This is a genomic window from Curtobacterium sp. VKM Ac-1376 (genome assembly GCF_015351025.1).
Taxonomy (GTDB): domain Bacteria; phylum Actinomycetota; class Actinomycetes; order Actinomycetales; family Microbacteriaceae; genus Curtobacterium.
In genome coordinates this window covers 115,344-173,014 of the sequence record NZ_JADKRV010000005.1, presented here as the reverse complement: position 1 = coordinate 173,014, position 57,671 = coordinate 115,344, and the positions used below count along the sequence as shown (strand labels likewise).

At 69.7% G+C, this 57,671-nt stretch carries 52 protein-coding genes (2 of these 52 cut by a window edge); 27 read left to right on the top strand and 25 right to left on the bottom strand.

The features are described from left to right. Together ITJ56_RS08825 and ITJ56_RS08820 are read right to left on the bottom strand one after the other, a co-directional pair. Positions 1–1,018 carry the 5' portion of a glycosyltransferase family 4 protein gene (locus ITJ56_RS08825; RefSeq protein ID WP_194629916.1) on the bottom strand. 56 nt of this gene lie to the left of the window's left edge, so the window shows 1,018 of its 1,074 coding nt (coding positions 1–1,018); the start codon lies at positions 1,016–1,018; the stop codon falls past the left edge of the window. A gap of 5 nt (positions 1,019–1,023) precedes the next feature. After that, positions 1,024–2,046, bottom strand: a complete 1,023-nt coding sequence (locus ITJ56_RS08820) for an alpha/beta fold hydrolase (RefSeq protein ID WP_228517386.1) — start codon at positions 2,044–2,046, stop codon at positions 1,024–1,026. 114 nt (positions 2,047–2,160) lie between these two features. Here ITJ56_RS08820 and treS point away from each other — a divergent pair, with 114 nt between their 5' ends. The 13 genes from treS to ITJ56_RS08755 all read left to right on the top strand — a co-directional run bounded on the left by treS (position 2,161) and on the right by ITJ56_RS08755 (position 15,417). Next, positions 2,161–3,870, top strand: a complete 1,710-nt coding sequence (treS, locus tag ITJ56_RS08815; RefSeq protein WP_194629787.1) for a maltose alpha-D-glucosyltransferase — start codon at positions 2,161–2,163, stop codon at positions 3,868–3,870. Between the two features lie 35 nt (positions 3,871–3,905). Further along, positions 3,906–4,661, top strand: a complete 756-nt coding sequence (locus ITJ56_RS08810; RefSeq protein ID WP_323749763.1) for a 3'-5' exonuclease — start codon at positions 3,906–3,908, stop codon at positions 4,659–4,661. 76 nt (positions 4,662–4,737) lie between these two features. Beyond that, positions 4,738–5,865 (top strand): DUF475 domain-containing protein, encoded by a 1,128-nt coding sequence (locus tag ITJ56_RS08805; RefSeq protein WP_194629780.1) that lies wholly within the window; start codon positions 4,738–4,740, stop codon positions 5,863–5,865. Between the two features lie 48 nt (positions 5,866–5,913). Continuing rightward, the gene (locus ITJ56_RS08800) at positions 5,914–6,501 is read left to right on the top strand and encodes a TerD family protein (RefSeq protein WP_194629778.1); all 588 of its coding nucleotides are present in this window, start codon (positions 5,914–5,916) and stop codon (positions 6,499–6,501) included. Between the two features lie 22 nt (positions 6,502–6,523). Next, positions 6,524–7,105 carry a TerD family protein gene (locus tag ITJ56_RS08795; protein WP_194629776.1) on the top strand — a complete coding sequence of 194 codons (582 nt, stop codon included), beginning with the start codon at positions 6,524–6,526 and terminating at the stop codon, positions 7,103–7,105. Between the two features lie 29 nt (positions 7,106–7,134). Beyond that, positions 7,135–7,713 (top strand): TerD family protein, encoded by a 579-nt coding sequence (locus tag ITJ56_RS08790; protein WP_194629774.1) that lies wholly within the window; start codon positions 7,135–7,137, stop codon positions 7,711–7,713. A 47-nt stretch (positions 7,714–7,760) separates the two neighbouring features. After that, complete coding sequence (locus ITJ56_RS08785; RefSeq protein ID WP_194629773.1) at positions 7,761–8,981, top strand: toxic anion resistance protein; 1,221 nt, start codon at positions 7,761–7,763, stop codon at positions 8,979–8,981. Positions 8,982–8,999: 18 nt separating this feature from the next. Next, positions 9,000–9,560 carry a hypothetical protein gene (locus ITJ56_RS08780; protein ID WP_194629771.1) on the top strand — a complete coding sequence of 187 codons (561 nt, stop codon included), beginning with the start codon at positions 9,000–9,002 and terminating at the stop codon, positions 9,558–9,560. Further along, the gene (locus ITJ56_RS08775; protein WP_194629769.1) at positions 9,557–10,117 is read left to right on the top strand and encodes a TerD family protein; all 561 of its coding nucleotides are present in this window, start codon (positions 9,557–9,559) and stop codon (positions 10,115–10,117) included. Before ITJ56_RS08780 ends, ITJ56_RS08775 begins: the two co-directional genes overlap by 4 nt. 266 nt (positions 10,118–10,383) lie before the next feature. Next, positions 10,384–10,818 carry a hypothetical protein gene (locus tag ITJ56_RS08770; protein ID WP_194629767.1) on the top strand — a complete coding sequence of 145 codons (435 nt, stop codon included), beginning with the start codon at positions 10,384–10,386 and terminating at the stop codon, positions 10,816–10,818. 2 nt (positions 10,819–10,820) lie between these two features. Further along, positions 10,821–11,990 carry an HpcH/HpaI aldolase/citrate lyase family protein gene (locus ITJ56_RS08765; RefSeq protein WP_194629765.1) on the top strand — a complete coding sequence of 390 codons (1,170 nt, stop codon included), beginning with the start codon at positions 10,821–10,823 and terminating at the stop codon, positions 11,988–11,990. 2 nt (positions 11,991–11,992) lie between these two features. Next, on the top strand, positions 11,993–14,605 hold the full coding sequence (locus tag ITJ56_RS08760) for a phosphoribosyltransferase domain-containing protein (protein ID WP_323749762.1): 2,613 nt from the start codon (positions 11,993–11,995) through the stop codon (positions 14,603–14,605). After that, positions 14,602–15,417 (top strand): HAD family hydrolase, encoded by an 816-nt coding sequence (locus ITJ56_RS08755; RefSeq protein WP_194629755.1) that lies wholly within the window; start codon positions 14,602–14,604, stop codon positions 15,415–15,417. Before ITJ56_RS08760 ends, ITJ56_RS08755 begins: the two co-directional genes overlap by 4 nt. A gap of 95 nt (positions 15,418–15,512) precedes the next feature. Here ITJ56_RS08755 and ITJ56_RS08750 read toward each other — a convergent pair whose 3' ends face one another. The 3 genes from ITJ56_RS08750 to glgA form a co-directional block, all read right to left on the bottom strand. Then, a complete protein-coding gene (locus tag ITJ56_RS08750) occupies positions 15,513–15,761 on the bottom strand; it encodes a type B 50S ribosomal protein L31 (protein WP_017887280.1) in 249 nt (82 codons plus the stop codon). 102 nt (positions 15,762–15,863) lie between these two features. Next, positions 15,864–16,646: an ABC transporter ATP-binding protein gene (locus ITJ56_RS08745; protein WP_194629753.1), complete on the bottom strand. Its 783-nt coding sequence runs from the start codon at positions 16,644–16,646 to the stop codon at positions 15,864–15,866. Positions 16,647–16,655: 9 nt separating this feature from the next. Further along, positions 16,656–17,855 (bottom strand): glycogen synthase, encoded by a 1,200-nt coding sequence (glgA, locus tag ITJ56_RS08740; RefSeq protein WP_194629745.1) that lies wholly within the window; start codon positions 17,853–17,855, stop codon positions 16,656–16,658. A 47-nt stretch (positions 17,856–17,902) separates the two neighbouring features. Here glgA and ITJ56_RS08735 point away from each other — a divergent pair, with 47 nt between their 5' ends. Beyond that, the gene (locus tag ITJ56_RS08735) at positions 17,903–19,144 is read left to right on the top strand and encodes a glucose-1-phosphate adenylyltransferase (protein WP_194629743.1); all 1,242 of its coding nucleotides are present in this window, start codon (positions 17,903–17,905) and stop codon (positions 19,142–19,144) included. A 101-nt stretch (positions 19,145–19,245) separates the two neighbouring features. Continuing rightward, the gene (serB, locus tag ITJ56_RS08730) at positions 19,246–19,884 is read left to right on the top strand and encodes a phosphoserine phosphatase SerB (protein ID WP_194629741.1); all 639 of its coding nucleotides are present in this window, start codon (positions 19,246–19,248) and stop codon (positions 19,882–19,884) included. A gap of 41 nt (positions 19,885–19,925) precedes the next feature. Here serB and fabG read toward each other — a convergent pair whose 3' ends face one another. Continuing rightward, complete coding sequence (fabG, locus tag ITJ56_RS08725) at positions 19,926–20,639, bottom strand: 3-oxoacyl-ACP reductase FabG (protein ID WP_194629739.1); 714 nt, start codon at positions 20,637–20,639, stop codon at positions 19,926–19,928. 162 nt (positions 20,640–20,801) lie between these two features. Between fabG and ITJ56_RS08720 the strand changes: the two genes are divergently transcribed. From ITJ56_RS08720 to ITJ56_RS08710, 3 genes are read left to right on the top strand one after another with little or no spacing between them, the layout of a single operon-like run. Beyond that, on the top strand, positions 20,802–21,224 hold the full coding sequence (locus ITJ56_RS08720) for a DUF3099 domain-containing protein (protein WP_194629737.1): 423 nt from the start codon (positions 20,802–20,804) through the stop codon (positions 21,222–21,224). Continuing rightward, on the top strand, positions 21,224–21,532 hold the full coding sequence (locus tag ITJ56_RS08715) for a hypothetical protein (protein WP_416354763.1): 309 nt from the start codon (positions 21,224–21,226) through the stop codon (positions 21,530–21,532). Before ITJ56_RS08720 ends, ITJ56_RS08715 begins: the two co-directional genes overlap by 1 nt. Continuing rightward, complete coding sequence (locus ITJ56_RS08710) at positions 21,529–22,494, top strand: SURF1 family protein (RefSeq protein WP_194629736.1); 966 nt, start codon at positions 21,529–21,531, stop codon at positions 22,492–22,494. The genes ITJ56_RS08715 and ITJ56_RS08710 overlap by 4 nt, the downstream gene beginning before the upstream one ends. Positions 22,495–22,825: 331 nt before the next feature. On the opposite strand, the gene ITJ56_RS08705 is transcribed toward ITJ56_RS08710, so the two are convergent. Continuing rightward, complete coding sequence (locus tag ITJ56_RS08705) at positions 22,826–24,424, bottom strand: ABC-F family ATP-binding cassette domain-containing protein (protein WP_194629734.1); 1,599 nt, start codon at positions 24,422–24,424, stop codon at positions 22,826–22,828. A 116-nt stretch (positions 24,425–24,540) separates the two neighbouring features. Here ITJ56_RS08705 and ITJ56_RS08700 point away from each other — a divergent pair, with 116 nt between their 5' ends. Next, positions 24,541–25,140, top strand: a complete 600-nt coding sequence (locus tag ITJ56_RS08700) for a biotin transporter BioY (protein WP_194629732.1) — start codon at positions 24,541–24,543, stop codon at positions 25,138–25,140. A 283-nt stretch (positions 25,141–25,423) separates the two neighbouring features. On the opposite strand, the gene ITJ56_RS08695 is transcribed toward ITJ56_RS08700, so the two are convergent. The 5 genes from ITJ56_RS08695 to sufB all read right to left on the bottom strand — a co-directional run bounded on the left by ITJ56_RS08695 (position 25,424) and on the right by sufB (position 29,627). Further along, positions 25,424–25,753: a metal-sulfur cluster assembly factor gene (locus tag ITJ56_RS08695; RefSeq protein ID WP_123312556.1), complete on the bottom strand. Its 330-nt coding sequence runs from the start codon at positions 25,751–25,753 to the stop codon at positions 25,424–25,426. Next, positions 25,753–26,526 carry a Fe-S cluster assembly ATPase SufC gene (gene sufC, locus ITJ56_RS08690; protein WP_194629730.1) on the bottom strand — a complete coding sequence of 258 codons (774 nt, stop codon included), beginning with the start codon at positions 26,524–26,526 and terminating at the stop codon, positions 25,753–25,755. Before sufC ends, ITJ56_RS08695 begins: the two co-directional genes overlap by 1 nt. A gap of 90 nt (positions 26,527–26,616) precedes the next feature. Beyond that, positions 26,617–26,943, bottom strand: a complete 327-nt coding sequence (locus ITJ56_RS08685; RefSeq protein ID WP_194629728.1) for a non-heme iron oxygenase ferredoxin subunit — start codon at positions 26,941–26,943, stop codon at positions 26,617–26,619. Continuing rightward, positions 26,943–28,208 (bottom strand): Fe-S cluster assembly protein SufD, encoded by a 1,266-nt coding sequence (gene sufD, locus ITJ56_RS08680; RefSeq protein ID WP_228517384.1) that lies wholly within the window; start codon positions 28,206–28,208, stop codon positions 26,943–26,945. The genes ITJ56_RS08685 and sufD overlap by 1 nt, the downstream gene beginning before the upstream one ends. After that, on the bottom strand, positions 28,209–29,627 hold the full coding sequence (sufB, locus tag ITJ56_RS08675) for a Fe-S cluster assembly protein SufB (protein ID WP_194629726.1): 1,419 nt from the start codon (positions 29,625–29,627) through the stop codon (positions 28,209–28,211). Positions 29,628–29,894: 267 nt separating this feature from the next. Between sufB and ITJ56_RS08670 the strand changes: the two genes are divergently transcribed. Then, on the top strand, positions 29,895–30,869 hold the full coding sequence (locus ITJ56_RS08670) for a COX15/CtaA family protein (RefSeq protein WP_194629724.1): 975 nt from the start codon (positions 29,895–29,897) through the stop codon (positions 30,867–30,869). 384 nt (positions 30,870–31,253) lie between these two features. Here the strand turns inward: ITJ56_RS08670 and ITJ56_RS08665 are convergent, their stop codons facing one another. Then, entirely contained in the window at positions 31,254–32,180 is a 927-nt protein-coding gene (locus ITJ56_RS08665; protein WP_194629908.1) for a heme o synthase, read from the bottom strand. A gap of 423 nt (positions 32,181–32,603) precedes the next feature. Between ITJ56_RS08665 and tkt the strand changes: the two genes are divergently transcribed. The 6 genes from tkt (at position 32,604) to pgl (ending at position 40,922) form a co-directional block, all read left to right on the top strand. Beyond that, positions 32,604–34,697, top strand: coding sequence for a transketolase (gene tkt / locus ITJ56_RS08660; RefSeq protein ID WP_194629722.1), 2,094 nt, complete (start codon positions 32,604–32,606; stop codon positions 34,695–34,697). Positions 34,698–34,837: 140 nt separating this feature from the next. Then, positions 34,838–35,950, top strand: coding sequence for a transaldolase (tal, locus tag ITJ56_RS08655; RefSeq protein ID WP_194629720.1), 1,113 nt, complete (start codon positions 34,838–34,840; stop codon positions 35,948–35,950). Beyond that, the gene (locus ITJ56_RS08650; RefSeq protein ID WP_194629718.1) at positions 35,950–37,548 is read left to right on the top strand and encodes a glucose-6-phosphate isomerase; all 1,599 of its coding nucleotides are present in this window, start codon (positions 35,950–35,952) and stop codon (positions 37,546–37,548) included. Before tal ends, ITJ56_RS08650 begins: the two co-directional genes overlap by 1 nt. Before the next feature lie 23 nt (positions 37,549–37,571). After that, the gene (gene zwf / locus ITJ56_RS08645; RefSeq protein ID WP_017887260.1) at positions 37,572–39,110 is read left to right on the top strand and encodes a glucose-6-phosphate dehydrogenase; all 1,539 of its coding nucleotides are present in this window, start codon (positions 37,572–37,574) and stop codon (positions 39,108–39,110) included. Then, positions 39,107–40,051: a glucose-6-phosphate dehydrogenase assembly protein OpcA gene (locus ITJ56_RS08640; RefSeq protein ID WP_194629717.1), complete on the top strand. Its 945-nt coding sequence runs from the start codon at positions 39,107–39,109 to the stop codon at positions 40,049–40,051. Before zwf ends, ITJ56_RS08640 begins: the two co-directional genes overlap by 4 nt. A 100-nt stretch (positions 40,052–40,151) precedes the next feature. After that, entirely contained in the window at positions 40,152–40,922 is a 771-nt protein-coding gene (gene pgl / locus ITJ56_RS08635) for a 6-phosphogluconolactonase (protein ID WP_194629715.1), read from the top strand. A 303-nt stretch (positions 40,923–41,225) separates the two neighbouring features. Here pgl and ITJ56_RS08630 read toward each other — a convergent pair whose 3' ends face one another. The 11 genes from ITJ56_RS08630 to uvrB all read right to left on the bottom strand — a co-directional run bounded on the left by ITJ56_RS08630 (position 41,226) and on the right by uvrB (position 55,398). After that, positions 41,226–41,594: an RNA polymerase-binding protein RbpA gene (locus tag ITJ56_RS08630; RefSeq protein ID WP_027465686.1), complete on the bottom strand. Its 369-nt coding sequence runs from the start codon at positions 41,592–41,594 to the stop codon at positions 41,226–41,228. Positions 41,595–41,597: 3 nt separating this feature from the next. Continuing rightward, the gene (secG, locus tag ITJ56_RS08625; RefSeq protein WP_017887256.1) at positions 41,598–41,849 is read right to left on the bottom strand and encodes a preprotein translocase subunit SecG; all 252 of its coding nucleotides are present in this window, start codon (positions 41,847–41,849) and stop codon (positions 41,598–41,600) included. Positions 41,850–41,948: 99 nt separating this feature from the next. After that, a complete protein-coding gene (tpiA, locus tag ITJ56_RS08620; RefSeq protein WP_194629713.1) occupies positions 41,949–42,728 on the bottom strand; it encodes a triose-phosphate isomerase in 780 nt (259 codons plus the stop codon). Continuing rightward, entirely contained in the window at positions 42,725–43,942 is a 1,218-nt protein-coding gene (locus ITJ56_RS08615) for a phosphoglycerate kinase (protein ID WP_194629711.1), read from the bottom strand. The genes tpiA and ITJ56_RS08615 overlap by 4 nt, the downstream gene beginning before the upstream one ends. 3 nt (positions 43,943–43,945) lie before the next feature. Next, a complete protein-coding gene (gene gap / locus ITJ56_RS08610) occupies positions 43,946–44,950 on the bottom strand; it encodes a type I glyceraldehyde-3-phosphate dehydrogenase (protein ID WP_194629709.1) in 1,005 nt (334 codons plus the stop codon). 267 nt (positions 44,951–45,217) lie between these two features. Then, the gene (gene whiA, locus ITJ56_RS08605; protein ID WP_194629699.1) at positions 45,218–46,198 is read right to left on the bottom strand and encodes a DNA-binding protein WhiA; all 981 of its coding nucleotides are present in this window, start codon (positions 46,196–46,198) and stop codon (positions 45,218–45,220) included. A gap of 75 nt (positions 46,199–46,273) precedes the next feature. Further along, positions 46,274–47,173: an RNase adapter RapZ gene (gene rapZ, locus ITJ56_RS08600; RefSeq protein ID WP_194629697.1), complete on the bottom strand. Its 900-nt coding sequence runs from the start codon at positions 47,171–47,173 to the stop codon at positions 46,274–46,276. A 103-nt stretch (positions 47,174–47,276) separates the two neighbouring features. Beyond that, the gene (gene uvrC, locus ITJ56_RS08595; protein WP_194629695.1) at positions 47,277–49,313 is read right to left on the bottom strand and encodes an excinuclease ABC subunit UvrC; all 2,037 of its coding nucleotides are present in this window, start codon (positions 49,311–49,313) and stop codon (positions 47,277–47,279) included. Then, positions 49,314–52,298: an excinuclease ABC subunit UvrA gene (gene uvrA / locus ITJ56_RS08590; RefSeq protein ID WP_194629906.1), complete on the bottom strand. Its 2,985-nt coding sequence runs from the start codon at positions 52,296–52,298 to the stop codon at positions 49,314–49,316. It lies immediately after the preceding gene. 120 nt (positions 52,299–52,418) lie between these two features. After that, positions 52,419–53,336: an SDR family NAD(P)-dependent oxidoreductase gene (locus tag ITJ56_RS08585; RefSeq protein WP_194629693.1), complete on the bottom strand. Its 918-nt coding sequence runs from the start codon at positions 53,334–53,336 to the stop codon at positions 52,419–52,421. Then, positions 53,326–55,398: an excinuclease ABC subunit UvrB gene (gene uvrB / locus ITJ56_RS08580; RefSeq protein WP_323749767.1), complete on the bottom strand. Its 2,073-nt coding sequence runs from the start codon at positions 55,396–55,398 to the stop codon at positions 53,326–53,328. Before uvrB ends, ITJ56_RS08585 begins: the two co-directional genes overlap by 11 nt. Positions 55,399–55,565: 167 nt before the next feature. Here uvrB and ITJ56_RS08575 point away from each other — a divergent pair, with 167 nt between their 5' ends. Then, positions 55,566–56,894, top strand: coding sequence for an MFS transporter (locus ITJ56_RS08575; RefSeq protein ID WP_194629689.1), 1,329 nt, complete (start codon positions 55,566–55,568; stop codon positions 56,892–56,894). Between the two features lie 278 nt (positions 56,895–57,172). Here the strand turns inward: ITJ56_RS08575 and ITJ56_RS08570 are convergent, their stop codons facing one another. Continuing rightward, a protein-coding gene (locus tag ITJ56_RS08570; protein ID WP_194629687.1) for an acyltransferase crosses the window boundary here: on the bottom strand, positions 57,173–57,671 show its 3' portion. 782 nt of this gene lie beyond the right edge of the window; 499 of the gene's 1,281 nt are visible here — the last part of the coding sequence; the start codon falls outside the window, past its right edge; the stop codon is at positions 57,173–57,175.

Below are 57,671 nucleotides of genomic sequence, written 5' to 3'. Positions count from 1 at the left end.
CCGAGTCCTGCCACCGGAAGCGGCCGGCGCGCTCGAGCGACAGCCGCGAGGCCTCGTCCCACCGGTCCTCGACCCGTCGGACGGCTGCGGCCACGGCGGACGGCGACGCCGGATCGAAGTACTCGGCCGCCTCGCCACCGATCTCGCGGAAGATCGGGATGTCGCTCACCACGACCGGCGTCCCGACCCCCATCGCCTCGACGAGCGGGATCCCGAACCCCTCGTCGTACGAGGCCGTCGCCAGCGCCGTGGCCGAGCGGAGCACCGACAGGTACTCGTCGTCCGTCGCACCGTCGTGGAACACGATCGACCCGGTCGGTGCGAGTCCCCCGAGCCGGGCGCGGTCGGCGTCGGACACCCGCGACATGCAGTGCAGCGTCCAGTCCGCGCCCAGGAGCGGCAGCGCCGACGCGAGGGTCTCGACGTTCTTGTAGGGCATGAACGAACCCATGTAGACGAGCGAGCGTTCGCGCGCGCCGCCCTCGGAGCGCGGCTCGGCCGGGTCCGCCGCGTTGTACGCGACCGTGACCGGCCGCTTCGTGAGCCGGTGCTCCGCGATCAGGCCAGCGGTCGTCTCGGAGACCGTCACGATCCCGTCGGCGCCGTTCAGCAGGAACCGCTGCGGCGCCCACGACAGGTGGAATGCGCGCCACCCCAGTCGCAGCGGCAGCGAGAACTCCCGCGGGGGTGTGCGGTTGCGGTAGTAGATCAGGTCGTGCAGCGTCAGGACGAGCGCGTACCCACGCCCCCTGGACCCCATCGTCTGCATCGGCGAGAACACCGCGTCGAGCCCCAGACGGTTCACCCTGCGGGCGACGAGCGGCTCCCCCGCGTCGGTCGGCGCGGGCAGCAGCTCCCACGCCAGGGCACGCGGCAGGGACTCGAGCTGGCGCTCGTCGCTGACGAGCAGCACGTAGTCGTGCCGGTCCGGCAGGTGCGCGGCGACCCCGGCGGTGAACCGGCTGATGCCGTCGTGGTGACCGATCCGGACGTAGCGGCAGTCGATGCCGACGCGCAGGCGGGTCACGACGCGTCCCCCGCGCTCGTGGCGTCGGGCCCGCGGGTCACGTCCGTCGGCTTCGCGGTCCCCCGGGAGGCCCGGAATGCGCCCGACGCCCGGCTCGCCTTCCCGGCGCGGCCGCGCCCACCGCGTGCGGGTGTGTCCCCCATCCGGCGCAGCACCGCGGCAGCCGCCGGCGCCGGCGTCTCGTAGTGCACCAGGTGACCGACGCCCGGGATCACCACGAGCTCGGCGTCACGCAGTCGCGAGGCCAGCGCGCGCTGCTCGGCCACGGCCGTGATGTCGTCGTGCTCGGCAGCGATGAGCAGGACCGGGACACGGATGCGGTCGGCGTACTCCGAGACGTCGTGGGTGACCGAGGTGCGGAACGCCTCGAGCACGCTCGTGCGGTTCGCGAAGGCCGAGAAGTACCGGTCGTGCTGGTCGTGCACCCATCGGCGCACCGCCGGGTCGTGCGACTTCAGCATGGCGACGCTCATGGCCCGCACGATCGCGCCGTTCCGCAGGATCCCGAGCCCGACCGGCTTCGGCAGCACCGCGCCGGCGCGGTAGTACCCGATGGCGATGGCAGTACCGACGGCGCGGGGGCCCTGCAGCGCCGGGGCGGCGATCGGGTTCACGAGTACGAGCAGGCCGGTGTCGAGTCCCGCGGCGACGGTCGCCGACACCACGATGGAACCGAAGGAGTGGCCGAGCACGACGGTGTCGCTCCCGAGGCCGAGGACGGCGTGGAACCCGGTCAGCCATCCGACGTAGGAGTCGATGTCCGAGACCGGCAGCGGATCGGACACGCCGAAGCCGGGCAGGTCCGGCACGATCACGCGGACGCCCTCCAGGTGGGCCGCGATGGTCTCGAGCCCGTGGTGGTCCCCGCGGAACCCGTGCACCGCGAGGACGGTCCGATCGGCGTCCTCTGGCCCGTAGACCCAGTAGTGCGTGGTCCCCCCGTCGACCTGGACAGCCCGGTGCACGACCGGGGTGGCGGCCATCAGCGACTGGTACGGGGAGAGCACGGGCGGTTGCATCCGCGCCAGTCTATGGAAACCGACGTCACGAAACCCCGGACACCCGGAGCATTGCGCGCCTATCGTGTCCGGGGCGGGCCGTCCACCGGCCCGTCGATGACGACGAGGAGCACGGTGACCTTCACAGCCCCGATCCAGCTGCCCGGCCTGACGCTCGACCCGCAGTGGTACAAGCGTTCGGTCTTCTACGAGTGCATGATCCGCTCGTTCGTCGACTCGAACGGCGACGGCATCGGCGACATCCAGGGCGTGATCGGCAAGCTCGACTACCTGCAGTGGCTCGGCGTCGACGCCCTGTGGCTCCCGCCGTTCTTCCAGTCACCGATGCGCGACGGCGGCTACGACATCGCCGACTACAAGGCGATCCTGCCCGAGTTCGGCACACTCGACGACTTCCGCGAACTCGTCACGAAGTCCCACGAGCGGAACATGCGCATCGTGATCGACATGGTGATCAACCACACGAGCGACCAGCACGAGTGGTTCCAGCAGTCCCGCGAGGACCCGGACGGCCCCTACGGCGACTTCTACGTGTGGCGGGACACGGACGAGGACTACTCGAACATCCGCATCATCTTCGTCGACACCGAGGAGTCCAACTGGACCTTCGACCCGGTCCGACGCCAGTTCTTCTTCCACCGCTTCTTCTCACACCAGCCGGATCTGAACTTCGAGAACCCCGCGGTCATCGAGGCCATCTACGACGTCGTGCGGCACTGGCTCGACATGGGCGTCGACGGGCTGCGGCTCGACGCGATCCCGTACCTGTTCGAGTCGGAAGAGGGCAACGGCGAGGGCGAGCCGGAGACGCACGAGTTCATCAAGAAGCTCCGCGCGATGGTCGACGACGAGTACCCCGGTCGGGTGCTCCTGGCCGAGGCGAACCAGTGGCCGCGCGAGACCGCCGCCTTCTTCGGCACCGACGAGGAGCCCGAGTGCCACATGGCGTTCGACTTCCCGGTGATGCCGCGCATCTTCTACTCGCTCCGGGCCCAGCACGCGGCCGAGCTCAAGGCGATCCTGTCCGAGACCCTCGACGTGCCGGCCAGCGCGGCGTGGGGCGTCTTCCTCCGCAACCACGACGAGCTCACCCTCGAGATGGTGAGCGAGGAGTACCGGCAGGCGATGTACGGCTGGTACGGCTACGACCCGCGGATGCGCTCCAACATCGGCATCCGACGCCGTCTGGCGCCGCTGCTGGACAACTCGCGCGCCGAGCTCGAGCTCATCCACGCGCTGCTGTTCTCGCTGCCGGGGTCGCCGTTCCTGTACTACGGCGACGAGATCGGCATGGGCGACAACATCTGGCTGCCGGACCGCGACTCCTCGCGCACGCCCATGCAGTGGACGCCGGACCGGAACGCCGGGTTCTCCACCGCCGACCCCGGCAAGCTCTACCTGCCCGTCGTGCAGTCGCTCGTCTACAACTACGCTCAGGTGAACGTCGAGGCGCAGCTCGCCCAGTCGCGCTCCCTGCTGCACTGGGTCCGCAACGTGATCCACACGCGGAAGGCGCACCCGGTGTTCGGACTCGGGTCGCTGCACGTGCAGGAGACCTCGAACGACTCCGTGCTCGCCTTCGTCCGCTCGTGGGAGGGCTCCGGGCAGCAGTTCGGGCCGTCCGCAGAGGACGTCCTCTGCGTGTTCTCGTTCGCCACGAACCCCACCTCGGTCACGGTGTCCGCGCCGGAGTTCGCGGGCCGTCCGCTCTACGACCTGTTCGGCGGTGGCTCGTTCCCCTCCTTCGACGAGGACGGCAACGTCACGCTCACCATGGGCACGCAGTCCTTCTACTGGCTGCACGTCGGCGCGCCGACCCGGTAGCGGGTCGTGTCGGTGCGTCCCGTTAGCCTGACCGCGTGACGTTCCCCACAGCGCAGCTCGACGCACCGCCCCCCGCCCAGGACCTCACCGGTCGGCCGTGGTGGCACGCGCTGGGTGTGTTCGACCTCGAGACCACGGGCGTCGACGTCGAGACGGCCCGGATCGTCACGGCGCACGTCGGCCTGATCGACATGACCGGCGCCTCCATCGCCGAGGGCGCCTGGGTCGCCGACCCCGGCGTCCCGATCCCCGAGGGCGCCGCGGCGGTGCACGGCTACACCACCGAGCGTGCCCAGGCCGAGGGGCGCCCGGCGGCCGAGGTCGTGGCGGAGATCATCGCCGCGATCGAAGCCGTGTTCGCCCGTGGCATCCCACTCGTGATCTACAACGCCCCGTACGACCTCACCGTGCTCGACAGAGAGGCAAGACGCCACGGCTTCGCGTCCCCCGTCATCGGCAACGTCGTCGACCCGCTGGTGATCGACAAGGCGCTCGACACGTTCCGCAAGGGCAAGCGCACGCTCGAGGCCGCGTCGGAGCTCTACGGCGTCACCCTCGACGACGCGCACGACGCCGGTGCGGACGCCATCGCTGCCGGACGAGTCGCACAGGCCATCGCCGGCAAGTACCAGGACGAACTCGGCGTCTCCGCCGAGGAACTCCACCGCAAGCAGATCGGCTGGTGCGCAGAGCAGGCCAACTCGTTCCAGGAGTACATGCGCAAGAAGCGCGACCCGTCCTTCACCGCTGACGGCCGCTGGCCCCACCGGAACGCCAGCGGGAGCATGTAGCATCTCGCGTTGGGGGCCGATCCACGCATCAGTCCCGCAACGCTGCTGGCTGAAGCACAACGGGAGATCGTCACACGTGTTCTTGAAGACCTTCGGGTGGTCCCTCGTGATCACCGTCCTCGCCCTCGCAACCGCGCTGATCTACGGCAGCTGGAGCGCTGTCGTCATCACGCTGATCCTCGGCGTGCTCGAGATCAGCCTCAGCTTCGACAACGCCGTGGTGAACGCCCGCATCCTCGAACGGATGAGCCCGTTCTGGCAGAAGATGTTCCTGACGGTCGGCATCGTCATCGCCGTCTTCGGCATGCGCGTCCTCTTCCCGCTGCTCATCGTCGCCGTCACCGCGCACCTCAGCCCGGTCGAGTCGATCCAGCTCGCGCTTGAGAAGGGCTCGATCGAGGAGCCCGGCACGTACGCCTACCTGCTCCACGAGGCGCACCCGCAGATCGCCGCGTTCGGCGGGATGTTCCTGCTCATGATCTTCCTCGACTTCATGTTCGAGGACCGCGACATCCTCTGGCTCAAGTGGCTCGAGCGCCCGCTGCACTTCGTCGGCCGCCTGCCGATGGTGAACGTCATCGTCGCCCTCGCGCTGCTCGCCCTGTTCGGGGCCACCTCGGGCGACCACCAGGCGATCGTGCTCGTCTCGGGCATCGCCGGCCTCGTGACCTACTTCCTGGTCACGGGCCTCGGCGGTCTGTTCGACGTCGGTGACCCCGACGACGACGGGAACTCCCTCGACAGCGCCGACGAGATGGTCGCCGAGGCTGGTCGCATCGCCGGGAAGCGCCGGTTGGGCCAAGTCACCGGGCGCGCCGCGTTCCTGCTCTTCCTCTACCTCGAGGTCATCGACGCGTCGTTCTCCTTCGACGGGGTCATCGGCGCCTTCGCGATCACCGCCGACCCGATCATCATCGCGCTCGGCCTGGGACTGATCGGTGCAATGTTCGTCCGATCGCTGACGGTGTTCTTCGTCCGTCAGGGCACGCTCGACGAGTTCGAGTACCTCGACCACGGCGCGCACTGGGCGATCGGCGCGCTCGCCGTGATCCTGCTCGTGACCATCACGACCGAGGTCAACGAGATCGTCACCGGCCTGATCGGCGTGGTCTTCATCCTGGCCGCGTTCATCTCCTCGGTCGTCCGCAACCGTCGGAAGACGCACGCCGACGAACGCCCCGAGCCGTCCGTCCTCTCCCGCTGAGCGGCGACCGGGTCACGACACACCACCACCACCACGAAAGGTTCTCCCATGGGTCTCAGCCTCCAGAAGGGTCAGGCACTCTCCCTGACGAAGTCCGACGGCAGCGCACTGTCGCGCGTCCGGCTCGGCCTCGGCTGGGACGCCGTCGCGGCGAAGCGCGGCCTGTTCGGCGGCCGGAAAGAGGCCGAGGTCGACCTCGACGCATCGGCGATCTTCTTCGATGCCCAGGGCACCGCGGTCGACTACGTCTGGTTCAACCAGCTCCGCAGCAAGGACGGCTCGGCACAGCACACCGGTGACAACCTCACCGGTGCCGGCGACGGCGACGACGAGACCATCCGGATCGACCTCGGCGCGGTGCACAGCACCGTGGCCCAGATCGTCTTCGTGATCAGCAGCTACAGCCGGCAGACGTTCGACAACGTGCAGAACGCGTTCTGTCGAGTCGTCGACGACTCGACGGCCGGTTCTCCCGAGGTCGTCCGCTACCAGCTGACCGAGTCCGGCACCCACACCGCGATGGTGATGGCGAAGGTCGCACGGACCGGAGCAGGATGGACGTTCACGGCGATCGGTGAGCGCGCGAACGGTCGCACCGTGCAGGACCTGGTCGCCCCGGCGACCGCTGCACTCTGATCACCCGAACGGAGAACTCCTGATGGCTTCGCTCTCCCTGTCCAAGGGCACCAACCTCTCGCTCACGAAGACGGACCCGACCCTCAGCCGCGCCATGATCGGACTGGGCTGGGATCCTCGTACGACGGCCGGCGAGCAGTTCGACCTCGACGCCTCAGCGCTGCTGGTCGCCGCGACCGGCAAGGTCCGGTCGAACGACGACTTCATCTTCTACAACCAGCTCGCGTCCGCCGACGGTTCCGTCGTGCACCAGGGCGACAACCGCACCGGTGAGGGCGAGGGTGACGACGAGCAGATCCTCATCGACCTCGATCGCGTCGCTGCCGACGTCGAACGCGTCGTCATCGTCGTCACGATCGACCAGGCCGACGCTCGCCGCCAGAACTTCGGGCAGGTCCGCGGCGCGTTCTGCCGTGTCGTGAACGACGAGACCGGCAACGAGGTCGTGCGGTTCGACCTGACAGAGGACGCCGCTTCCGAGACCGGCATGATCTTCTCCGAGATCTACCGGTACGGCAGCGAGTGGAAGTTCCGCGCGGTCGGCCAGGGCTACGCCACGGGCCTCCTCGGCGTGGCGACCGACTACGGCGTCGTCCTCGACTGACCGCTTTCCCCCAACCGAAAGGACCGATCATGGCAGGCCTCTCCCTCGCGAAGGGCAACAACCTCTCGCTCACCAAGACCAGCCCCGGACTCACCGTCGCGACCGTCGGCCTGGGCTGGGACCCGCGCACCACTTCCGGTGAGCAGTTCGACCTGGACGCCTCAGCGCTCCTGATCGGTGCGAACGGCAAGGTGCGCTCCGACTCGGACTTCATCTTCTACAACCAGCCACGCAGCTCCGACGGCTCGGTCGAGCACAAGGGCGACAACCGCACCGGCCAGGGCGAGGGCGACGACGAACAGATCGTCATCGACCTGCAGACCCTGCCAGCGGAGGTCGACCGTGTCGTCATCGTCGTGTCGATCGACCAGGGCGAGGCACGCCGTCAGAACTTCGGCCAGGTGCGCAGCGCCTACTCCCGCGTGCTCGACCAGGACGGCACCGAGATCGTGCGGTTCGACCTCTCCGAGGACGCCGCGCCGGAGACCGCGATGATCTTCTCGGAGATCTACCGCAACGGCGCCGAGTGGAAGTTCCGCGCGGTCGGGCAGGGCTACACCACGGGCCTCGCCGGCATCGCGACCGACTTCGGCGTCCAGCTCGGCTGATCCGGCCCGTCCACCACCGCACCCGCCCCAGACCAGGAGACCCACCGATGCCCGGACCGCTCGCTCCGCCGGAACCGACCGACCCGTCCGAGGACGCACTCGTCCTCCGTCCCGCCGAGTCCGCCGAGGTCGTGACCCCCGACGACGCGCCCGGGATGGTGCCGGTCGACCCCGATCGGCAGTCCCAGATCGCCGAGCAGGCGCGACAGTTCGTGGATGAGGTCGCCTCGCTCGATCCGAGGTCGCCGGCGTTCACGGAGAAGGTCGACGGGATCACCACGATCGCCGGCACGGAGATCGCGCGGTCCGGCGGGTTCTCGTCGCGCATGCTCGAGCGGTCGCAGACGTCGGTGGCGGGTGCCAAGCGCACCGGGGACGGCGCCCAGGTCAAGGTGGCGACGACGCTCGGCGAACTCCGGTCGACGGTGGAGGACCTGACGCCGAACCAGGCCGACCTCAGCACCGGCCGGAAGATCCTCGGGCTCATCCCGGGTGGCAACAAGCTCGCCAAGTACTTCCAGCGGTACGAGTCCGCGCAGACCCAGCTCGACCACATCATCAAGTCGCTGATGGCCGGTCAGGACGAGCTCCGCAAGGACAACGCCACGCTCGCTGACGAGAAGGTGCAGCTGTGGGAGACCATGCAGCAGCTGAGCGAGTACGCCGTGTTCGCGAAGGCACTCGACGCGGCGACGGTGACGAAGGTCGAAGGGCTCCGGAACTCCGGTCGCACGGACGAGGCACAGAAGCTCGAGTCCGACGTGCTCTTCCCGGTGCGGCAGCGCCACCAGGACATCCTCACGCAGCTCGCCGTCTCGGTGCAGGGGTACCTGGCGATGGACCTGGTCCGCAAGAACAACACCGAGCTCATCAAGGGCGTGGAGCGCGCGCGGACCACCACCATCGCCGCGCTCCGCACGGCCGTCGTGGTCGCGCAGGCGCTCGCGAACCAGAAGATGGTGCTCGACCAGATCGACGCGGTCAACAACACGACCAACGCCATGATCCTGCAGACGAGCGAGATGCTCCGCGACCAGACCACGCGCATCCACCAGCAGGCGACCAACTCGGGCGTCAGTGTCGAGACCCTGCAGCGGGCGTTCGACAACGTCTTCCAGACGATGGACGCCATCGACTCGTTCCGCTCCGAGGCCGCGCAGAACATGGCGTCGACCGTCTCCGCGCTCGAATCCGGCATCCAGCGCGCCAAGCCCTACCTGGAGCGCGCGCGGCAGACCGACGACGACCCGCGCTCGATCAGCCGATGATCCGGACGGTCGACCGCAGTGCGTGATCGTCTGCGCGCGCTGTTCGGCCGCGACGACGACCGCGAACCGGATTCGACCATCACCACCCCGTCCTCGGTCGCGGCCGCGGCCGCGGCGCGGATCGACGTCCGCGGTGCAGGCGGGCCGGCGGACGACCACGCAGCCTCGGCTGGTCTCGACGACCTCCGTGCGCTGGTCCGTGCGGCGGGTGCCGAGCTCCCGACGGTCGTGTCCTCGCGGATCCGGCACGTCGAGGACCTGCTCCGCGAAGCGGCCGACACCGTCGTCGCGCGCGGTGCCTCCACCGAGCAGCGGTACCTGTTCCAGGCGATCGTCGACGACTACGTGCCGTCGCCGGTCCGCACCTACCGCTCACTCCCGCCGGAGGACCGCACCGAGGACAGCGCTGCGACCCGCACGCTCGCCGAGCAGCTGGACGTCGTCGCCGAGACCGTGGACGACATGCACGAACAGATCAGGAGCGGAGCCATCGCAGAACTGTCGACGCACGGCCGGTTCCTCCGAGACCGCCTGGGGGACGGCGACCCCGGCCTCCGACTCGGCGGAGCAGACTCGTGACCGGACGGCTCGTCCCGGGCGCGAACGCGGCGCTCACGGCGGAGAACCCCGGGCTCGATGCCGTGGTCGTCGGTATCGCCTGGGACCAGATCGCAAGCCGTGGACCCTCCGCCGAGCTCGTCCCCGTCGCCATCGTGTGCGACGCCGAGGGCCGGGTGCTCTCCGATGACGACCTGGTGTTCTTCAACCAGATCGAGAGCGCCGACTCCTCCGTGCGCTACCTCGACGATTCCGACCATGAGGAGATCGACGTCGACCTGGTGAGCGTGCCGGACGTCGTCGACAAGATCGTCTTCGCGGTCTACCTCGATCCCGATCCCCGCTCGCCCCGCGACCTCGGCTCGGTCCGGTCGATGACGATCCGTGTGAGCGCCCCCGACGGCCGTGAGCTCGTGCAGTTCCCGCTGCCCTCCGAGCGCAACCACACGATCGACGCCGTGATCCTCGGTGAGCTCTACCGGCATCGGGCCGAGTGGAAGTTCCGCGCGGTCGGTCAGGGCTACACCACCGGGCTGACCGGGCTCCGGACGGACCACGGTATCGGCCGGGCCCGATGACCTCCGGTCACCCCTACCTCCGTCGCCGTCCGCGCCCAGCACGGGCAGCAGCACCGGCACCGGCGCCGGTGCCGGTACGGGCGCCAGCACCGGCGAGTCCGGCACCGCAGCCCGCCCCCGCGCCGGCCCCGCCACCACCTCGGGCCAGCGGCCCCTCGGAACGCGTCCTCCGACGCCGCGCCGAACGCGCACGCCGGATCCGCCCGTTCCCAGCGCCCGATCCGCGGACCGTCAGGGTCCTCGGTCCGGACGCCCCGATCGTCCGCGTGGACCGTCGGCGCTCGGCCGTGGGCGCGCTCGCCCTCTCCGGCTGCACCAGTGCTGCGTGGGAGTCGGTGGACTTCACCGTCGGCGCGACGACCGCCGACGGCGCCGAGGCGGGCCGGACGGTGGTGACCGCCGGAAACCGACCCCTCGTCGGGTTCGACGAGGGCGTCGCACTCGTCGCACTCCGACACGTCCGGGTGCTCCGTCGTGCCCTGTTCATGGCGCGCGGCCCCGAGCGGCTCGTGGTCGCGCTGCACGACGGCACCACCTTCGCGGTCGCCGAGGGCGGCCCCGGCACCATGACCGTGCTCGCCCTGTCCGTCATCGACGGCGAGCTCGAACTCCGGGCGGAGCCGTTCCCCCGGTCGACCCACGACGGTGACGTCTTCGCCGCCTTCGGGTTCGTCCTGTCCGCTCCGACACCGGGAACCTGATCATGCGCCACTTCGCTCGGCTCGACGGCCAGGACCTCTTCCTGCACCCGCCGGAGGACGTCCACCGCGGCAGCGACCAAGACCTCCGGGCCGTTGCGCTCGGCGCCACCCTCTACACGCCGGGCATCCGGCCCGACCTCGTGCGTGACGTCCAGCGGCAGACCGCGCTCGGTGCCGGCTCGATCGTGCTCTGCCTCGAGGACTCCGTGGCCGACACCGACCTCCCCCTCGCCGAGCAGCAGGTCGGTGATGCCCTCCGCAGCCTGGCCGCCGGCGCCGCCGATGATGATGACACGCTCCCCCAGCTCTTCGTGCGGGTTCGCGACCCCGGGCACCTCCGTCGGCTCGCCGAACGCTTCGGTGACCGCGCGCTGGACGTGCTGAGCGGCTTCGTCCTGCCGAAGTTCGAGGACGCCCCGGACAGCGGCTCGCGGTACTTCGACGTCCTCGACGACCTGAACGCAGGCCGTTCCGGGCATCGCCGGATCCTGGTGATGCCCATCCTCGAGTCCCCCTCGATCATGCACCGGGAGACCCGCACGGAGGCCCTCGCCGCTCTCCGCGACCTGCTGATCGCCCGCCGGCGCGACGTGCTGGCGCTGCGCATCGGTGCCACCGACCTGTCCAGCGTGTTCGGGCTGCGCCGGCCGTCGCACCTCACCGCGTACGACGTCCAGGTCCTCGCGTCGGTGATCGGCGACGTGGTGAACGTCCTCGGCCGTGCCCGCGACGGCTTCCTGGTCAGCGGGCCGGTGTGGGAGCACTACCCCGATGCCGGCCGGGTCTTCCGGACGCAGTTGCGCGCCACGCCGTTCGAGGTCGCCGGGGATCTCGCGCTCCGCCGGCAGCTCCTCCTCGAGGGCTTCGACGGGCTCCTCCGCGAGGTCACCCTGGACCGCGCGAACGGTCTGACCGGCAAGACCGTGATCCACCCGCGGCACGTGCCGCTCGTCCACGCGATGTCCGTCGTCAGCGACGAGGAGTTCTCGGACGCGAGCGACGTGCTCGCGAACGTCGCCGGCGGTGTCGCCGCCTCGCGCTACGGCAACAAGATGAACGAGATGAAGCCGCACCACGACTGGGCGGTGCGCACGGTACTGCGCGCCCGAGCGTTCGGGGTCGCCAACCCCGACGTCACCTTCGTCGACGTGCTCGAACGGAGCCTCACGTGACCGTGCCCCCACCAACGGCCGGCGACCTCGGTGTCACCCTTGACGACGCTCGCGCGACGAGCTCTGCGGCCGTCCCGCTCGGCGTCCTCGCCCGGATCGCGCTGCGTCGGAACCCGAAGCGCGCGCACCTGCTCGTGTCGACCGTCCTCGCGAAGCACCTGCCGACCGTCCCCGCCGTCGCGCTCGCGGCCGGCGAAGCGCTCGGTGCGCTGACAGCGGACGCGCTCGACGGGGGTGCGCGCTGGGACGCCCGGACGGCAGCCCGACTCGAACGCGTCGTCCGCGACGCGACCGCGGGCGACCAGGACCGCCTCGGCCAGGCAACCGCGACCAGCGCCGCGCACCGCGCGGCCACCACGCTCCGCACCGACCTCGCCGCCGGTCGTCCCGAGCACCCGGACGCCCTCGTCCTCGGGTTCGCCGAGACCGCGACGGCCCTCGGGGCCCTCGTCGCTGAGTCGCTCGGCGCCCGGTACCTCCACTCCACACGGCATGCCCCGAGCGGTGCAGTGCCCGCCGCGGGCTTCGACGAGGCGCACTCGCACGCCACCACCCACCGGCTCCTGCCGTCCGACCCGGAGTGGCTGCCAGCCGGTGGCACGGTCGTGCTGGTCGACGACGAACTGAGCACCGGCGCCACCGCACGCGCCACCATCCGCGAACTGCACGCCCTCGCACCCCAGCGCCGCTGGGTCGTCGCCAGCCTCATCGACCTACGGTCCCCGGCGGACACCGCGGCGACGGAGGAGCTCGCCACCGAGATCGGCGCGCCGATCACGGTCGTCGCCCTGGGTCGCGGCCGCGCCGTGCTCCCCGCCGGGCTGCCGTCGGCGGCCGCCGACGTGGTCGCGACCCACGCGGTGGCGCCGACCGGGTGCGGAACGAACGGTGTGCCGGACGGGAGGACGGGTTCGGGCCCGACCCGCGCCTCCAGGCCGCAGACCGTCACGACCACCGCCGCGCCGGCGACCGCCGTCGACCGCTTCGGCACACCCGCACAGCGGGTGCGGCTGCCGCGCACCGACGTCGAGGGAACCGCGCAGGACGTCCTCGCCGTCCTCGGCGCGCTCGAGGCTCCCGCCGGCGGCCCCCGTCGCGTCCTCGTGCTCGGCACCGAGGAGCACATGCACACGCCGCTCGTCGTCGCGGACGCGCTCCGGCGACGCAGCGACGCCGACGTCCGCTTCTCGACCACCACGCGCTCCCCCGTCGCGGTGCTCGACGACCCGGCCTGGCCGATCCGGTCCGGCATCCGCTTCCGGTCGCACGACACCACCGTGGACGGGACGGGCGAGCGGTTCGCGTACAACGTGCGCGGCTTCGACGCGATCGTGGTGCTGCCGGAGCCGGGGACCGATCGTGCTCTGCTCGACGGAGACGACGGCCTCCTCGCGGCGCTCGCCACGGCCGCACCGGCCGTCGTCCTCGTCGACACACCGCTCGCCACCGGCTCCGACCGGACCGCACCCCGACCGCTCACCGGTCCGTCGTTCGGTTCCTACGAACCCGGCGACGTGACGTGGCTCCTGCAGGACCTCGCCGACGCCGCCCTGGAGGCAGACACCGCCGACCGAGAGCGGGCGATCCAGTTGGAGGGCGCGAACTACGCCGAGTCGCTCCCCGTCGAGTACGTGCCGTCGGATGCGTACGAGGCCCTCTACCGGGACGCTCTCGACCGGTCCGCCGACCGCATCGCCGAGGCCGTCGGCATCGTCACCGAGCTCGTCCTGCAGCGCCGAGAGCGTCCGGTCCTCGTCTCGTTGGCGCGCGCCGGTACCCCCGTCGGCATCCTGATGCGGCGCTGGGCCGAGCGGCGGCACGGACTCCAGCTCGACCACTACACCGCCAGCATCGTGCGCGGCGTCGGCATCGACGAGACCGCGCTCCGGTGGCTCGCCGACCACCACGACCCCGCTCAGGTGGTCTTCGTCGACGGCTGGACCGGCAAGGGGGCGATCACGCGCGAGCTCACCGACGCGCTCGCCCGCTTCGCCGAGTCCGACGGCGCGCGCTTCCCGGACGACCTCGCGGTCCTCGCGGACCCGGCTGGCTGCACGACGCTGCACGGCACCCGCGATGACTACCTGGTGCCGTCGGCCTGCCTCAACTCGACCGTCTCGGGGCTGGTGTCGCGCACCGTGTTCAACCCGACGCTCACCCCCGCCGACACCTTCCACGGCGCGAAGCAGTACCGGCAGCTGGCTCCGCGCGACCACTCCCGCGCGTTCGTCGCCACGATCGCGGACCGCTTCGACGCCATCGCCGACCGCGTCACAGCTGCCCTCGACCGGGCCGGGCCGGACGCCGACGACGCGCGGGCCGTCGACTGGCGCGGCATGCGAACGGTCGAGGTGATCGGGGCCGAGTACGGCATCGACGACCTGCACCTCATCAAGCCGGGCGTCGGCGAGACCACCCGGGTGCTCCTCCGCCGGGTCCCGTGGCAGGTCCTGGTCCGCGACCCCGACGACGTCGACATCGCGCACGTGGTCGCACTGGCTCGGGAGCGCGGCGTGCCGGTCGTCACCCGTCCGGACCTGTCCTACAGCTGCGTGGGCCTCATCCACCCGCTCGGCAGCCGGGTCGCTCCAGCGGCTGACGGGGACGTCTCGTGAGCGCGGTCGTCGGGTTCGACCTCGACCGCACCCTCGTCTACTCGGCCGCGGCCCTGCTGCTCGACGGTCCAGACGAATCGGCACCCTCGCTCGTCGTGACCGAGGTCTACCAGCACACACCGCTGTCGTTCATGACGCGGGCCGCGGAGACCGCACTCGCGGCCCTCGCCGAACGCGCGACGGTCGTCCCCGTCACCACCAGGACGGTGGCGCAGTACCGCCGCATCCGACTGCCGCTCCCCGCCGCCGGATGGGCGGTCACGACCAACGGTGCCGTCCTGCTGCACGACGGTCGACCGGACGACGCCTGGACAGCATCGCTCCGTGCCGAGATCGACGCGACCTCCGCACCGCTGGAAGCCGCCGAGGAGCTCATGCTCGCCGAGCTGCCCGCCGCCGCCCTGCTCCGGAACCATCGGGCGGAGGAACTCTTCGCCTACGCCGTGGTCGACCGAGCAGCGTTGCCGGAGCACACGGTCACCGACCTCGCCGCAGCGCTCCTGGCCATCGGGTGGACTGTTTCGTTGCAGGGTCGGAAGCTGTACGCCGTGCCGGTCGCGATCCGCAAGGAACGAGCCCTGGCCGCCGTCGCCGAACGGGTCGGGTCGACGATGACCGTCGCGGCCGGCGACTCGCTCCTCGATCGGGACATGCTCGCCGCCGCCGACGTCGCCATCCGGCCGGCGCACGGTGAGTTGCACGCGGCGGGGTGGACGGCGCCGAACCTGCTCGTCACGGGGGCGGTCGGGGTCATGGCCGGTCAGGAGATCATCGAGCTCGCGGCCCGGGCGGTGGACGACGACTCGCGCTGACCGCTCGTCCCTGGCGGTCGATCCCGGATCCCAGCACGACGGAACGGGCGGTCCTCCCGAAGGAGGACCGCCCGTTCCGTCGTGCTGGGGACTGCTTACTTGGAGAAGCCCTTGAAGCGCTGGTTGAACTTCTCGACGCGACCGGCCGAGTCGAGGATGCGCTGCTTGCCCGTGTAGAACGGGTGCGACGCGGAGGAGATCTCGACGTCGATGACCGGGTAGGTCGCACCGTCGAGCTCGATGGTCTTGTCGCTGTTCGCGGTCGAACGCGTCAGGAACGTCTCACCGGAGGCCAGGTCGCGGAAGACGATGGCGCGGTACTCGGGGTGGGTGTCGGTCTTCATGGAGATTCCTCGATAGCGGTGGTGGGATTGCGCGAACTGCGCGGGAAGTCATCGGCTTGCGCCAGCCGTCAACGTTACCAGACGGACGGCGCGATCGCAGCGTTACGCGGCGCGTGCCGTGTACCGACCGGCGTCCTTGGTGACGGAGAGGTCGATGCCGAACGCCTCGGTCAGGGTCTGGTCGGTGAGGACCTCGTCGATCGGACCGGCTGCCTGCACGTGGCCCTCGGAGAGCACGAGAGCGTGCGTGAACCCGGCCGGGATCTCCTCGACGTGGTGGGTGACGATCACGATGGCCGGCGAGTCCGCGCTCTGGGCGTAGCCGCCCAGCGTGCGGACGAGGCTTTCACGCGCGCCGAGGTCGAGCGACGCGGCGGGTTCGTCCAGGAACAGGATCTCCGGGTCGGTCATCACGGCACGGGCGATCTGGACGCGCTTCTGCTCGCCGTCGCTCAGCTCGCCGAACGTGCGGTCGGTGAAGGACCCCAGACCCCACTCTTCGAGCACGCGCTGCGCACGGCGGACGTCGAGCTCCTCGTACTCCTCGTTCCATCGCCCCGTGACCGAGTACGCCGCGGTGAGCACGACGTCGATGACCTTCTCGGTCACCGGGATGCGGCGCGCCAGCGCCGTCGACGCGAAGCCGATGCGCGGGCGGAGCTCGAACAGGTCTGCGCCGCCGAGCTCGGTGCCGAGCACCTCGACGTCACCCGAGGTCGGGAACGTCTGGGCACCGGCGACCTGCAGCAGCGTGGTCTTGCCGGCGCCGTTCGCACCGAGCACGACCCAGCGTTCGTCGTCCTGCACCTCCCACGAGATCGCGTCGAGGATGGTGGCCCCGTTGCGGACCACCGAGACGTCTGACAAGCGCACGACCGAGGGCATGGGACCAGCCTACGGGTTCTGGCCGAGCACCTGGTCGTAGACCTGCCGTGTCCTCGTGGCGATCGCGTCCCAGGTGAACTCGCTCTCGACGCGGAGCCGTCCAGCCCGGCCCATGAGCTTCGCCAGCCCCTCGTCGGCGAGCACTTCGGCCAGGGTCGCGGCGAGGTCGGCCACGAAGCGGTCCGGGTCGGTCGGGGTGCCGGTACCGTCCTGGGCCTGGTCGATCGGGACGATGCGGCCCGTGAGCCCGTCGGCGACGACCTCGGGGATGCCCCCGGTACCGGTGCCGACGACGGGGATCCCGCACGCCATGGCCTCGAGGTTCACGATCCCGAGCGGCTCGTACACCGACGGGCACACGAACACGGTGCCCGACGACAGCACGTTCACGATCTCCTCGTGCGCGAGCATCCGGTCGATCCAGACGACTCCCTCACGGTCGGCGCGGAGACCCTCGACCAGCTCGGTGACCTCGGCGAGGATCTCCGGTGTGTCCGGCGCGCCGGCGCAGAGCACGATCTGCACCTCCGCAGGCAGCGACGCCACCGCGTGGAGCAGGTAGGGCAGGCCCTTCTGACGGGTGATGCGTCCGACGAACACCACGCTCGGGCGCGACGGGTCGATGCCGAGCGCACGCACGGCGTCCTCGTTGACGGTCGGCTTCCACGCGTCGATGTCGATGCCGTTGTAGACGACGTGCACGTCGGCCGGGTCGATCGACGGGTACGAGCGCAGGATGTCCGCGCGCATCGCCTTCGAGACGGCGATGACGCCGTCAGCGTGTTCGAACGCCTCTCGCTCCATCCAGCTGGACAGGCGGTACCCGCCGCCGAGCTGCTCGGCCTTCCATGGGCGCAGCGGCTCGAGGCTGTGGGCGGTCACGACGTGGGGGATGCCGTAGGTCAGCTGCGCGATCCGGCCCGCCGAGTTCGCGTACCAGGTGTGCGAGTGCACGAGGTCGGCACCCTCGACGTCGGCCGCGATGGCCACGTCGGTGCCCAGCGCCTGCAGCGCACCGTTCGCCTGGCCGAGCCCGTCCGGTGTCCGGTAGGCCCACACGTCGGGTTCGTCGCGGAAGGCCCCGAAGGCCCGGACACGGACCTCCGTGTCCGTCCCCGACCGCAACGCGGCGGTGAGTTCGGACACGTGGACACCCGCTCCGCCGTAGACCTCCGGCGGATACTCCCTGGTCAGCAGATCGACTCGCACTGGATCAACGTAACCGGTTCCCAGTGCTGACGCCTACTGTGAGCGGCATGGCACCAAAGAAGGTCTTCGGCATCGTGCTCGCCGGCGGCGAGGGCAAACGACTCATGCCGCTCACGGCCGATCGCGCGAAGCCCGCCGTCCCGTTCGGCGGCAACTTCCGTCTCATCGACTTCGCACTGTCGAACCTGGTCAACTCCGGACTGCAGAAGATCGTCGTCCTCACCCAGTACAAGTCGCACAGTCTCGACCGGCACGTCGCCGAGACCTGGCGCATGGAGGGGCTGCTCGGCTCCTACGTGGCGTCGGTCCCCGCGCAGCAGCGGCTCGGCAAGCGCTGGTTCGCCGGCTCGGCCGACGCGATCCTGCAGTCGCTCAACCTGCTGCGCGACGAGCGCCCGGACATCGTCGTCGTCGTCGGCGCCGACCACGTGTACCGAATGGACTTCCACCAGATGGTCGAGGCCCACATCGCCTCCGGCCGCAGTGCGACGGTCGCGGCGATCCGCCAGCCCATCGCCCTCGCCGACCAGTTCGGCGTCATCCAGGTGGCCGAGGACGACCCCACCAAGATCGACGCGTTCCTCGAGAAGCCGAAGGACGCCATCGGCCTCGCGGACTCTCCCGGCGAGATCCTGGCTTCGATGGGCAACTACGTGTTCAACGCCGACGCCCTCGTCGACGCGGTCCTGCGTGACGGCCAGCTCGAGACCTCGGCCCACGACATGGGCGGCGACATCGTCCCCGACTTCGTGAACCGGGGCGACGCCGGTGTCTACGACCTGCAGCGCAACGAGGTCCCCGGCTCGACCGACCGCGACAAGTACTACTGGCGTGACGTGGGGACGATCGATTCGTTCTTCGACGCCCACATGGACCTGATCGCACCCGTGCCGGTCTTCAACCTGTACAACCAGGACTGGCCGATCTTCAACCAGCAGACGAACCTGCCGCCGGCGAAGTTCGTCCGCGACGCGAACGGCAACACCGGCTCCACGGTCGACTCGCTCGTGTCGCTCGGCTGCCTGGTGTCGGGTGCGCAGGTCGAGCGCAGCATGATCGGCCCGTGGTGCTCGATCGACTCCGGCGCCCAGGTGCTCGACTCGATCGTGTTCGAGCGCGCCACCATCGGCGCGGGCGCGGTCGTCAACCGCGCCATCCTCGACAAGGACGTCGTCCTCGCGCCCGGTGCGCGGGTGGGCGTCGACCGCGAGGCGGACGAGGCCCGCGGCTTCACCGTCACCGAGTCCGGCATCACCGTGGTCGGCAAGGGCGTCCGCGTCGACGCGTAGCGTCGGCCGGTCACGTCGACACCGCGACGGACAGACCGCCCGGAGGCACGGCTCGCGTCACGGACGCAGCCGTCCCTTCCGTCTGTCGGTACCGTGGGGGCGTGCCCCGCTTCCTCGTCGTCCTCGATGCCGATTCCACCCTCCTCGAGGACGAGGTGATCGAACTGCTGGCGGACGCCGCCGGCACCCGGCCGCAGGTCGCGGCGATCACGGAGCACGCCATGCGCGGGGAGATCGACTTCGCCGAGAGCCTCCGGGAGCGTGTCGCGACCCTGGCGGGCCTCCAGGCTGACGTGTTCACCCGCGCACAGCAGGCGGTTCGCGTGACGCGAGGCGCCGACCAGCTCGTCCGCGGCGTGCACGCCGCCGGTGGCACCGTCGGTGTGGTGTCCGGCGGGTTCCACGAGGTGCTCGACCCCCTCGCCGAGCAGCTCGGACTCAACCACTGCCGTGCGAACCGCCTCGAGGTCACCCACGGCGTGCTGACCGGCCGCGTGCTCGGCGACGTCGTCGACGCGCACGCGAAGGCCGTCGCGCTCCGCGAGTGGGCCGAGGCGGACGGCGTCGACGCGAGCCGCACCGTGGCGGTCGGCGACGGTGCGAACGACCTCGAGATGATGCGCGTCGCGGCACTGTCCGTCGCGTTCGACGCGAAGCCGCGCGTGCGCGAGCAGGCCGACCTGGCGATCGTGGACCGCGACCTGTCGGCGGTGCTCGCCACGCTCGGGCTGCGGGGCTGACCGCTCGCCGGCTCAGCTGGGACTCTGCGGATCGTCCGTCGTCAGTGCCCCATCCCGAGGCCGCCGTCGACGGGGATGATCGCGCCGGAGACGTACCCGGCGCCGTCGCTCGCCAGGAACAGCGTGGCGTCGGCGACGTCGTCGACGGTGCCGTAGCGGGCGGCCGGGATCGCCTTCTTGAACTCGGCCTGCAGCTCGTCGGAGAGCGCGGCGGTCATGTCCGTCTGGATGAAGCCGGGGGCGACCACGTTCGCGGTGATGCCGCGCGAGCCGAGTTCGCGGGTGATCGACCGGGCCATGCCGACCAGGGCGGCCTTCGAGGACGCGTAGTTGACCTGGCCGACCTGGCCGTAGGCGCCGACGACGCTCGACATGAGCACGATCCGGCCGAACTTCGCCTTCATCATGTTCTTCGTGGCGCGCTTGACGACGCGGAAGGTGCCGGTGAGGTTCGTGTCGACGACGCTGGTGAAGTCGTCCTCGGACATGCGGAGCAGCAGCTGGTCGTTCGTGATGCCTGCGTTGGCGACGAGCACCTCGATCGGGCCGAGCTCGGCCTCGACCCGGGTGAAGGCCGCGTCGACCGACGCCGTGTCGGTGATGTCGGCCTGCACCGTGAGCGCTCCCTCGGGTCCCCCCTGTCCACTTCGCGACGTGACCGCGACCCGGTGGCCGGCTGCGACGAACCGCTCGGCGAGGGCGTGGCCGATGCCGCGGTTGCCGCCGGTGATGAGGACGGTACGGGGGGTGCTCATGGTCGCTCCGTTCGGTGGGGTGTCCTGGTGCGTCGCCGAGGGTCCGGCTGACACGCCCGGACGAGCGTACCGGAGGGGACCGCGCGACCCGTTCGCGCGCGGCGCACCCACGATCAGCCCCACGGGATTAGGCTTGACCACGGGTAGACGGAGACCATCTGTATGAAGAGCACGCACACGAGCATCACCTCGCTCCCGGACTCGCCGGAGCAGGACCGGGCGCACCGCCTGTCCCGCTACGTGTGGCAGATGGCGATCCGGGTGGTCCTGTTCATCGCAGCCGTCCTCATCTACTCCATCTGGCACTCGTGGCTCGCGGTCATCCCGGTCGTGCTCGCCGCGGTGATCCCCTGGGTCGCCGTCGTCATCGCGAACGCCGGCAGCCGCACCGAGAGCGACATGATCTCGCCCGCTGGCTCCATCGAGCTCTACGACGCCGTCGACCCGCGTCTCCGCGAACAGCAGGAGGACGCCAGGGCCCAGGCCTACCGCGACGAGCAGGCCCGGCTCCGCCAGCAGGCGCAGGACGCCCAGGACGAATGGCAGCGCAACGGCGACCGATCGAAGATGTGGGGCCACCGCTGATGGGCGCGACCTTCGACCTGCAGACCGAACCCGGATCCCCGCCCGTGTGCTCACGCGCCGGATGCACCTCGACCGCCGGGTGGCGTGTCAACTGGCGGAACCCCCGGATCCACGCGATCGACCGCGTGAAGATCTGGGCGGCGTGCGAGGCGCACCGCGACTTCCTCGCCGACTACCTGCGGTCCCGCTCGTTCCCGGTGCGGGTCACCGGAATGCACGAGGACGTCGACCGCCTCGACGACGAGCGCGACCCCTCCGCCGTGCCGAAGAACGACGTCGGGGTGCGCTCCACCGGCACCGCCAGATGACCCAGGACTTCGACCCGCAGTCCCGGTACGGCCGGCGGCACGCGGCCAGGCTGCAGCGTGCCGCCGCCGAATCTGGTGCTCCGTCGCAGCGGCCCGGCCCCGACGAGCCCTTCGTCGGCTGGCGGTTCGTGCGCAGCCGTCGCTGGCTCGGCTACTTCGCCATCGCCGTGGCCTTCGCGATCGTCTGCGCGCTCTTCGGCATGTGGCAGTGGGACCGCCGGAACGAAGCGGTGCGCCAGAACGAGCAGGTCGCGCAGAACTACGACCACGCCCCCGTCCCGGTCGACCGTGCGCTGCCGAAGGCCTCGAGCTGGCAAGACGAGCAGGAGTGGCTCCGCGTCTCCGTGACCGGTCGCTACGACGTCGACTCGCAGCTGCTCGTCCGCAACCGGGTGCACAACGGCCAGCCCGGGTTCGAGGTCCTGACCCCCCTGGTCACCGCGGAGGGCCGCGCCTTCATCGTGGACCGCGGCTGGGTGCCGACCGGCAACGCGCAGGACGCCCCGGACCACGTCCCCGCTCCCCCGTCCGGGCAGGTCACGGCCGTCGTCCGCCTGCAGCCGAACGAACCGAGGATCCCGGGTCGGTCCGATCCGAAGAACACCGATCAGGTGCAGTCCGTCACCCTTGCCGACGTCGCGAGCAAGGTCGACGACCCGATCTGGACCGGCGCGTACGGCCAGCTCGCCTCCGAGTCCCCCGCCCCTTCCGAAGCACGCCCGCTCGGCTGGGAGCGCCCCACTGCGGACACCGGCCTGCACCTCAGCTACTTCATCCAGTGGTTCATGTTCGCCGCCGGGGGCTTCGGGTTCCTGGCCTACGTGATGGTGCAGGAGCACCGGAACCTCAACCAGGACGACCCGGAGGAGCGCGAGCGCGCCCTCGAGCGCGAGCGTCGCAAGAACGCGAAGCCGAAGACCGACGCCGAGATCGAGGACGACCTGCTCGCGTCGCGCCGCTGACGCGACTGCTGGCGGCCTGCGGAAGACGCCGTCGTCTTCGCAGAACGCCGCCGTCGGCACAGGACGCCGCCGAATCGGGCGGCGTCTCGCCGCTTTCGGGGCGTCCCGCCGACACGACGGCGTCTCACCTGCACGCGAACGCGACCCCACAACGGACGGGAGGCCCGTGGCGGCGTCGCCACGGGCCTCCCGTCCGTCTGTCACCGCGGCCACAGTGCGCAAGACGCCGTCGCCACCGCGACACGCCCCCATGTCCGCGAGCCGCCACCGAATCCGGCGGCGGCTCGTGTCTCAGCGGCGTCGCGTGAACACGACGGCGTCTCGCAGGCAGCTAGGCGAGCTCGATGAGCTCCGCGTAGTCCTTGTTCCAGTGGTCCTCGGTACCGTCCGGCAGCAGCAGCACCCGCTCGGGGTTGAGCGCCTCGACCGCACCGGCGTCGTGCGACACCAGGACGACGGCCCCCTCGAAGCCGGCCAGGGCGCTGAGGATCTCCTCGCGCGATGCCGGGTCCAGGTTGTTCGTCGGCTCATCGAGCAGCAGGACGTTCGCGCCCGAGACGACGATCATCGCGAGCGACAGGCGGGTCTTCTCGCCACCGGACAGCACGCCGGCCTTCTTGTAGCCGTCGTCTCCGGTGAAGAGGAACGACCCGAGCACCCGGCGGGCCTCGGTCTCGTTGAGGTCGGTCGACGCCGACACCATGTTCTCGATGACGGTGCGGTTGATGTCGATGTTCTCGTGCTCCTGCGCGTAGTACCCGATGCGCAGACCGTGCCCGGGCTGGATCTCGCCGGTGTCGGGCTGGTCGGCACCCGCCAGGATGCGCAGCAGCGTCGTCTTCCCCGCACCGTTGAAGCCGAGGATGACGACGCGCGAGCCGCGGTCGATCGCCAGGTCGACACCCGCGAAGATCTCGAGCGACCCGTAGGACTTCGACAGCCCCTCGGCCATCAGCGGAGTACGCCCACACGGAGCCGGCGTCGGGAAGCGGATCTTCGCGACCCGGTCGGCGACGCGCTCGTCTTCGAGACCCGCGAGCAGCTTGTCGGCGCGCGCGACCATCTGGTGCGCGGCCGCGGCCTTGGACGCCTTGGCACCGAAGCGCGCGGCCTGGTCCTTCAGCGTCGCCGCCTTCTTCTCGGCGCCCGCCCGCTCCTTGCGACGACGGTCCTCGTCGGCGACGCGCTGCCGCTGGTAGAGCTTCCAGCCCATGTTGTAGATGTCGATGGTCTGGCGGTTCGCGTCCAGGTAGAAGACGCGGTTCACGACCTCGTCGACGAGCTCCACGTCGTGGGAGATGATGATGACGCCGCCGGGGTAGGTCTTCAGGTGCTCGCGGAGCCACACGACCGAGTCGGCGTCGAGGTGGTTGGTCGGCTCGTCGAGGATCATCGTCTCGGCGTCCGAGAACAGGATCCGCGCGAGCTCGATGCGTCGGCGCTGACCACCCGAGAGCGTCTTGAGCTGCTGGTCGAGGATGCGGTCCGGCAGCTTGAGGTTCGAGGCGATCGACGCCGCCTCGGCCTCGGCCGCGTAGCCACCGAGCGCGTTGAACTGGTCGTCGAGGCGGCTGTAGCGCCGCATCGCCTTCTCGGCCACGGCCGGGTCGTCACTCGCCATGTCGAGGGTCGCGAGGCGGATGCCCTCCACGAGTTCACCGAGCCCACGGGCATCGAGGATGCGCTTGCGCGCGGTCTCCTCCGGGTCGCCGGAGCGGGGGTCCTGCGGCAGGTACCCGATCTCACCACCGCGCTCGATCTTGCCGCCGGTGGGCTGCGTCTCGCCCGCGAGGGCCTTGGTCATCGTCGTCTTCCCCGCACCGTTGCGGCCGACGAGTCCGATCTTGTCACCCTTCTCGACACGGAAGGACACGTCCTCCATGAGGAGACGAGCTCCGACGCGGATCTCGAGTTCGTGCACGGCAAGCACAGTGGACGTCCAATCAGTTGGTGGGTTTGCACAACGGTGTGTGCGTGAGGTGCACCGCTACGCTGACGGGACCGATGGTTCCGAAACGGGACCAGCAGTCCATTCTAGGAGAATCCATGACGAACGCCACCGGGTTCGCTCCCCGCGCAGTCCTCGCCGACCGTCTGCGGACGCACGGGCTGGCCACCGACGCCGCCCTCGTCGCGGGTGGAGCCCTGTTCACCGCCGCGATGGCGCAGCTCGAGGTACCGATGTGGCCGGTCCCGATCACCGGGCAGACGCTCGCCGTGGTGCTGGTCGGTGCGACCCTGGGAGCACGCCGGGGAATGCTCTCGCTGCTCGTCTACGCGATGGCCGGACTCGCCGGCGCCCCGTTCTTCGCCGACCTGCAGGGTGGGCTGCAGGCCCTGGCCCTCCCGAGCTTCGGCTACGTCATCGGGTTCATCCCCGCCGCGGGGCTCGTGGGCTGGCTCGCGCGCCGCAACTGGGACCGCCGCGTCGGTCGTGCAGCCGTGGCCTTCACGCTCGCCAGCGCGATCCCGTTCGTCACCGGCCTGCCGTACCTGGCCGTCGCGCTCGGCCAGCTCGGCGCCCCGAACGACCTGCAGTCGGTGCTCGCCGCCGGCCTGTACCCGTTCATCATCGGCGGCATCGCCAAGGCCCTCATCGCCGCCGGCATCCTGCCCCTCGCGTGGAAGGCCGTCGGTCGCCGCTGACCCGCCGCACGAGAACGGCCCCGCACCGCATCGGTTCGGGGCCGTTCCGCGTCTGGCGCGGGTGGGGTGGTTCGGCGAGGTCAGCACGAGGTCGGGGCGAGGGGGCGAGACACGCCGCGGGCGGTTCGCCGAGGTCGCACAACACGCCACGTGCGCGCGTCGGAAGCGGCAGATCGCGCGACCTCGGCGGCGCGCCCCGCGCGTGGCGCGCGAACAGACGGACGGGAGGCACGGTGCCAGCTGGCACCGTGCCTCCCGTCCGTCTGTTCGCGACGAAACGCGACTAGATCGCGAATCCGAGCGCGCGCATCATCTCGCGTCCGTCGTCGGTGATCCGTTCCGGACCCCACGGCGGCATCCAGACCCAGTTGATGCGGAAGGCGTCCACGATGCCGTCGAGGGCGTTCGCCGTGTCGCCTTCGATGACGTCGGTCAGGGGGCAGCCGGCGCTGGTCAGCGTCATGCTGATGACCAGCGCACTGGCCTCGTCGTCCCAGGCGAGGTCGTAGATGAGCCCGAGGTCGACGATGTTCACGCCGAGCTCCGGGTCTTGGACCTCCTTCAGGCCCTCCACGACCTCGTCGAACTTGTCGGGAGCGAGTGCCGCGATCATCAGGCCTGCACCTCGGCGGCGGCAGCCTGCACGTAGCGGTCGTACCCCTCGTTCTCCAGGCGTTCGGCGAGCTCCGGACCGCCCTGCTCGGCGATCTTGCCCGCCACGAACACGTGCACGAAGTCCGGCTTGATGTAGCGGAGGATACGCGTGTAATGCGTGATGAGCAGCACGCCGAGGCCGGTGGCGGCCTTCGCGCGGTTGACGCCCTCGGACACGATCTTCAGCGCGTCGACGTCGAGACCGGAGTCGGTTTCGTCGAGCACGGCGAACCGCGGCTTGAGGAGCTCGAGCTGCATGATCTCGTGGCGCTTCTTCTCGCCGCCGGAGAAGCCCTCGTTGACGTTGCGCTCGGCGAACGACGAGTCCATCTTGAGGTCGGCCATCGACTGGCGGAGCTCCTTGATCCAGCCGCGCAGAGCCGGGGCCTCACCGTCGATCGCCGTCTTGGCGGTGCGGAGGAAGTTCGACACCGTCACGCCGGGGATCTCGACCGGGTACTGCATCGCGAGGAACATGCCCGCGCGGGCACGCTCGTCGACGCTCATCGCGAGGACGTCCTCGCCGTCGAGGGTGATCGACCCACCGACGACGTGGTACCGGGGGTGACCGGCGATCGTGTACGCGAGCGTGGACTTGCCGGAGCCGTTCGGCCCCATGATCGCGTGGATCTCGCCCTCGTTGATGGTGAGGTCGACACCCTTCAGGATCTCCTTGACGCCCTGATCGGTGTCGATCGAGACCTGGAGGTCACGGATTTCGAGAGTGGACATTGCGTTCCTTCGGTTGCAGCTGTGGTGCGGCGTCAGCCGCGGGAAGTGTGTGTGTGTTGCTCGACCGGCCGGGGCCCGTCCGGATCCCGGTCAGTCGACCGGGACGACGTCCTGCACGTCCACGTAGACGTCGCCGTCACGAACCTCGACCCGGAAGACCGGAACGGGCTCGTAGGCCGGGAAGTTCTGCGGCTTGCCGGTGGCCAGCGAGAAGCGGGACCCGTGGGCCCAGCACTCGAGCGAGTCACCCTCGACGAACCCCTCGGCCAGGGAGATGTCGCCGTGCGTGCAGGTGTCGCCGATCGCGTGCACCGTTCCGGACGAGTCCTTCACGATGGCGACCGCCGTGCCGTCGACGACGACCCGCATCGGACTGTCCACCGCGATGTCGGCTTCCGCGCAGACCTTCTCGGGCATCAGGCGTGGGCCTCCGCCGGCGCGGCGATGACGGAACGGCCCTCGGCGAGTTCCTGCTCGACCGCCGCGATGAGCCGCTCCTCGAGCTCGGGTGCGCCGATCTTCTGGATGACCTCGACCAGGAAGCCAAGCACGACGAGCCGCCGAGCCTCTTCCTCGGGGATGCCGCGGGCCTGCAGGTAGAACAGCTGCTCGTCGTCGAAGCGGCCGGTCGCACTCGCGTGCCCGGCACCCTCGATGTTCCCCGTCTCGATCTCGAGGTTCGGGATGCTGTCGGCGCGGGTACCGTCCGTCAGCACGAGGTTGCGGTTCTGCTCGTACGAGTCGGTCCCGTCGCCCGCCCGGCCGATCAGCACGTCGCCGATCCACACGGTGTGCGCGCCCTGACCCTGCAGCGCGCCCTTGTAGTTGACCCGGCCGCGCGTGTTCGGCGCGTCGTGGTTCACGTAGACCTGCTGCTCGATGTACTGGCCGGCATCGGCGAAGTAGACGCCGTACATCTCGGTGTCGGCGCCCTGTGCACCGAGGTGCGTCGAGGGGTTGACGCGGATGACGTCGCCGCCGAGCGAGATCACGACGTGCTTGAGGAAGGCGTCGCGGCCGACCTCGGCGAAGTGCGTGGACACGTGCACCGCGTCGTCGTCCCAGTCCTGCAGGCTCACGACCGTGAGACGGGCGCCGTCCTGCACGACGATCTCGACGTTCTCGCTCAGGAGCGCGGTGCCGCGGTTGTCGAGCACGACGATGCCCTGTGCATGCGCCTCGGCCGTGATGACCGTGTGGGCCGCGCGGGGCTGCGACCCGAAGTCGGACCGGGTGATGGTGATGAACTCGTTCGCCTCGGTGGCCTTCACGGTGATCGCGAGCACCGCGTCGCGTGCGGTCCAGGCTGCGGCGGCGGCACGGTCCTCCGGCAGGCCGGCGGTCCCGACGCGGGGGTCGTCGCTGCGACCCCACTCGACGTCGGCACCCTCGGACTGGCGGGCGAGGTACGGGTAGGCGGATCCGTCGAGCCCGCCGTCGAGGAGTGGCTGGAGCTTCGCCAGGGGCGCGAACTTCCAGTTGACCTCTCGGCCGGTGACCGTCGGGTACGCCTCGACGTCGCCGGACTGGAAGCGCTCGGAACGGGTCTGGACCGGCACCTTCGTCTCAGGGGTGTCCCAGCCGCCGTCGGAGTGGGCTCCGGCGCCGTGCTGGGTGCCGCCCTGCGCTGCGGCAGCGGGCTCGATCGGCTGGTCGATGTGGGGAGGGGTGGTGCTGGACATCTAGCCGACGGATCCTTCCATGCTCATCTCGATGAGCTTGTTGAGTTCGAGCGCGTACTCCATCGGGAGCTCGCGGGCGATCGGCTCGATGAAGCCACGGACGATCATCGCCATCGCCTCGTCCTCGGCCATGCCGCGGGACATCAGGTAGAACAGCTGCTCCTCGCTCACGCGCGAGACCGTGGCCTCGTGCCCGAGCTGGACGTCGTCGACTCGGATGTCGATGGCCGGGTACGTGTCGCTCCGGCTGATGGTGTCGACGAGCAACGCGTCGCAACGAACGGTGTTCGCGGAGTGGTGCGCGGTCGCGTCGACCCGGACCTCGCCGCGGTACCCGGCACGTCCGCCACCACGGGCGATGGACTTCGAGACGATCGACGACGTCGTGTACGGCGCCATGTGGACCATCTTCGCGCCGGCGTCCTGGTGCTGCCCGGGGCCTGCGAAGGCCACCGACAGGGTCTCGCCCTTGGCGTGCTCACCGGCGAGGTAGATCGACGGGTACTTCATCGTCACCTTGGAGCCGATGTTGCCGTCGATCCACTCCATCGTGGCGCCCTCGTGCGCGATCGCACGCTTGGTCACGAGGTTGTAGACGTTGTTCGACCAGTTCTGGATCGTCGTGTACCGAACGCGGGCGTTCTTCTTCACGATGATCTCGACGACGGCGGAGTGCAGCGAGTCCGACTTGTAGATCGGGGCGGTGCAGCCTTCGATGTAGTGGACGTAGGAGTCCTCGTCCGCGATGATCAGCGTCCGCTCGAACTGACCCATGTTCTCGGTGTTGATCCGGAAGTAGGCCTGCAGCGGGATCTCGACGTGCACGCCCTTCGGGACGTAGACGAACGAGCCGCCGGACCACACGGCCGTGTTCAGCGCGGCGAACTTGTTGTCGCCCGCCGGGATCACGGACCCGAAGTACTCCTCGAACAGCTCGGGGTGCTCACGGAGCGCCGTGTCGGTGTCCATGAAGATGACGCCCTGCTGCTCCAGGTCCTCGCGGATCTGGTGGTAGACGACCTCGGACTCGTACTGCGCGGCGACCCCGGCAACGAGGCGCTGGCGCTCGGCCTCGGGGATTCCGAGCTTCTCGTACGTCGCACGGATGTCCTCGGGGAGGTCCTCCCACGACTGCGCCTGCTTCTCGGTGGAGCGGACGAAGTACTTGATGTTGTCGAAGTCGATGCCCGTGAGGTCGGCACCCCAGGTCGGCATCGGCTTCCGGCCGAAGAGCTGCAGCCCCTTGAGGCGGTTCTTCAGCATCCACTCGGGCTCGTTCTTGAGGTTCGAGATGTCGGTGACGACCTCTTCAGAGATCCCACGACGGGCGGAGGATCCGGCCGAATCGGAGTCGGACCAGCCGAACTCGTATTGGCCGAGCCCTTCGAGCTCGGGACGGTCGATGAGCACGTCGGACATGGTCTCCTCGTTTCCTTCTCGCGGACAGCGTCTTCAGGTGTGAACCCGTGGCGTCTGGACGCCATTCCACCGCGGGCCGCCGACACGGTGCTGATGTGCACGGCGGACACGGTGCTGCTCCCTCGCAACGACAATGGTTCCACGCAGTCCGTGGAGTGATCGGCGATCACGGCTCATTCGGAGCCGGCGCCTGCCTAGACTTGACTGCTGCTGAACCCTCGAATCCTACAGGTTCGCTGCACGGAACAACAGGAAGGCACCACCCTCGTGACACGCGTCGGATCCCCAGTCGGCCAGGATCTCCGGACCGGACGGTGGTGGTCGCTCCCCCGCGTGGTCGACCGACGCGTCGTCGCACTGGCGTGGGCGTCCTTCGTGGTCGAGGTCGTGCTCATCGGTACGGGTGGCCTCGTCCGCCTCACCGCCTCGGGCCTCGGATGCCCCACCTGGCCCAAGTGCACGGCGGATTCGTTGGTCTCGACGCCCGAGATGGGGGTCCACGGCATCATCGAGTTCGGCAACCGGCTGTTGACATTCGTGCTCGTGATCGTGGCCGTCGCGATGTTCCTCGCGGTGGTCCGGATGCTCCGCACGCGCCCCGAACTCTTCTGGCTCGCGTTCGCTCAGGGCGTCGCGATCCCGGTGCAGGCGGTCATCGGCGGCATGAGCGTCTGGACGAACCTGAACCCGTTCGTCGTCGGCTTGCACTTCGTCGTCTCCGCTGCGCTCACCTCGGTGACCGCAGCCCTGGTCTACCGCACGATGAACGGCCCACGCACCGCCCAGCGCCTCGTCCCCGGCTGGTACACCGGCGTCGTCCGCGGGACCGTGGCCGCCGTCGTCGTCACCGTGCTCGTCGGCATCCTCACCACCGGCAGCGGCCCGCACGCCGGAGCCGACGCCGCGGTGGACGGCGGAAGCCTGCACCGCACCGGGTTCGACCCCGCGGTGATGGAGCACGTACACGCCTGGCCCGCGTACGCCCTGTTCGCGCTGACACTGGTGCTCGTCGTCGGAGCCGTCCGCCTGCGCCGACCGAGCAAGTGGCCGCTCATGCTGCTCGTCGTCGAGTTCCTGCAGATCGCGGTCGGGCTCACCCAGGCACGCACCGGCCTCCCCGTCGGACTCGTCGGCACGCACATGGTGCTCGCCGGGCTCCTCGTCGGAGCGGTCACGGCCGTGGTGCTGTCGACGCGGGCGTCGGCGGGCCGAAGTGCCGTCCGGGAACCCGTCGACGCCTGACGCCCGGGCGCGTCGCGCGCTCGACACCCGTTCTCCGACACCCCACGAGTCGTTCGACTCGTGGGGTGTCGCCTTTGCGGTGGGCATGGCCAGCGGGCGCTGACGACGCGGAACGGCACCGTCGACGTCGTCCGACATCCACTCCGTCGCTGCACGTCCGCGCCACCCGCGGTCCGCAGCCACTCGCGTCCGCCCCGCGGCCGACGCCCGCCGCGCCGGACGGGAGGCCCGTGGCGGGCCCGCTCCGCGCCTCCAGGCCGCCCCGTGCCCGGCACAGGACGCCGGCGGCACCACCCGGGGACGCCCCCGGACGCACGGAACGCCGCCGGATGCGGCGGCGTCTCGGCGAGGCGGCACGACGGCGTCGAGACGCCGCCGCACGCGTCAGAAGGTGAAGACCTGCGGCAGCAGCGGGTCGATGCCCACCGCGATGAACAGCAGCGTCAGGTACGTGATCGAGCTGTGGAACACGCGCATCGGCTGCACGTGCTCGACGTGCTGGATAGCCCGCGAGTACAGGCGGTGCGACTCGACGACGAACCAGATGCCCCCGGCCAGTGCCACCACGGTGTACAGCGGCCCCATGTGCGCGACGGGGACCAGGAGCAGCGAGCAGACGAGCGTGGCCCAGGCGTAGAGCACGACCTGCAGGCCGACGACGGTGCGGCCGCGGACCACGGCGAGCATCGGGACGTCGGCAGCGTCGTAGTCGTCGCGGTACTTCATCGAGAGCGGCCAGTAGTGCGGCGGCGTCCAGAGGAAGATCACCATGAACAGGATGACCGGGGTCCAGGTCAGCGACCCGGTCACACCCGCCCAGCCGATGAGCACGGGCATGCACCCGGCCGAGCCGCCCCAGACGATGTTCTGCGGGGTGCGGCGCTTGAGCCACAGCGTGTAGAGGAACACGTAGATCACGATCGCGACGACGCTGAGTGCCGCGGCGAGCCAGTTCACCAGGAACCCGAGCACCGCGGTCGACAGGACGCCGAGCACCCACGAGAACACCAGTGCCTCACGGTCGGAGAGCTCGCCGGTGACGAGCGGACGGGCGCTCGTGCGCTTCATCAGACGGTCGATGTCACGATCGATGTAGCAGTTGAAGGCCGACGCCGAGCCGGCCGACATGGCACCGCCGAGCAGCGTCCAGAAGACGAGCCACAGGTCGGGAACGCCCCGCTCGGCGAGGAACATCGTCGGCGCCGTGGTGACGAGCAACAGCTCCATCACCCGCGGTTTCGTCAACGAGACGTACGCACGGACCTTGCGGGACAGCGGCGATCTGGGTCGATCGGTGTCGGGCCGGGTCACGGTGGCAGTCGGCAAGAGAACCTCAGTCTGTTCGCATCAGCTCGCACACTCGGTGGACGACTGCGACGGCGTCCGGGCATGCGCTGACCCGGAATGTCCACGGGTCGCGACCAGTTTACGGGATGGAAGCGCCGCGACGGTGCCCCGCTCCGCCATCCCGGCGGGATCCGGACGCTCTCGACACGCCCGGATCGCCTCCTGACGGACGGTCCCCGTGAACATCGGGGGTCACCTGAACCCCTTCTGAGTGCCGGGTCACTATGCTGGAGAAGCCCTCCCGCAGTGCGCGCCCCGATGATGTCGGCCGCGATGAGCCGGTCGGCCGCCGCTCGGCGGCGACACGACTCGGCCCCGGGATGGCCACATGTCCGTGCGATGGCACGAGCCCTCGCACATGTCGCATCAAGAAGGGTCAACATCCAAGTGGCTGAATTCACCTGGGACGCCATCGACCGGAAGGCCGTCGACACGGCCCGCGTTCTCGCCGCCGACTCGGTCGAGGCCGCCGGCAACGGTCACCCCGGCACCGCGATGAGCCTCGCTCCGCTCGCCCACCTGCTCTTCCAGAAGGTGATGCGTCGCGACCCGAGCGACTCCACCTGGATCGGCCGTGACCGCTTCATCCTCTCCGCCGGGCACGCCTCGATCCTCCAGTACGTGCAGTTCTACCTGCACGGCTACGGCCTCGAGCTCGACGACCTGCAGCACCTTCGCAAGTGGGGCTCGAAGACTCCGGGTCACCCGGAGTACGGCCACACCGACGGTGTCGAGATCACCACCGGCCCGCTCGGCCAGGGCCTCGCGTCCTCGGTGGGCTTCGCCTACGCGCAGCGCTTCGAGCGTGGCCTGTTCGACCCGGAGACCCCGGCCGGCGAGTCGCCCTTCGACCACTTCACCTACGTGATCGCCGGCGACGGCGACATGCAGGAGGGCGTGACGAACGAGGCGGGTTCCCTCGCCGGTCGTCAGCAGCTCGGCAACCTGATCGCGTTCTACGACTCGAACCAGATCTCGATCGAGGACAACACCGACATCGCGTTCTCCGAGAGCGTCGCGGACCGCTACGAGGCCCTCGGCTGGCACGTCCAGATCGTGGACTGGAAGAAGACCGGCGAGTACTCCGAGGACGTCGAAGCGCTCCACGCCGCCATCGAGGCCGCCAAGCAGGTCACCGACAAGCCGTCGCTCATCGTGCTCAAGACGATCATCGGCTGGCCGTCGCCGACCAAGCAGAACTCGGGCAAGATCCACGGTTCTGCTCTCGGTGCCGACGAGATCAAGGGCCTCAAGGAGATCCTCGGTTTCGACACCGAGAAGACCTTCGAGGTCGCCCCCGAGGTCCTCGAGTACACCCGTGGTGCCGTCGCCAAGGGCCAGGAGCAGCACGCCGAGTGGCAGAAGTCCTTCGACGCGTGGGCCGCCGCCAACGCCGACAAGAAGGCGCTGTTCGACCGCATGCAGTCGAAGGAGCTCCCCGAGGGCCTCGAGGCAGCGCTGCCCGTCTTCCCGACCGACAAGGCCGTTTCGACCCGTGCGGCTTCCGGCAAGGTCATCAACGCCATCGCGCCGCTGATGCCCGAGTTCTGGGGAGGTTCCGCCGACCTCGCCGAGTCGAACCTCACCACGATCGAGGGCGCCAAGTCCTTCGGTCCGGCCGAGGCCTCGACGTCGACGTGGAGCACCGACCCGTACGGCCGCGTGCTGCACTTCGGCATCCGCGAGCACGCCATGGGCTCGATCCTCAACGGCATCGTCCTGCACGGGAACACCCGCCCGTTCGGTGGCACGTTCCTGATCTTCAGCGACTACATGCGTCCGGCGGTCCGTCTCGCCGCGCTCATGGGGGCGCCGGCGATCTACGTCTGGACCCACGACTCCATCGCCCTCGGCGAGGACGGCCCGACGCACCAGCCGATCGAGCAGGTCTCGTCGCTCCGTGCGATCCCAGGTCTCGACGTGGTCCGCCCCGCCGACGCCAACGAGGTCGCGTACGCGTGGCTCGAGATGCTCAAGCACACCGACCGCCCGGCCGGCATCGCGCTGAGCCGTCAGAACCTCCCCGTGTTCGAGCGTGGCGAGGGTGACGCCTCCGGTGAGGTCTTCGCTTCGGCGAAGAACGTCGCCAAGGGTGCGTACGTCCTGGCCGAGGCCCCGAACGGCACCCCGGACGTGATCCTCATCGCGACCGGATCCGAGGTCCAGATCGCCGTCGAGGCCCGCGAGCAGCTCAAGGGCGAGGGCGTCAACGCCCGCGTCGTGAGCGCACCGTCCATCGAGTGGTTCCGCGAGCAGTCCGCCGAGTACCAGGAGCAGGTGCTGCCGAAGGGCGTCACCGCTCGGGTGTCCGTCGAGGCCGGCATCGCCATGAGCTGGCGAGACATCGTCGGCGACAAGGGCCGCAGCGTCTCGATCGAGCACTTCGGTGCCTCGGCCGACTACCAGACGCTCTTCAAGGAGTTCGGCTTCACGACGGAGCACGTCGTGGCCGCCGCGAAGGAATCGATCGCGGCTTCCTGATCCCTCGAGGGCCGGGTCCGGTTTCCGGATCCGGCCCTTCTTCCGGGAGGCCCGGCTCGCTTCCGCCCCGCGCCTCCCGTCCCCGAAACCCCGACTCACGGTCCTCCACGGACCCGTCGATGAAAGAAGAAGAGAAACACATGGCTGACACCACCCCCACCGCCGCCCTCTCCGCGGTCGGCGTGAGCATCTGGCTCGACGACCTCTCCCGCGAGCTCCTCGAGACCGGCAAGCTGAACGAGCTCATCGAGCAGAAGAACGTCGTCGGCGTGACCACGAACCCGACGATCTTCGCTTCGGCCCTCGCCAAGGGCGAGCGCTACGACGCCCAGGTCAAGGAGCTCGCCGCCGCCGGCACCGAGCTCACCGACGCGATCTTCGAGATCACCACGCAGGACGTCGCGAACGCGTCCGACCTGTTCAAGCCGATCTACGACTCGACGAACGGCTTCGACGGCCGCGTGTCGATCGAGGTCGAGCCGGGCCTGGCACACGAGACCGCGAAGACCATCGAGCAGGCCAAGTTCCTGTTCGAGAAGGTCGGCCGCGAGAACGTCCTCATCAAGATCCCCGCGACCGTCGAGGGCCTCGAGGCCATCACCGAGGTCATCGGTGCCGGCATCTCCGTCAACGTCACCCTGATCTTCTCGCTCGAGCGCTACCGCGCCGTCATCGACGCGTACCTCGGTGGCCTCGAGAAGGCCAAGGCCGCGGGCCACGACCTCTCGAAGATCCACTCGGTGGCCTCGTTCTTCGTGTCGCGCGTCGACTCCGAGATCGACAAGCGCCTGGACGCAGTGGGCACCGACGAGGCCAAGGCCCTCAAGTCGAAGGCCGGCATCGCCAACGCTCAGCTCGCCTACCAGGTCTGGACCGAGGCCTTCGCCTCCGAGCGTGCCCTCGGCCTGCTCGAGTCCGGTGCGAACACGCAGCGTCCGCTCTGGGCCTCGACCGGTGTCAAGGACCCGTCGCTCCCCGACACGCTCTACGTGACCGAGCTCGCCGCCCCGAACACCGTCAACACGATGCCGGGCAAGACCCTCGACGCCACCTTCGATCACGGCGAGATCCACGGCGACGCCATCGCCGGCACGTTCGACGCCGCGCAGCAGGTCCTCGACCAGCTCGCCGCGCTGGGCATCGACTACGACGAGGTCGTCGCGCTGCTCGAGAAGGAGGGCGTGGACAAGTTCAACGTCTCCTGGGGTGAGCTCGTCGACACCGTCAAGAACGCGCTCGAGGGCGCCAAGTAGTGACGGTTTCCATCGCAGCCAGTGGCGATGCCGCGCGGGCCATCGAACAGGTGGTCCCGCGGCTCGTCGCTGACCTGGTGGCCTCGGGCATCACCGCCCAGGACGCCGATCTGTGGGGAACCGACGCCGAGGCCGAGGCGTCGAAGCGCCTCGGCTGGGTGGAGGCCGTCTCGGTCTCCCGCCCGCTCGTCGCCGAGGTGACAGCGTTGCGCGAGTCGCTCCGTGCCGAAGGGGTCGACCACGTCGTCCTCGCCGGCATGGGCGGCTCGTCGCTCGCCCCCGAGGTCATCACGCGCACTGCCGGTGTCCCGCTCACGGTCCTCGACTCGACCGACCCCGGGCAGGTCCGGGCCGCCGTCACGACCGACCTCGAGCGCACCGTCCTCGTCGTGTCCTCGAAGTCCGGCTCCACGCTGGAGACCGACTCGCAGCGCCGTGTCTACGAGCAGGCATTCCGCGACGCCGGCATCGACCCGGCCCGCCGCATCGTCGTGGTGACCGACCCGGGTTCCGCGCTCGAGGCGATCGCGATCGACGCCGGCTACCGCGTCTTCACAGCCGACCCGACCGTCGGTGGCCGCTACTCCGCGCTCACCGCCTTCGGCCTCGTGCCGTCCGGTCTCGCCGGCGCGGACATCGCGGAGCTCCTCGACGAGGCCGACGCCATCTCGGCGCTGCTCTCGGTGGACCTCGACGAGAACCCCGGGCTCGTGCTCGGTGCGGTCCTCGCCGGCACCGAGCCGCTGCGCGACAAGATCGCGATCGTGCCGGACGGCACCCACATCGTCGGTCTCGGCGACTGGGTCGAACAGCTGGTCGCGGAGTCCACCGGCAAGGACGGCCGCGGGCTGCTGCCGGTGGTGCTCCACGCGGACTCCCCCGAGGTCACCGCCGGCCTGCCGGACGTCCAGGTCATCCGCCTGGTCGGATCGCGCGAGGACGAGCGCCACGTCGCCGAGGGCGAGGTGGAGATCACCGGCACGCTCGGTGGTCAGATCCTCGTCTGGGAGTACGCGGTCGCGGTCGCCGGCCGACTGCTCGGCATCAACCCGTTCGACCAGCCCGACGTCGAGGCCGCCAAGGTCGAGACCCGGGCGCTGCTCGAGGACCGCCCCGAGCCCGTTGCGCCGGCGTTCTCCGAGGACGGCGTCGCCGTCCGCGCGACGCCCGGACTGACGGTCGGGACGACGCTCGCAGAAGCCGTGTCGGGCCTCCTGTCCGCACTGGACCCGACCGGGTACGTGTCGGTCCAGGCGTACGTCGACCGCACCGGGAGCCGCGACCTCGAGTCGTTGCGCGACGCGATCGCGGCGCGCACGAGCCGTCCCGTCACCTTCGGGTACGGGCCGCGGTTCCTGCACTCGACCGGCCAGTACCACAAGGGCGGCCCCGCCACGGGAGTGTTCCTGCAGATCGTGGCCGACGGCGCGGAGGACCTGGCCATCCCGGGTCGGCCGTTCACGTTCGGGCAGCTCCTCCAGGCACAGGCCGCCGGCGACGCGAGTGTCCTCGCCGAGCACGGCCGGCCGGTCCTCACCCTCACGACGTCGGACGTCCACGCCGCCACCGCGGCGATCGCGTCCGCCGTCTCCCACTGACTCTCGAAGGAGTTCACCGACTCATGTCACCCGTGGCAATCACCCCGGAGCACAACCCGCTCCGGCTGCCGACGGATCGTCGACTGAACCGGATCGCGGGCCCGAGCACGCTCATCATCTTCGGCGTGACGGGCGACCTGTCACGCAAGAAGCTGATGCCCGCGGTCTACGACCTGGCCAACCGGGGGCTGCTTCCCCCGGGGTTCGCGCTCGTCGGTTTCGCCCGGCGCGACTGGGAGGACCAAGACTTCTCCCAGCTCGTGCACGACGCGGTCAAGGAGCACTCGCGCACCCCGTTCGACGAGGACGTCTGGCGTCAGCTCGAACAGGGCATCCGCTTCGTGCAGGGCTCGTTCGACGACCCCGAGGCCTTCCGTGAACTGAAGCGCACCGTCGACGACCTCGACGCTGAACGCGGCACGCTCGGCAACCACGCGTTCTACCTGTCCATCCCGCCGAAGATGTTCCCGGTCGTCACCGAGCAGCTCAAGCTGTCCGGCCTGACCGAGAAACGCGAGGGCTCCTGGAGCCGCGTGGTCGTCGAGAAGCCCTTCGGCTCCGATCTCCGCACCGCGCGTGAACTGAACGCCATCGTCGAGAGCGTGTTCGCGCCCGACGACGTGTTCCGCATCGACCACTACCTCGGCAAGGAGACGGTCCAGAACCTCCTGACCCTGCGGTTCGCGAACCAGATGTACGAACCCATCTGGAACTCGAACTACGTCGACCACGTGCAGATCACCATGGCCGAGGACATCGGCGTCGCCGGACGTGCCGCGTACTACGACGGCATCGGTGCGGCGCGTGATGTCATCCAGAACCACCTGCTGCAGCTCCTCGCACTCACCGCGATGGAGGAGCCGGTCTCCTTCAAGGCCGCGGACCTCCGCGCCGAGAAGGAGAAGGTGCTCTCCGCCGTGCGGCTGCCCGAGGACCTGTCGACCGCGACCGCCCGAGGGCAGTACGCGGGCGGCTGGCAGGGCGGCGAGAAGGTGCTCGGCTTCCTCGAGGAAGGCGGCATGGACCCCGAGTCCGGCACCGAGACGTACGCAGCGATCAAGCTCGACATCGCCACCCGACGCTGGCAGGGCGTGCCGTTCTACCTGCGGGCCGGCAAGCGCCTGGGCCGTAGAGTCACCGAGATCGCGATCGTGTTCAAGCGCGTCCCGGAGGACGTCTACGGCAACTCGCAGTCCCCGCTCGGTCAGAACGCGCTCGTGATCCGCGTCCAGCCGGACGAAGGCGTCACGCTCCGCTTCGGTTCGAAGGTCCCCGGCGTCGGCACCCAGGTGCGCGACGTGACGATGGACTTCGGCTACGGCCACGCGTTCACCGAAGCATCACCCGAGGCGTACGAGCGACTCATCCTCGACGTGCTCCTCGGTGACCCACCGCTGTTCCCGCGGCACCAGGAGGTCGAGCTCTCCTGGAAGATCCTCGACCCGATCGAGGAGTTCTGGGCCACGCAGGGCCAGCCCGAGCAGTACCGTCCCGGCACGTGGGGCCCGGCGTCCGCCGATGCCCTGCTCGCGCGCGACGGTCGGACCTGGAGGCGTCCATGAAGATCGACATGCCGAACACCACGGTGTCGAGGATCCAGAAGAAGCTCGTCCGCATCCGCGAGGAGGGCGGCGCCGTCGCCCTCGGCCGGGTGCTGACCCTCATCATCTCGACGGCACTCGGTCACGAGGAAGAGGCGATCGAGGCAGCGAACGAGGCGTCCCGCGAGCACCCGATGCGCGTCATCATCGTGTCGAAGAACAGCGGAGACACGAAGTCCCCCGGTCGTCTCGACGCCCAGATCCGCGTCGGCAGCGATGCGGGGGCCAGCGAGGTCATCGTCCTGCGCGCGTACGGCGAGACCGCGACCGACGAGGAGAGCCTGGTCACGGGCCTCCTGCTGCCCGACGCCCCCGTCGTCGCGTGGTGGCCGCAGACCGCTCCGGAACAGCCCGCTGCCTCGGCCCTGGGCCGCATCGCCCAGCGCCGGATCACCGACGCCGCGGCGCAGAAGGACCCGAACGGAGCGATCGAGGCCCTCGGCGCGTCCTACGTGCCTGGTGACACCGACTTCGCGTGGACCCGTCTGACCCTCTGGCGGAACCAGCTCGCCGCGGCGCTCGACCAGCCGCCGTACGAGCCGATCACCGCGGTGGAGGTCTCCGGTGCGTCCGACAGCCCGTCGACGATCCTGCTCGCGGCCTGGCTGCAGCTGCAGCTCGAGGTCCCGGTGTCCGTCGTGACCTCGCCGCGTGCGACGGGGTCGAGCGGCATCCACGGTGTCAAGCTCGTGCGCGAGTCCGGCACCATCGAGCTCGAGCGATCCCTGGTGGACGTCGCGACGCTGTCGATGCCCGGGCAACCGACGCACGATCTGTCGCTGCCACGCCGTAACCTGCGCGACTGCCTCGCCGAGGAACTCCGTAGACTCGACGCGGACGTCCTCTTCGGAGACGTCGTCAAGCACGGGGTGCCCCAGCTGCGCGAGACCATCGCCCGCTGATCCGCACCCCACACGGTCGGGCCGCCTGTCTGGTGCAGGCGGCCCGACCGGACCGAAGGCGGTCGGACGACCGGCCGACCGCCACGAACACGGGAGTCACGTGACCAACGAACGGCGGGTGCTCGTGCACCCGGACAAGCAGGCCCTCGGCGCTTCGGTCGCCGCACGCTTCATCACGAAGATCATCGACGTGCTCGACGAGCAGGAGCGTGCGGACATCGCGATCAGCGGTGGCTCGGTGTCGTCGCTCGTCCTCGCCGCGATCGGCCAGTCGCCGGCGCGCGAGAGCGTCGACTGGTCGAAAGTGCACGTCTGGTGGGTCGACGAGCGCTGGGTCCCGGCGAACGATGCCGACCGCAACACCACGGGAACGCAGACGGACTTCTTCGACCACGTCGACATCCCGGCGTCGAACATCCACCCGATGCCGGCCTCGGACGGTGGGCTCGACATCGAGGCCGCTGCGTCCCAGTACGAGCGCGAGCTGCAGGACGCCGCACCCGAGGGCGCCGTCGCCCCTCGCTTCGACATCACGTTGCTCGGTGTCGGCCCCGACGGTCACACTGCGTCGCTGTTCCCCGAGTTCCCGCAGCTCACCGTCGCCGACCGTGCCGTCGTGTCGGTCGACGACTCCCCCAAGCCGCCACCGCAGCGTCTGACGGTCACCTTCCCGGTGATCAACGCCTCGCAGCGCGTCTGGGTGATCCTCTCCGGTGCCGAGAAGGCGTCCGTCCTCGGCCTCGCGCTGGCCGGTGCGTCCGTCGAGGACGTGCCGGTCGGCGGGGTGCAGGGCCGCAAGCGCACGGTCTTCTTCGTGGACCAGGACGCCGCTCGCGACGTCCCCGAGAACCTGATCGCGTCGACGTACTAGACGCGCGCTCCTGACGGACAGGAGGCCCGGTGCCAGCTGGCACCGGGCCTGCTGTCCGTCTGTGGTCGCGCCCATCGCGTGCGCCGATCTGTCCCGACGCCCCGCCGTTGCAACGCCGAGTGGTCACGAACTGTCTGCTGCGGACGCCCCAGGCGACAGAACGCGCCACCTCGGCGCACCGCACGCGGCGTGTTGTGACGACTCGGCGAGCGAGGCACCCGCCGCCGAGCACTGCCGGCACTCCCCCGCACGCACGAAGGCCCCGGCACCATGGGTGCGGGGGCCTTCGTCAGTGCGTGTTCGCTAGGCCTTCTTGGCCGCGGTACCACGACGCTCGCGGAGCTGCTGGAGCGCGTCCTCGAGGAGCTGCGCTGCCTCTTCCTCGGTGCGGCGTTCCTTCACGTACGCGAGGTGCGTCTTGTAGGGCTCCGTCTTGGAGACCACGGGAGGGTTCTCCTTGTCGCGCCCAGCCGGGAGACCGCTCGACGGCGAGTCGACCGTCTCGGGGATCTCCTCGTCGGGGAGGTTCGCGGCGAAGTACCGCACGACCTCGTTGCCGAGGGCGTCCCAGTACGAGATCGCCACCCGCTCTGCCTGGACCCCGCGGTCCTGTTCTCCCATCGGGCCCGCGCCGACGCGAGACCCTCGGATTGCACTGCCTCCGCTTGCCATGGATCAGACCCCCGCCGTGAACTTGTTGATGAGACCGAGCACGATGATGGAGACGATCCAGACCAGACCGAGGATCACCGTGATGCGGTTGAGGTTGCGCTCGGCCACGCCGGACGCACCGAGGTTGCTCGTCACCCCGCCGCCGAACATGTCGGAGAGGCCACCACCGCGGCCCTTGTGCAGCAGGATGAGGAGCGTGAGCAGGAGGCTCGTGATTGCGAGCAGGACCTGCAGCACGACGGAGAGTATCGCCACGACGTACCTTTCGTGTCAGTCAGCCGTACCAGTGTACCGGCCGCGCAGCGCACGGCCGGTACACGGACGGGAGTGGTGCAGAAGTGCAGCCGGTGTCGACTACAGCCCGACGTGCTGGCGGAACCGGGCGATCGCCGCGAACTCCTGCACGTCGAGCGATGCGCCGCCGACGAGGGCGCCATCGATGTCGGGCTCACGGAGGAACCCGGCGATGTTGCTGGACTTGACCGAGCCACCGTAGAGCACCCGGGTATCGACGGCGGCCTGGTCACCCCAGGCTGCTGCGATCCCGCGACGGATGGCGGCGCACTCGTCCTGTGCCTGTTCGGCGGTGGCGGCCTGACCGGAGCCGATGGCCCAGACGGGTTCGTACGCCACGACGAACTCGGCGGGCTTGACCGCGTCGAGCACGACACGCAGCTGCTCGACCGGCACGACGCCGGCGCCGCGCTCGTCACGCTGCTCACCGGTCTCGCCGACGCAGACCACCGGCACGAGCCCGTGCTTGACGGCCGCGGCCGTCTTGGCGGCGACGACCTCGTCGGTCTCCCCGTGCAGCGTCCGCCGCTCGGAGTGTCCGACGATCACGTACTGGGCGTCGAGTGCCGCCAGGAACGCACCGGAGACATCGCCCGTGTAGGCACCGGAGTCGTACTGCGACAGGTCCTGGGCGCCGAAGCGGATCGGCAGCTTGTCGGCCGAGATGAGCGTCTGCACGCTCCGCAGGTCGGTGAAGGGCGGGAAGACGGCGACCTCGACGTCGTCGAAGTCGTGCCGGGCGTCCTTCAGCGTCCACGCGAGCTTCTGCACCGTGGCGATCGCCTGCAGGTGATCCAGGTTCATCTTCCAGTTGCCAGCGATCAGCGGCGTCCGGGTCATGCGGACCACCCCAGTGCCTCGAGACCGGGGAGCGACTTGCCCTCGAGGAACTCGAGGCTCGCACCGCCACCCGTGGAGATGTGCCCGAACCGGTCGTCCGAGAAGCCGAGCGAGCGTACGGCTGCTGCAGAGTCGCCACCACCGACGACGCCGAGGCCGTCGACCTCGGTCAGCGCCTGGGCGACGGTCTTCGTGCCGGCGGCGAAAGCCGGGAACTCGAACACACCCATCGGGCCGTTCCAGAACACGGTCTTCGACGCGGAGACGGCCGCGGCGAACCGAGCGGCGGTCTCCGGGCCGATGTCGAGGCCGATGCCGTCGGCACCGAACGACGAGGACTCGATCGCGTCGGCCGCGACGGTCTCGTGGTCCGCGTCCGCCGCGAAACCGGAGGCCACCACGACGTCGGTCGGCAGGTCGATGGTCACACCGAGTTCCTTCGCCCGCGAGACGTACTCGCGGACGACGTCGAGCTGATCGGCCTCGAGCAGGGACTTCGCGACTCCGTGACCCTGGGCCGCGAGGAACGTGAAGAGCATGCCGCCACCGATGCAGAGGGTGTCGACCTTCGGCAGGATGTGGTCGATGACGCCGAGCTTGTCGCTGACCTTCGAGCCGCCGAGCACCACCGTGTAGGGGCGCTCCGGGTCCTTGGTCAGCCGCTCGAGGACGCCGAGTTCGGTCTCGATGAGCGAACCGGCCGCACTGGGCAGCGCGGACGCGAGCTCGTAGACCGACGCCTGCTTGCGGTGCACGACACCGAAGCCGTCGGAGACGAAGGCGTCTCCGAGTGCGGCGATGCGGTCCGCGAAGGCACCGCGCTCGGCGGCGTCCTTCGAGGTCTCCTCCGGGTTGAACCGGAGGTTCTCGAGCAGCAGGACGTCGCCGTCCTCGAGGCCCTCGGCGGCAGCGGTCGCCTCGTCACCGACGGTCTCGCCGACGAACGTGACCTCTTTCCCGAGCAGCTCGGAGAGCCGCTGGGCCACGGGTGCGAGCGAGAACTCCGGCTTGGGTTCCCCGTCGGGGCGGCCCAGGTGGGAGATCACGATGACGCTCGCGCCGGCGGTGATGAGGGTGTTGAGGGTCGTCAACGACGCCCGGATGCGGCCGTCGTCCGTGATCACGCCGTCCTTGAGCGGGACGTTCAGGTCACAACGGACGACGACGCGCTTGCCGGCGAGGTCGCCGAGGTCCTCGAGGGTGCGGAGGGCCATGTGTTAGAGCCGCTCGCCCACGTACTCGGTGAGGTCGACGAGACGGTTCGAGTAGCCCCACTCGTTGTCGTACCACGAGGTGATCTTCACGAGGCTGCCCATGACCTTGGTCAGGCCGGAGTCGTAGATCGAGGAGTGCGGGTCCGTGGTGATGTCGGTCGACACCAACGGGTCCTCGCTGTAGAGCAGGATGCCCTTGAGGGGCCCCTCTGCTGCTTCCTTGTAGGCGGCGTTGATCTCGTCGACGGTGACCTCGGACTTGGTCTCGAGGGTCAGGTCGGTGATGGAACCGGTGGGGACCGGCACGCGCAGGGCGAAGCCGTCCAGCTTGCCGGCGAGCTCGGGGAGCACGAGGCCGATGGCCTTCGCGGCACCGGTCGAGGTCGGCACGATGTTCAGCGCGGCGGCACGGGCACGACGGGGGTCCTTGTGCGGGCCGTCCTGCAGGTTCTGGTCGGCGGTGTAGGCGTGCACCGTCGTCATGAGCCCGCGCTCGATGCCGAACTTGTCGTGGAACACCTTTGCGAGCGGCGCGAGGCTGTTCGTCGTGCAGGACGCGTTCGAGATGATGTGGTGGTTCGCGGGGTCGTACTGCCCCTCGTTCACGCCGAGCACGATGGTGACGTCGTCACCCGAGGCCGGAGCGGAGATGATGACCTTCTTGGCGCCGGCGTCGATGTGCTTCTGCGCATCTGCAGCCTTGGTGAAGAAACCGGTCGACTCGATGACGATGTCGACGCCCAGCTCGCCCCAGGGGAGCTTGGCGGGGTCGCGCTCGGCGAGGACCTTGATGGCCTTGCCGTCGACGACGATGTTGTCGCCGTCGAGCTCGACGGTCGCGGGGAGCTTGCCCGTGATGGAATCGAACTTGAGCAGGTTGGCGAGCGACGCGTTGTCGGTGAGGTCGTTCACCGCCACGATCTCGAGGTCGGAGCCCTTCGCGAGGGCGGCCCGGAAGAAGTTACGGCCGATTCGGCCGAAGCCGTTGATACCGATCTTGACGGTCAATGGATCTCCTGGTGGTGTGGAGCGCCCAGGGGGCGCTGCTTTCGGGAGTCGCGTACCCTGGCGGGCCCGCGTGTGGTGGACGATACGCCCCGTAACGTCGCCGTAACGACCCTAGCAGTCGGACACTGCGCGCCCGAGCGAGATGACGGTCCGTCCGGACGGTCCCCGAGGGGCCGGACACGGGCCGGAGAGTGGCCGCAGAAGGGACGGGAGGCGCGGTGCTAGCTGGCACCGCGCCTCCCGTCAGCAGGGTCGACAGCCCGTCTCTCAGGCCCCTTCGAGCTCTTCCGGGACGCTCGCCTCGGTGCCCGGGATGCCGAGGTCGGAGGCCCGCTTGTCGGCCATCGCGAGGAGCCGGCGGATGCGGCCGGCGATCGCGTCCTTCGTCATGGGTGGGTCCGCGTGCTGCCCGAGCTCGTCGAGCGAGGCGTCACGGTGCTCCAGGCGCAGCGCGCCGGCGTACTTGAGGTGGTCGGGGACCTCGTCGCCGAGGATCTCGAGCGCGCGCTCCACCCGCGCGCAGGCAGCCACTGCGGCCTGCGCGGAACGACGCAGGTTCGCGTCGTCGAAGTTGACCAGCCGGTTCGCGGTGGCCCGGACCTCGCGACGCTGCCGCATCTCCTCCCAGTCGGCGGTGGTGCGTGCGGCGCCCATGACGGTGAGCATCTGGCCGATGGCCTCGCCATCGCGGATGACGACGCGGTGCACCCCGCGGACCTCACGGCCCTTCGCGGCGACGCCGAGCCGGGAGGCTGCACCGACGAGGGCCATGGCGGCCTCGTTGCCAGGGCACGTGACCTCGAGCGCGGCCGCACGACCCGGGTCGGTCAGTGTGCCGGAGGCCAGGAACGCGCCACGCCAGATGGCGGCGAGGTCCTCGCGGTTGCCCGTGGTCAGCCGGTTCGGCAGCCCACGGACCGGGCGGCGACGCGCGTCCATCAGGCCGGTCTGGCGTGCGAGGGTCTCCCCCGCCTCGAGCACGCGGACCAGGTAGCGGGTCCCGCGACGGGACGACGCGGACGATCCCACGGACGCTTCGCTCCGCACGCCGTACAGCTCGGCGAGGTCCTTGCGGACCCGGTGCACGATGATGCGGGTGTCGAGCTCGACCTCGACCGCGATGCGGCCCGAGATGACGTGCAGACCACCCGCGAACCGGAGGATCGTGGCCAGTTCGGCGGCGCGGACCGTGTTGCGGTTCACGGCGACCCTGGCCAGTTCGTCCTTGACCTCGGCAGTCAACGGCACAGCATCATTCCTAACGTTCATCTGGTGGTTCCCGCAGATCCGGCGGCACGGGCGTGGAGGCGGCCGGAGGGACGGTCACTCCCGGCCGAGATCTCGGTTCTTCACACGCACGGCGACGCCTGGCATCCCGCGGAGGAGGTTCGCCAACTCGGCGACGATGGCGACCGAGCGGTGCTTCCCGCCGGTACAGCCGATGGCGATCGTAGCGTGTCTTTTGTTCTCGCGCTGGTACCCCTCGAGCACCGGCTCGAGCACGGAGGCGTACCGATCGACGAACGGACGGGCTCCGGCCTGGGCGAGCACGTAGTCGGAGACCGGTTGGTCCAGCCCGGTGTGCGGCCGGAGTTCCGGCAGCCAGTAAGGGTTGGGGAGGAACCGGACATCGGCCACCATGTCCGCGTCGGCGGGCAGTCCGTACTTGAACCCGAAGCTCATCAGCGTGACCTGCACGCCCACGAAGTGCTCGTCGGCGAACTGCTCGATCACGGTGTTCGCGAGCTGGTGGATGTTGAGGTCCGAGGTGTCGATCACCATGTCGGATGCTTCGCGGAGCCCGGCGAGCCGGGCTCGCTCGCGCGCGATGCCGTCGAGCAGCGTGTCCTCACCCTGCAGCGGGTGCGGTCGACGGACCTGCTCGAAGCGGCGTACCAGGACCGCGTCGGTCGCCTCGAGGAAGAGCACGCGGACCCGGGCAGACGTGCTCGACCGGACCTGCTCGACCGCGTGCTCCGGGTCGGTGAAGAACCGACCGCCGCGGACGTCGACGACGGTCGCGATCTTCGGGATCTTCTCCCCCGCACGGTCTGCCAGCTCGGTGAGCGGGGCCAGCATCTGCGTCGGCAGGTTGTCGACGACGTACCAACCGAGGTCTTCCAAGGCCTTGCCGACCGTGGAACGCCCGGCACCGGACATGCCGGTGACGATGAGGATGTCGTGCTGCGACGCGTGCGTGGTCGCTGTGGCGCTGTCGGTCATCTGGGAGTGGGCTCCGTCGTGGCGGCCCGGGCGCGTCGCCCGGGGAGGTCTCGGCTGCCGGACCAGGCTACCGCCCGGTCTCGCTCTGGAGGCACGGGGTTCGTCACGACGGTCGCTGCGGACCGTCGCTGGTCACCTCGGGGACCCGCACCGGCCCTCCGGGGTCCGTTCCGGGCTCACCCCCGTTGTCGGCGGTCGCGTCGCTGTCCGGCTCGGGTGCGCTCGAGGCGCTCGTCGCCGGCGCGCTCGTCGGAGTCTGGGCCAGCTTGGAGACGACCGCGGCCGCGGTTGCCGGACCGATGCCGTTCACCTCGGTGATCTGCTCCGCCGTCGCCTCGCGCAGGCGGGCGACGGAGCCGAAGTGCTTCAGCAGCGCGTTGACGCGGGACGGGCCGAGGCCGGGGATCTCCGACAGCCGGGAACGGACGTCACGCTTCCGCTTGGAGCGCTGGTGCGTGATCGCGAACCGGTGGGCCTCGTCGCGGATGCGCTGGATGAGGAACAGCGCCTCGGAGTTGCGGGGAAGGATCACCGGGAAGTCGTCGTCGGGCAGCCAGAGCTCCTCGAGGCGCTTGGCGATGCCGACCAGGGCGATGTCGTGCACCCCGGCCTCGTCCATCGCGCGTTTCGCGGCCTGCACCTGGGGTTGCCCCCCGTCGACGATGAGCAGCTGCGGCCGGTAGGCGAACCGCTTCGTGGGCTTCGAGCCCTCGACGACCTGGTCGGTCGTGACGTCGGGGACGTCGGGCAGTTCGGCGTCCTCGTCCAGCCGGGCCAGACGCCGCGACAGCACCTGGTACATGCTGTCGGTGTCGTCGGTGGTCTCGGCGATCGAGTACCGCCGGTACTGGTCCTTGCGGGGCAGACCGTCCTCGAACACCACCATCGATGCGACCACGTTCGTGCCCTGCAGATGCGAGATGTCGTAGCACTCCATGCGGAGCGGGGCCTCGGTCATGCCGAGAGCGTCCTGGATGTCCGCCAACGCCGCGGCGCGGGTGGTGTAGTCGGCGGAGCGCTTGGTCTTGTAGAGCATGAGCGCCTGCCCGGCGTTCTGGGCGGCGGTCCGCGCCAAGCCGGCTCGGTCACCGCGCTGCGCGGTGCTGAGCTTCGTGCCACGGCCGGCGCGGCGCCCGCTCAACCACTGCTGGAGCGCCTCGGCGTCCTCCGGCAGCTCCGGGACGACGACTTCACGCGGTGGCTCGTCGGTGACGTACACGCCCTGCACGATCTGCTCGACGAGGTCGCCGGTTGCGATGTCGAGCTCCTTGTCGACCACCCACCCCCGCACACCGCGGATACGGCCGCCACGGACGGAGAACAGCTGCACGGCGGCGGCGAGCTCGTCCTCGGCGATGCCGAACAGGTCGAGGTCGACCGAGTCGCGGAGCACGACGGCGGACTTCTCGAGCACGGCCTCGAGCGCCTCGACCTGGTCGCGGTACTTGGCGGCCTGCTCGTACTGCATCGCGTCGGCCGAGGCCGCCATGCGCTGGCGGAGTTCGGTGATCACCCGGCGGTCGTACGAGTTCATGAACCGCACGAACTCCTCGACGAGCGCACGGTGCTCCTCGACCGTGACCTTCTGGGAGCACGGGCCGCCACACTTGCCGATCTGCCCGGGGAAGCACGGTCGGCCGGTTTGCATCGCCTTCTTGTACGACGAGTCCGAGCAGGTGCGGATCGGGAACACCTTGATCATCAGGTCGATGGTGTCGTGCACCGCCCAGATCTTCGGGTACGGACCGAAGTACTTCGCACCCTTGATCTTGCGGTTGCGCGTCACCATCACCCGCGGGGCTTCGTCGCCGAGGGTGACCGCCATGTACGGGTACGACTTGTCGTCGCGGAACTTGACGTTGAACGGCGGGTCGAACTCCTTGATCCAGGTGTACTCCAGCTGGAGCGCCTCGATCTCGGAGCCGACCGTCGTCCACTCGACGCTGCGGGCCGTGAGCACCATGCGCCGGGTGCGCTCGTGCAGTGTCGGCAGCGGGGCGAAGTAGTTGCTCAGCCGGGCGCGGAGGTTCTTCGCCTTGCCGACGTAGAGCACCCGACCGGCCTCGTCACGCCATCGGTAGACGCCCGGGTCGGTCGGGATCTCCCCCGCCTTCGGACGCCACGGGACGGTGTCCGCCACCTACCGAGCACCCGCCTTCTGCTTGCCTGTGCCCTGCTTGCCCGTGCCCTGCTTGGTCGGGTCCTGCTTCTGGGTCGCCTGGCGCGCGCCGACCGCCTGCTGCTTGCCGACACGGGCGTCCTGCGCGTCGAAGATCTCGCGCAGGAAGACACCGGTGTGGCTCTCCGGCACGGTCGCCACGTGCTCCGGCGTGCCGGTGGCCAGCACCGTGCCACCGCCGGAACCGCCCTCGGGACCCATGTCGATGACCCAGTCTGCGGACTTGATGACGTCGAGGTTGTGCTCGATCGTGATGACCGTGTTGCCCTTGTCGACCAGGCTCTGCAGCACGAGGAGCAGCTTGCGGACATCCTCGAAGTGCAGCCCGGTCGTCGGCTCGTCGAGCACGTAGACGGTGCGGCCGTTCGAACGACGCTGCAGCTCGGTCGCGAGCTTCACGCGCTGCGCCTCGCCGCCGGAGAGCGTGGTGGCGCTCTGTCCGAGGCGGACGTAGCCCAGGCCCACGTCGACCAGCGTCGCCATGTACCGGTGGATCGCGGAGATCGGCTCGAAGAACTCTGCGGCCTCACTGATCGGCATGTCGAGGACCTCGGAGATGTTCTTCCCCTTGTAGTGCACCTGGAGCGTCTCGCGGTTGTACCGCGCACCGCCGCAGACTTCGCAGGCGACGTAGACGTCGGGCAGGAAGTTCATCTCGATCTTGATCGTGCCGTCGCCTGCGCAGTTCTCGCAGCGTCCGCCCTTGACGTTGAAGCTGAAGCGGCCGGGCTGGTAGCCGCGGGTCTTCGCCTCCTGCGTCTCGGCGAAGAGCTGTCGGATGCGGTCGAACACCCCCGTGTACGTCGCCGGGTTCGAGCGCGGGGTGCGACCGATGGGCGCCTGGTCGACGTGCACGACCTTGTCGAGTTGGTCGAGACCCTTCACGCGGGTGTGCTTGCCGGCGATGTGCCGCGCGCCGTTGAGCTGGTTCGCGAGCACCTTGTACAGGATGTCATTGACCAGCGTCGACTTGCCGGAGCCGCTCACCCCGGTGACCGCCGTGAAGACGCCGAGCGGGAAGTCGGCGTCGATCGACTTGAGGTTGTTCGCACGCGCCCCCTGCACCGTGATGGCGCGCTTGAGGTTGACCTTGCGGCGCTCCGCGGGCATCTCGATCGAGCGGCGTCCGGCGAGGTAGTCGCCGGTGACCGACTCGCGGTTCTCGATGAGCCCCTCGTACGAGCCGGAGTGCACGACGTTGCCGCCGTTCACACCCGCGCCCGGACCGATGTCGACGACCCAGTCGGCCGTGCGGATCGTGTCCTCGTCGTGCTCGACGACGATGAGGGTGTTGCCGAGGTCCTTCAGCTTGACCAGTGTGTCGATGAGCCGGCGGTTGTCGCGCTGGTGGAGCCCGATGCTCGGCTCGTCGAGGACGTACAGGACGCCGGTGAGACCGGAACCGATCTGCGTGGCGAGGCGGATGCGCTGTGCCTCACCACCGGAGAGGCCGCCGGCGCCGCGCGCCAGGGTGAGGTAGTTCAGGCCGACCTCGAGCAGGAACTCGAGGCGCGCCCGGATCTCTCGCAGGACCGCTGCGGCGATGTGCGCTTCGCGGTCGGTGAGCGTGAGATCGTCCATGAACGAGTACGCGTTGTCGAGGGACATGTCCGTGACGTCTGCGATGCTGCGGTCGTTGACCGTGACCGCGAGCACCTCGGGCTTGAGCCGGGTCCCCTCGCACACCGGGCACGGGACCTCGCGCAGGTACCCCTGGAACCGCTGGCGCTGCGAGTCGGACTCGGCTTCGGCGAACTTGCGCTCGATGTAGGGGATGACCCCCTCGAACCCGCTCGTGTACCGCATCTCGCGACCGAAGCGGTTGCGCCAGGACACGGACACCTGGAAGTCCTTGCCGGTGAGGATCGCGGCCTGCACCGAGGGGTCCAGCTGGTTCCACGGGGTGTCGAGCGAGAAGCCGAGCTCCTTCCCGAGGCCGCCGAGCAGCTTGTCGAAGTAGGAGTACAGCCCGCTCGTCCCCGTCCAGGGCAGCAGCACCCCGCCCCGCAGGGACGCCTCGGGGTCGCCGAGCACCAGGTCCGGGTCGACCGACATGCGGGTGCCGAGGCCGGAGCACTCCGGGCACGCGCCGAACGGCGCGTTGAACGAGAAGGTGCGCGGCTCGATCTCGCTGAGGGCGAGTGGGTGGTTGTTCGGGCACGACAGGTTCTCGGAGTAGGTCCGGACGGCGCCGGGCCCCTCGTGGTCGACGAGGTCGATACCGACCGTGCCGTCGGTCAGTCGCAACGCCGTCTCGAGGGAGTCGGTCAGGCGGCCGAGGATGTCCTCGCTCGCCACCAGTCGGTCGACGATGACGGAGATGTCGTGCTTGACCTGCTTCTTGAGCTTCGGCGGGTCACTGAGCTGGATGCGCTCGCCGTCGACGATCGCACGTGCGTAGCCGGACGCCGCGAGCTCCTGGAACAGGTCCACGAACTCGCCCTTCTTCTTCGAGACCACGGGTGCGAGCACCTGGAAGCGCGTCCCCGACTCGAACTGCATGAGCTGGTCGGCGATCTGCTGCACGCTCTGCTTGCTGATGACCTCACCGCAGGTCGGGCAGTGCGGCACCCCGATGCGCGCCCAGAGCAGACGCATGTAGTCGTAGACCTCGGTGATCGTGCCCACCGTGGACCGCGGGTTGCGGTTCGTCGACTTCTGGTCGATCGACACCGCCGGGGACAGCCCCTCGATGAAGTCGACGTCCGGACGGTCGACCTGTCCGAGGAACTGGCGCGCGTACGCGGACAGCGACTCGACGTAGCGGCGCTGCCCCTCGGCGAAGATCGTGTCGAACGCCAGCGAGGACTTGCCGGAACCGGACAGTCCGGTGAAGACGACGAGGGAATCGCGAGGGATCTCGAGGTCGACGTCGCGGAGGTTGTGCACGCGCGCACCGCGAACGCTGAGCGTGGAGGTGCTGTGCGGGGCCGTGCCGCCGGGCATGTGGAGGTCAGCAGGCTCGCCGAAGGCGTTCCGGCCCGACGTCGAAGTACCGGGGTCAGAGGTGATGGTCATCGTCGTCGATTCTACGAAGCATCACCGACATTCGGCGGGGACAGCGGGTCAGACGAGTGCGTCGAGAGCGAACGTGACGCCAGAGGCGCCCTCACTGGCGACCCAGAGCCGCGCCGCGGCCGTCCGGTCGTGGGCCCGCGGTTCAGCCGCTACCACCGCTGCCGGCCCGCGCAGCTGCATCAGGCCCGCCGGCCCCCAGTACTCCCCCGAGTGGACGTCTGCCCCGACGGCGGCGTGCACGAGCGACTCTGCTCCGATGTCCTTGCCCTGCGCGACCAGCCGCTGCGCCGGACCGATCCACGACGGCTCCGCACGGCTCGGCGCGATCTCCGGGCGGCACGGCGACAGTCGGTCGAGCGACAGCCCGGGGTGCGCGACGACGCTCGACACCCGCGAGCCCGCGTCGGCGAGACGCTGACCGAGCTCGAACCCGAAGAGCATCACGGCGAGCTTGCTGCGCGCGTACTGCCGGTGGCTCGAGTACCGCCCGACGCGGAACGGATCCGCCGGGTCGAGGTGGACGAACCGGTGCGCGATCGATCCGAGGTGCACGACCCGCCCGGCCCGGGGCTCGAGCAGCGGCAGGAGCAGTCCGGTCCACGCGAAGTGGCCGAGGTGGTTGGTGCCGATCTGCAACTCGGTGCCCTGCGCCGTGGCGCCCCGGGTCGATGCCCCCACGACACCCGCGTTGTTCACGACCGCGTCGATGCCGGCCGGCTCGAGTGCCGCGAGCTCGTCGGCGGCGGCGCCCACGGAGCCGAGGTCGGCCAGGTCCAGGTGGACGTGCGCGAGCGAGGCGTGGTCGACGCGCTGCCGGATGCTGCGCGCCGCCGCCGCCGCACGCTCACGGTCGCGGGTGGCGAGCACGACCCGGTGTCCCGCGGCCGCCAGTTGCTCGGCCGCGTGGTACCCCAGCCCGGCGCTCGCACCGGTGACGACGACCGTCCGGCGATCGTCAGCTGACATGCCCCGCCGACTCCATCTGCCGCAGCGCCTTCTTGAGGTCCTGCACCTCGTCACGGAGCCGCGCCGCGAGCTCGAACTTCAGCTCGGCAGCGGCCTGCAGCATCTGGTCGTTCAGGTCGGCGATGGTCGCGCCGAGCTGCGTCGCGCCCTCGCCGGCGATGCCGCCGCGCTTCAGGTTCGGGGTGGGCGAGCGCCGTCCGTCGGCACCAGGGCGGCCCTCGAGCAGCGCCTTGGTGTCGTCGTTCTCACGCTGCAGCACCTCGGTGATGTCCGCGATCTTCTTCCGCAGCGGCTGCGGGTCGATGCCGTGCTCGAGGTTGTACGCGACCTGCTTCTCGCGGCGTCGATCGGTCTCCTCGATGGCCTGCTTCATCGAGTCGGTCATCTTGTCGGCGTACATCAGCACCTGGCCGGACACGTTGCGCGCGGCACGACCGATCGTCTGGATGAGCGACGTCGACGAACGGAGGAATCCTTCCTTGTCGGCGTCGAGGATCGCGACGAGCGAGACCTCCGGCAGGTCGAGGCCTTCGCGGAGCAGGTTGATGCCGATGAGGACGTCGTACACGCCCTGGCGCAGCTCGGTGAGGAGTTCCACGCGCTTCAGGGTGTCCACGTCGGAGTGCAGGTAGCGCACGCGGACGCCGGCGTTCCCGAGGAAGTCGGTGAGTTCCTCCGCCATGCGCTTGGTCAGGGTGGTGACGAGGACGCGCTCGTTCCTGTCGGAGCGCTGCTTGATCTCCTCGAGCAGGTCGTCGATCTGGCCGTCGCTCGGCTTGACGATGATCTCCGGGTCGATGAGGCCGGTCGGGCGGATGATCTGCTCGACCACACTGTCCGTGATGCCGAGCTCGTACTTGCCGGGTGTGGCCGACAGGAAGACCTTCTGACCGACGCGGTCGAGGAACTCCTCCCACTTCAGCGGGCGGTTGTCCATCGCGCTCGGCAGACGGAAGCCGTGCTCCACGAGGGTGCGCTTGCGGGACGCGTCGCCCTCGTACATGGCGCCGATCTGCGGCACGGTGACGTGCGACTCGTCGATGACGACGAGGAAGTCGTCCGGGAAGTAGTCGATCAGGCAGTGCGGGGCCTCGCCCGGACCGCGGCCTTCCATGTGCCGGGAGTAGTTCTCGATGCCCGAGCAGAACCCGATCTGCTCCATCATCTCGATGTCGAACGTGGTGCGCATCCGGAGACGCTGGGCCTCGAGCAGCTTGCCCTGGCCCTCGAGCTCGGCGAGCCGCTCTGCCAGCTCTTCCTTGATGGAGCTGATGGCCCGGTGCATAACGTCGGTGTCGGCGACGTAGTGCGACGCCGGGAAGATCGAGACGGCGGGCAGGTCGTCGATCACGTTGCCGGTCAGCGGGTGCAGCGACGAGAGCGCCTCGATCTCGTCGCCGAACATCTCGATCCGGATCGCGTGCTCTTCGTACATCGGGATGATCTCGAGTGTGTCGCCTCGCACCCGGAAGGTACCGCGGGCGAAGTCGACGTCGTTGCGCTGGTACTGCATGGCGACGAACTTGCGGACGAGCTGGTCGCGCGAGATCGTCTGGCCGACGTGCAGTGCGACCGACGCGTTCATGTACTGCTCCGGCGTGCCGAGGCCGTAGATGCACGACACCGTCGACACCACCACCGTGTCGCGGCGGCTGAGCAGTGAGTTCGTCGTCGAGTGTCGGAGCCGCTCCACCTCGGCGTTGACCGAGGAGTCCTTCTCGATGAACGTGTCGGTCTGCGGGACGTACGCCTCGGGCTGGTAGTAGTCGTAGTAGGAGACGAAGTACTCGACGGCGTTGTCGGGCATCAGGCTGCGGAACTCGTTGGCCAGCTGCGCCGCGAGGGTCTTGTTGTGCGCGAGCACGAGGGTCGGCCGCTGCACCTGCTCGATGAGCCACGCGGTCGTCGCCGACTTGCCCGTACCGGTCGCACCGAGCAGCACGACGTCGGTCTCACCGGCGTTGATCCGCCCGGCGAGTTCCGCGATGGCCGCGGGCTGGTCGCCGCTCGGCGTGTACTCGCTGATGACCTCGAACGGACGCACCGCTCGGGTCGGTTCGATCGCAACACCCATGTGGACCACGGTAGTGGGCACCCCTGACACCGCAGGCTTCTGCTCGCCCTTGGCGTATTGTCCGCTGCAAGCAGGCTCCAAGTCCACTGATAGCCAGCGCGCATAACGTCCGATCCGTTCAGGCACCCGACTCCTTCCCACTCCCGAGAGGCCTCATGACCACGGCGACCCCCGGCGCATCGACCAAGGGCACCCCGTTCCGCGGGCGGATCCGCGGCCGCGTACTCGTCCTGCTCTGCTTCATGTACGCGATCTCGTACATCGACCGGACGAACATCTCGACCGCCCTTCCGCACATCACCGAGGACTTCGGCTTCAACGAGTCGACCGCCGGCCTCATCATCGCGGCGTTCTCCCTTCCCTACGCGCTGCTGCAGGTCTTCGGCGGCACCATCAGCGAGAAGTTCGGACCGCGCAAGGCCCTGTTCGTCATCACCGTGATCTGGGGCGTCGCGACGCTGTGGACGGGCTTCGCGGTCGGCTTCTGGACCCTGTTCGCCGCCCGGGCGCTCCTCGGCCTCAGCGAGGCGGCGGCGTTCCCGACCGCCACGCAGGCGATGACCCGTTGGATCCCGCGCGACCGCAACGGCTTCGCGCAGGGTGTCGTGCACTCCGCGGCCCGGCTCGGCAACGCCCTCGCGCCGCTCCTCGTCGCCTGGGTGATCGGCGCGACGGGCAGCTGGCGGTGGGCGTTCTTCGCCACGGCGGTCCTGTCCCTCGCCTGGGGGATCATCTGGTTCATCTGGTTCCGCGACAAGCCGGAGTCGGCGAAGGGCATCACCCAGGTCGAGCTCGACGAACTCCCGCCGGTCGAGACCCGCGCGACCCGTCCCCCGGTGCCGTGGCGGCAGATGGCGAAGCAGATCCTGCCCGTGACCTTCGTCGACTTCGGTTACGGGTGGACGCTCTGGGTGTTCCTCACCTGGTTGCCGACGTTCCTCAGCTCGACCTACGGGCTGGAGATCGGCGACTTCGCCCTCTTCACGACCCTGATCCTGCTCGCCGGCGTCGTCGGGGACACCGTCGGCGGGATGCTCAGCGACCGGATCATCCACCGCGGCGGCAACACCCGGAACGCCAGGCGGACCATCCTGGTGATCGGACTCGGCGGGTCGCTGCTCTGCCTCATCCCGCTCGTCATCGGGCAGGGGCTGCTCGTCGCGACGGTCTCCCTCGCGCTGTCGTTCTTCTTCCTCGAACTCTGCAACGCCAACCTCTGGGCGATCCCGATGGACGTCGCACCCCAGTGGTCCGGCACCGCCTCCGGTTTCATGAACACCGGTTTCGGCATCGCGGGTGTGGTCTCCCCCATCGTCTTCGGCGTGCTCATCGACGCCTCGGGGTGGCAGCTGCCCTTCGCGCTGTCCTGCGCGCTGCTCGGTGCCGCCGCGGTGGTCGCCTGGTTCATGAAGCCGCAACGGTTGACGTCGACGAACGGGGTCCTCGAGATCGGCACCCCGGTCGCCGAGCAGCGCCCGGCCTGACCGCGCGGCTCCTCAGCAAGCCGAGGCAGCCGCACACCGTGCAGGATCGGGCGCACCCTGGTCGAGAGAAACGACCGGGTACGCGCGATCCTGCTGTCCGCGCACGGAACCGCCCGTCGCCGCGCGGCTCCGGTCGCCCCCACCGCCGGGCGGGAGGCCCGGGTCCAGCCCGCTACGCGCCTCCCGTCCGCCGCGCACGGCGTCCAACGCCGCGTCGAGCAAGCCCTATCGGGCGTACCTGGTCGAGAGATGCGACCGGGTACGCCCGGAACGGGCAGTCAGCGCCGCGCGCCGCGCCCCACGTCGTCGGTCTCCCCCACGAGCGCGTCGTCCGGCTCGACCGGCTCTGACGAGCGCTGCACCAAGGGCGCGGGCGCGGCCCGCCGGCGCGCACGCAGCTGGCGCTGGGCGCGGGACGCGAGCGACGGTCGGCCGGTGAGCGGAACGCTTAACGGCGTCCAGCGGAACGCCTCCGTCACCGCGACGGACAGCACCAGCACGAGCAGGTAGGTGACGAGTGTGAGCCACGGTCGCGGCACGACAGCCTCGAGCCAGCTGTCGCCGTACAGCAGGATCCAGATCATGAACGGGTGGCTCAGGAAGATGCCGAACGAGCGGTCGGACGCGTAGTCGACGACGCGTGCGACGGGGCTGCCGGCCCGCCGTCGGTCCGCCCAGATCGCGCCGATCGCCAGGAACCCCACGAACACGGCGGCGCTCCAGACCGCCTGGACCGGCTGCAGCGGTGTCCCCGCGGCGTACAGCGACTGACCGAGC

Coding starts and splice junctions, on each gene's coding strand:
- ITJ56_RS08695 (WP_123312556.1), bottom strand. CDS start 25,753: ATGATCGCGGCACTCGCTCCCGACAAGTTCGACGAGGTCGTGGAGGGC.
- fabG (WP_194629739.1), bottom strand. CDS start 20,639: ATGAGCACCCCCCGTACCGTCCTCATCACCGGCGGCAACCGCGGCATC.
- rapZ (WP_194629697.1), bottom strand. CDS start 47,173: ATGACCGACAGCGCCACAGCGACCACGCACGCGTCGCAGCACGACATC.
- ITJ56_RS08700 (WP_194629732.1), top strand. CDS start 24,541: ATGACGAACGCCACCGGGTTCGCTCCCCGCGCAGTCCTCGCCGACCGT.
- ITJ56_RS08765 (WP_194629765.1), top strand. CDS start 10,821: ATGCGCCACTTCGCTCGGCTCGACGGCCAGGACCTCTTCCTGCACCCG.
- ITJ56_RS08615 (WP_194629711.1), bottom strand. CDS start 43,942: ATGGCCCTCCGCACCCTCGAGGACCTCGGCGACCTCGCCGGCAAGCGC.
- ITJ56_RS08720 (WP_194629737.1), top strand. CDS start 20,802: ATGAAGAGCACGCACACGAGCATCACCTCGCTCCCGGACTCGCCGGAG.
- ITJ56_RS08685 (WP_194629728.1), bottom strand. CDS start 26,943: ATGCCCGAGAAGGTCTGCGCGGAAGCCGACATCGCGGTGGACAGTCCG.
- sufB (WP_194629726.1), bottom strand. CDS start 29,627: ATGTCCGACGTGCTCATCGACCGTCCCGAGCTCGAAGGGCTCGGCCAA.
- zwf (WP_017887260.1), top strand. CDS start 37,572: ATGTCACCCGTGGCAATCACCCCGGAGCACAACCCGCTCCGGCTGCCG.
- ITJ56_RS08785 (WP_194629773.1), top strand. CDS start 7,761: ATGCCCGGACCGCTCGCTCCGCCGGAACCGACCGACCCGTCCGAGGAC.
- ITJ56_RS08640 (WP_194629717.1), top strand. CDS start 39,107: ATGAAGATCGACATGCCGAACACCACGGTGTCGAGGATCCAGAAGAAG.
- ITJ56_RS08750 (WP_017887280.1), bottom strand. CDS start 15,761: ATGAAGACCGACACCCACCCCGAGTACCGCGCCATCGTCTTCCGCGAC.
- tal (WP_194629720.1), top strand. CDS start 34,838: ATGGCTGACACCACCCCCACCGCCGCCCTCTCCGCGGTCGGCGTGAGC.
- ITJ56_RS08800 (WP_194629778.1), top strand. CDS start 5,914: ATGGGTCTCAGCCTCCAGAAGGGTCAGGCACTCTCCCTGACGAAGTCC.
- sufD (WP_228517384.1), bottom strand. CDS start 28,208: ATGTCCAGCACCACCCCTCCCCACATCGACCAGCCGATCGAGCCCGCT.
- ITJ56_RS08585 (WP_194629693.1), bottom strand. CDS start 53,336: ATGTCAGCTGACGATCGCCGGACGGTCGTCGTCACCGGTGCGAGCGCC.
- ITJ56_RS08790 (WP_194629774.1), top strand. CDS start 7,135: ATGGCAGGCCTCTCCCTCGCGAAGGGCAACAACCTCTCGCTCACCAAG.
- ITJ56_RS08745 (WP_194629753.1), bottom strand. CDS start 16,646: ATGCCCTCGGTCGTGCGCTTGTCAGACGTCTCGGTGGTCCGCAACGGG.
- ITJ56_RS08735 (WP_194629743.1), top strand. CDS start 17,903: ATGGCACCAAAGAAGGTCTTCGGCATCGTGCTCGCCGGCGGCGAGGGC.
- ITJ56_RS08715 (WP_416354763.1), top strand. CDS start 21,224: ATGGGCGCGACCTTCGACCTGCAGACCGAACCCGGATCCCCGCCCGTG.
- ITJ56_RS08710 (WP_194629736.1), top strand. CDS start 21,529: ATGACCCAGGACTTCGACCCGCAGTCCCGGTACGGCCGGCGGCACGCG.
- ITJ56_RS08630 (WP_027465686.1), bottom strand. CDS start 41,594: ATGGCAAGCGGAGGCAGTGCAATCCGAGGGTCTCGCGTCGGCGCGGGC.
- sufC (WP_194629730.1), bottom strand. CDS start 26,526: ATGTCCACTCTCGAAATCCGTGACCTCCAGGTCTCGATCGACACCGAT.
- ITJ56_RS08575 (WP_194629689.1), top strand. CDS start 55,566: ATGACCACGGCGACCCCCGGCGCATCGACCAAGGGCACCCCGTTCCGC.
- tpiA (WP_194629713.1), bottom strand. CDS start 42,728: ATGACCCGGACGCCGCTGATCGCTGGCAACTGGAAGATGAACCTGGAT.
- ITJ56_RS08795 (WP_194629776.1), top strand. CDS start 6,524: ATGGCTTCGCTCTCCCTGTCCAAGGGCACCAACCTCTCGCTCACGAAG.
- uvrA (WP_194629906.1), bottom strand. CDS start 52,298: ATGCCCGGCGGCACGGCCCCGCACAGCACCTCCACGCTCAGCGTTCGC.
- ITJ56_RS08820 (WP_228517386.1), bottom strand. CDS start 2,046: ATGCAACCGCCCGTGCTCTCCCCGTACCAGTCGCTGATGGCCGCCACC.